Here is a 57,671-nt window from a genome sequence, read left to right on the forward strand (position 1 = left end):
CGGATAAAAGGTACTCCGGGGATAACAGGCTGATCCTCTCCGAGAGTCCACATCGACGAGGGGGTTTGGCACCTCGATGTCGGCTCATCACATCCTGGGGCTGGAGAAGGTCCCAAGGGTTTGGCTGTTCGCCAATTAAAGTGGTACGTGAGCTGGGTTTAGAACGTCGTGAGACAGTTCGGTCCCTATCTGGTGCGGGCGTAGGAAATTTGAGGAGATCTGACCTTAGTACGAGAGGACCGGGTTGGACGAACCGCCAGTGTATCTGTTGTCGCGCCAGCGGCAGTGCAGAGTAGCTGCGTTCGGAAGGGATAAGCGCTGAAAGCATCTAAGTGCCAAGCCCACTCCAAGACTAGATTTCCCAGCTTTATGCTCTAAAGGCTCCTGGAAGAGTACCAGGTTGATAGGTCACAGATGTAAGCACAGTGATGTGTTCAGTCGAGTGATACTAATAAGCCGTGAGACTTGATCATAAAATTCTATCTCGTGCCTCGAGATAGGATTACAGATCAAATCCTAAATACGCTCAACTCAAGAATTTGACTCAGATGTATTTGGACTCCCTGATTACGCAGGGAGTGACCTTGATATTTTAGTGATAAGCTATTTTTCCGGTGGCGATGGCGTGAGGGCCACACCTGTTCCCATTTCGAACACAGTAGTTAAGCCTCACAGCGTCGATGGTACTGCATCCTTGCAGATGTGGGAGAGTAGAACGCTGCCGGGTTAAATTAGAAAGCCCGCTTCAGATGAAGCGGGCTTTTGCTATTGGTCTATTTGTAAATGATGCCACACAAGAAACCCACCCAAAGGGTGGGCCACCTGCCCTACTTGGCTTGTTTGGGGGCGACCGACGCGCAACATCTCCAAACATGTTTGTAGAGGCCACCCGTCCGGAAAAGTAACCTGCAACATTGTCGGACAGCGTCTGCTGCCCCTAGAAGTTCTCCTTGATGAGCTCCACTATTGCTTTGGCCGTCTTCTTGACCGCGTCACCGGTTCCGCCCGAGTAACCGGTCCCGCCGGACTTGCCAGTCACCTCGTAAGAGCCTATCGTAGCACCGCTGCCGCCATCGATGAACGTGACTTCGGTCGTCAATGAGGCTTTACCCGCAAATGCGCCAAGGAAGAATCGCGACGCCCCACTTACCTTCTTCACACTGGAGACAACAGCCTTTATTACGAGAGCTTTCTCACAGTTCTCGGCACATGTGCCGAGCAAAGCTGTCGGGAAGTACCCTTCTTTATTAAGCCTCTCAAGAAACTCCACCTCTAAATCATCCATTTGCTGTGATACGTCATCAACAATGGACGACTCAGTACTAAAGTAGATGGAGGTAAACGGGCTCAGGTTCGTCTCGAGCGGACGAACTGCCAATGCCTTGCTTCCGGCACAGCCTACCTGCAATAGCAGCAGACCGACTGCTGCTAATGAAAGCGCGATCTTACCGATCTTCATGATATATCTCCTTGCATTAGTCGGTACTTACGCGATATTCAATGTCGTCATGTCAGATCGGTGCTCAGAAGCGCAGCGTGAACGTGACTCGCGGCCCGTCTGCCGTGATGGAAATGGCAGAAGGTTCCAAGGGAACACGCTCCCACTTCTTGCTTGCCGAGCCGACCGCCAAACCGATCAGACCGCCGCCCAGCGTGAACCCAATGAAGACGGGCGCGACCGCGTCCTCATTGACCTCCATATAGGGGTCGGATTTAACCTCAGCGTAACCCAGCAATGCCGCGGACAGCCCCATCGCGGCTCCAATCATGAACCCGGTGCCAGCTCTGGAGCCCTTATAGCGGTCCATGGCACGAATCTGTTCGCGTGGAATACTGAGCCTCTCCCCACCGGACTTCGTCGCAGTGAGGCTGTCGGATGTGAGAATTCCGTCTCTGGCTTCGATGCGCTGCCCGTTGTTCAACAGGACCCGGAAACGATCAAAGTCAACGATGTCCTGTGCCGCGGCTTGCTGTACGGCAAATAGAGCAGCCACAAAGACCAGCGCTGACAAATGGAATGTTTTCATAGACTCATCCCTTCCCAGTCAAGGGCAGGTCTTTCCGAGACCTGCCGATCTATGACCTATTCCTACTGTCCATATTCATTTCCGCACCGGCACTGCTGAGACGGCGCACGTTGTATAGCATGAATCACATCTCACCGTCTTGGCGCCCAATTCAGCCCCTGTCGTCGTTCGCATTCCTTAGTATCAAATCAATCATACTTGGTCTGCCGCTCTTTGTCAAGGCAAATGGTGCTATCTTGGTGCACGGGGAGAGGCTGTCCCACAAGTAAAGTAGGGCAGGTCTCCCCGAGACCTGCCAATGTATACAATATTCCTACTCTCCATACTTCCCGTCCAAGACCGGCACGCCTGCGGTTCCCCAATCCGGGGCGTAATATCCCTCCTCCTGATATTCGCGAAAAGAAGAGAAACGCCAGTCGCATGGACTGTCTGCATAGTCATGCTTAACCGGATTGTAGTGAATGTAATCGATATGCCTGTTCATGTCATCTTGATCCCTGATCATGTGGTCCCAAAAACGACTTTGCCAGATACGACCACAATCCCTATGTAAGGCGTAACTGACCTTCTTTGAAAACGAGAGTTTCACCTTCTGGATGATTGATGAAAGGTTACATTTGCAGGGATCTATTATCATATGAGTATGATCCGGCAGCTCGACATGAGCAATGAGGCGGAAGACCATTTCGTGCATGTATTTCATGAGTGATTCCCAGAAGAGATGATGATGCGTTATGAGTATGCTCCGGCGCCTATAAGTTACCATTGTTATGAAGTAGATTTGACCGTCCGAAAAATGACGAAGCAGTTTTGACATTTGCAAACTCTCTTCAAGTCGGCAGGTCTCGGGGAGACCTGCCCTACGTGCTGCAAGCTTCTTTCAGATCGGCAGGTCTCGGAAAGACCTGCCCTACTTGGTTTCTCTATCAGCCCCTGTCATCAATCACATACTTCGATATCACTGCTATCATACCACGATCGGCGAATCGTGTCAAGGCAAAATGGGGCAGGCCGGGTGGCGAGTCCTGAGCTTCAAAGGGTCTGCCGCCCACGTTGGGAATCAACCCTTGACAATCATCATAGCAGGAAGGGATTCCTAACGGCGCGAAAACCGCAGAGGTTTTGACCGACCTCAGAGTTAGAAGATGCCGAAGACTCTGCTGCCGGAGCGCATCACGCCGATGGTCAGCACAATCGCGCGGTCATCGTAGTCGTTGAAAGTCATGCTGTATTCGACAGTCGCAACCACGCGGAAATCATAAGTCCGAAATGCCAACATGCCACCCTTGAGTAGAATTTCGAATCCGTCATCGGCTTTGTCTTCCCGATTATCGTAGGCAGCAGGGCTGGCATATGTAGTCTCGTGCGACACCGCATGAAAACCGACACCAGCGCCGACATACGGACTGAAGTCTTTGTTGCTGACCAAATAGAGGCACCCAACATTGAGCGCGATGCCGTTTCGAATTCCGAGCAGTGCATCGACAGCTATATGCCGCATTTCAAAGATACTCCTGAAATCCCAGACGAAGAACCGGTCTTTATTGTCGTAATTGTCGTAGCCATCCTGCGGGTAGAGGTAACCGAATCCGATTCCCCAGGATGAATTCGCCTTACGCTCCTTTGATTCCTGCGACTCCTTCTCGGTCACGGTGCCGACCTCGATAGTTTTCTCTACAGGTTTCTGCTGAACAATACTCGCAGCAACCCGCTTTGCCACCTGATCAAGTTCTTCGACCTGCAATGCGGTCAAGTCATCAGAGAGAAGGGTCTCTCCTGAGGAGACATCGATTAGATGATATTGAAAGATGATCTTCTCGCCAAGCCTGTTCAAGCTACCGTAGACAACTTTCGATGCGCCCGTCATCGTTCCAATTTCTGCTGCACAGGCAGCATCCGCGCAAGTCCGATCGCCCATTGCTGATAGGACATCATTCTCGGAAACGATTTGGTATTTGTTCAACTGCGTGATCTCGGAGACCAGAAGCTGATGGACTGTCTCCTGAGTCGAGGCGTCAACACCTATCCCACTGAGCGGAAGAACCGCCAGTCGTTCCTGCGCCCAACAAATCTGTTGGCAGCTCAACAGAATCAGCGCGATCGCAAGGATTGTAATTCTCATATGATATCTCCCTCGATTAGCGGTATGCGAAATGTGTTTGGTTGCAGATCTTTTATCTGCTCTTCGATGCAAAGCTAATCCAAAACAACTCGCTTTGTCAAGGAAGACCTTTGCTTTATTGGTGCATGGGGACGAACGCCAACCACAGAAATTTGGCCGTCAGGAAGGGATATTCCTGACGGCGCGTGGAGAGACTGATATCGAACAGCTTCATACAGAGTGGTGACTTGGACAAGCCGTCTTCGTGTGCGTTTGCAGCCCGATCGCCGAGAAGTATCTACAGCTTGTTCAGTACTCTGAGCACTGAACTAACATCGTTCATGATATAGCAATGGATGACTTTCACTCCACTCTCAAACAACTCCGTGCATTGTTTGACAGCCCATCTCTCACCGATCTCAAGCGCATGCTTCGGATTCTGCTGTACATCGTCTACGAGTTCGTCAGGCAGGTTCACATGGAAGTTCTTCGGCAGACTGGTCAACTGTCGGGCGCCGGAGATGATCTTGATGCCCGGGATTATGGGAACGTCTATGCCGGCCTCCTTGCAGAGCTTCACGAAATTGAAATAGTCGGCATTGTCGAAGAACATCTGAGTTACAACATAGCCAGCACCAGCTTCAACCTTCTGCTTCAGCATTCGGATTTCACTCTTCATATTCGGAGATTCGATGTGCTTCTCCGGATATCCGCCAACGCCTATACACATCGGGATTGGTTCGGAGTTCTCAATCTCTTCCAGGTAGTCACCTCGCTGCAGTCCTGCAAGCTGCTCTACAAGTTCATTCGCATACCGGTTAACAGTCCGGCCGCTGTGAATTGCTTTCTGGTAATTGATTTCATCACCTCGAATAGCAAGCACATTGTGAATGCCCAGGAAGTTCAGCTCAATCATCACATCCTCGGTCTCCTCGCGGGTGAAACCTCGACAGAGTATGTGTGGGACTGTATCGACCTTGTAACGATTTTGTATAATCCCACATATGCTGATTGTGCCGGGACGCTTCTTCCTTATCCGACGGACCACAACGCCATCATTCAATTCAGAATAATGCGCTTCTGCAGAGTGCGATGTAACATCAATGAAGGGAGGATCGTACGGAATGACCTGCTCCACAATATCGAGAATATCCTGGGCCGACTTCCCCCTTGGTGGAGGGATGATTTCATAGCTAAGTACCGGTTTGCTCAGTCTTTCTATGTGCTCTGTTACGTACATATGAACCGTCCTCGCGTGATGAATCGCACACTGAACCGCACGCTACACACCCTTCTGCATGATCGGCTTAGTTTCGTATGCAAGGTTCGCAGATAGCCACTTCTCGATTTCATGTACCGACATCTTCTTTCGCCTGGCGTAGTCAGCAATTTGATCCTTGCCAATCTTGCCGACTGCGAAGTAACGCGAGTCTGGGTGACCGAAATAGTATCCGCATACTGAAGCTGCCGGATGCATCGCGAAGTTCTCCGTCAGTCTAATCCCCACCGTGTTAGCCACGTCGAGAAATTCGAACAGGGTCGGTTTCTCGCTGTGGTCCGGGCAGGCAGGATAGCCTGGCGCGGGTCGAATGCCAGCGTATTTCTCTTTTGCCGGCTCTTCGTTTGTGAAATGCTCGGACGCTGCATATCCCCAGAACTCAGTTCGAACACGCTCGTGAATGCGCTCTGCCAGCGCTTCCGCAAGACGGTCAGCGAGAGCTTTAGTCATAATTGCGCTATAGTCATCACCGTCTCTTTCGAACTTCTGTGCAAGTTCCGCCACCCCGAATCCGGCCGTCACAGCGAATGCTCCGCAGTAATCTTTCAAACCGCTGTCCTTCGGAGCCACAAAATCCGCGAGAGAGTGACATGTTGTCACATTCGCTTTAGGATTCTGTTGACGCAGACAGTGAATTACAAACTCAACGGTGGTCCTGCTATCATCTGTATAGACCTCTATATCATCGCCAACGGAGTTTGCAGGTGCTAATCTCATGACCGCTCGAGCAGTCAGTAGCTTTTCCCTCGCAATCCTGTCGAGGAGTTCGAGCGCGTTATCATGCAGGATCTTGGCCTCTGATCCTATCTTCTCGTTTTCAAAGATATCCGGAAACTTGCCCACCATATCCCATGCGATAAAGAACGGAGTCCAGTGGATGTAATCAACAAGCTCAGAGATCGGATAATCATCAAACACTTTCACGCCAAGCAGATGTGGTTTTGTAGGATTGTATCCGTTCCAGTCAATCGAGAACGCTTGTGCTCGAGCCGTATCGAGAGATAACAGTCGTGTAGAACTGCTGCGCGTGACATAATCATCTCGGCATTTAGCATACTCTCCGGCGATCTGATCGGAGAACTCGCCTCGCTTTTCTTCGCTGACGAGATTACCCGCTACCGCTACGCTCAGCGATGCATTTCGCACATAGGCTACGGTTCCACAGTAAGCAGGGTCGATTTTCAGAGCGGTGTGGAGCTTTGAAGTAGTAGCTCCACCGATAAGCAATGGAGCTTTGAGACCATGCCTCTTCATTTCGGTCGCTACATGAGTCATTTCCGCGAGAGACGGTGTGATGAGGCCAGACAATCCAACGATGTCGACATCTTGTTCGACGGCAGTTTTGATGATCTTCTCGGCAGAAACCATTACGCCAAGGTCTATAATCTCATAGTTGTTACAGCCAAGTATAACTCCAACTATGTTCTTTCCGATATCGTGCACATCTCCCTTGACAGTAGCAAGGAGGATCTTTCCTCTCGAACTTCGACTATTCTGCGTGTTCCCAGCCTCGATGTCAGGCATCAACTCGGCCACTGCCTTCTTCATGACTCGTGCTGACTTGACCACTTGTGGCAGAAACATCTTACCGGAACCGAACAGCTCTCCGACTCGGTTCATGCCATCCATCAGCGGCCCTTCTATCACCCGCACTGCGTTTTCGTATTCTGCCAGCGCCTCGTTCACATCATCTTCTATGAAATCTGTTACCCCGTGGACGAGCGAATGCGACAATCTTTCCTCAACTGAAGAAGTTCGCCATGAAAGATCTGCTTTTCTTGTTTTCGTTCTCCCTGAGATTGTCGATGCGAGTTCTGTCAATTTCGCGGTTGCATTCTGGTTTCTGTTGAGAATAGTGTCTTCTGCAGCATCTCTGAGTTCTGATTCGATTTCATCATAAACGGGTAGCTGCCCTGCGTTCACGATTCCCATATCCAGGCCTGCGCGAATCGCATGGTAAAGAAATACGGAATGCATAGCTTCTCGAACAGCATTCTGACCTCTGAAAGAAAACGACAGATTGCTCACACCGCCGCTAATACAAGCGTGGGGCAGTGTTCTCTTTATAGCCTCACACGCCTGTATGAAATCTACGGCATAGTTGTTGTGCTCTTCCATGCCGGTTGCAATGGCGAAGACGTTCGGATCGAAGATTATATCTTCTGGAGCGAAGGCAACTTCATTCACGAGTATGTTGTATGCTCGAGTGCATATCTCCATCTTACGTTCGAACGAATCCGCCTGGCCTTTCTCGTCCATAGCCATCACAACGACTGCGGCGCCATATCTGGCAACCAGGCTCGCTCTGCGTTTGAATTCTTCCGCGCCATCCTTGAGACTGATCGAATTGACAACGCCTTTTCCCTGAATGTGCTTCAGACCGGTCTCAAGTACTTTCCAATCAGAGGAGTCAATCATTATGGGCACCCGACTGATGTTTGGTTCTGATGCTACATGATTAAGAAACTCCGACATCGCACTGACCGAATCAATGACAGCGTCATCAGTATTGACATCTATAATCTGCGCGCCATTTTGCACCTGTTGCAGCGCCACTTCAGCAGCCGTTTCAAACTCACCTGCTCTGATCAATCGGGCGAATTTCGCGGACCCGGCCACATTGGTTCGCTCACCGATATTCACGAAGAGGGAATCCTGATCAACCACGAGAGGTTCAAGCCCGCTCAAGCGAAGAGCCTTATCGATCTGCGGCACATTTCTGGGTGACAAAGAGCCTACTCTGCGCGCAATCTCCGATATATGATCAGGTGTTGTTCCACAACATCCACCGACAATATTGACAAGGCCATCCTGAGCGAAATCTTCCAGTATAGAGGCCATCTGTTCGGCAGATTCGGTATACTCACCGAATTCGTTGGGAAGACCGGCATTCGGAAAAATCCCGACCATCGTGTTGGCAACTCGTGAGAAATCGACCAGGTACGGTCTGAGAGCCTCAGCACCGAGTGAACAATTCAGACCGACACACAATGGTTTTGCATGTGCAATCGACAACCAGAAAGCCTCTATAGTCTGTCCTGATAGAGTTCTGCCACTTGCATCCGAGATCGTGCAGGAAATCCAGATGGGCATATCAATGTTTTGTTCCTCGATGATCGTCCGCGCGGCAAACAGCGCAGCCTTGGCGTTCAGGGTGTCGAAGATAGTCTCAACGAGGAGGATATCGACTCCTCCGTCAAGAAGTCCGCGGATCTGTTCTGCATAGGCATCTCTCATCTGTTCGAACGTCACCGCACGATATCCGGGTCGGTTGACATCCGGAGATATAGAGCATGTCTTATTAGTCGGTCCGATCGAGCCTGCCACAAAACGAGGCTTCTCAGGATTGGTCTCGCTAAACTCGGCTGCAACTCTGCTGGCAATCTGCGCTGCAGTGAGATTCATTCTGTATACATGTTTGTCGGTTGCATAGTCCGCCTGGGAGATTGCACTGGCATTGAAAGTATTAGTCTCGATGATGTCAGCGCCAGCCTGCAGGAATCTCCTGTGTATGTCTTCGATAACTTCAGGACGAGTCACTGACAGAATGTCGTTATTTCCTTGAAGACTGCATTCGTGATCAGCGAACTCTGATCCTCGGAAATCATGTTCTTCGAGTCCGTGCGACTGGATCATTGTACCGGTCGCCCCATCAAGAACCAGAATCCTCTGCGTTAAAGCCTCAACAAGCAGATCTTTTCGAGATACCACCAGTACAGTCCTTTCATAGCCATGCCGATTCACCTGAAGTACTACTACGTAACAGCATAACTCCGGCTGGGTGCCCGTCCGACTCGTAAAGTTATGACACTTATGCCGGCATTTCAAGCCATTTCTCCAGCTCTGCCATGCTCTGAAATGTCTATGCGATCAGGGATTCACATCGGAGCGAGTTCCTTCGTCATCTAACCGTACTCAGGGTGGCTGTGATCCTGGAACAGGGCTGCGATTCCCTGCTCCGTCAGGACACGCAAGGATGCTGACCTGCAAACTGGCGTACGGGGGCGTACGGGGGCGTACGGTAACCACGAGATGATGCGAATCCAGACGATGTCATTCCCGATGGCGCAGGGAGTTACGATATCCAGATCATGTTGGCGTAGCATAGGCGCCAGCCTTTATCAGTTCTCTGAACTGTCATCAAGTACCCTGCGCCCGAAAGTCCACCGGTCGAATAGCTGTAATACAGCACGCCGTATTCACCGGTCTCGTCAAACCCGACACGTGAGAAATGGACAACTGCAGACGGTCCGAACTTCTCGCGCATATTGCTCCAGAACATTCCGTATTCGTCACCTTCGAATGAATCGAGCTCTTCGTTTGTGATTATCTGCACCGGAACCATCGCCGAGAATTTGTCCTCTAGTGAGCAACTCTCTCTTCTTTCGAGGTCAGCGATCATCGCTTTTCGTGTTTCTAAGTCAATCGAGTCCGGCATACGCTCGGTATCGATCCCGTGTGAATCCCCGATGTTCGGATCCGTTGTATTGGAGACGACCAGCAATTTCAACCTCGGTATCACGTAATCAGGACGCTCGCTCTTAATGAATGCATCGAGTTCATCAAGTGGTTCTTCATCGGTCAGGATCATCTCGTAGATTTCATACTCCGCTTGTGTCAGACAGCTGTCCGCCGGTAATGCCACCTGTGTGCGTAATACCATAGGCACCACTGCTGCAATGACAATAGCGATCTGTATCAATCTGTGGTGAATCACTCTGTTCATGGCTCCTCCCTTGCCAAAGCGGGTTTCACAACCCTTATATCTTAGCAGACGGATTATTCCCTGATTTGCAGAAGGGGGGACCTGCGCATTGCCATCACAAATGTCTTGAAAAAGGTATGAATGAAACATAACTTCTATCGAACCGTATGCACGTAATGAGAAGAAGGGAACTTGATGCACGAAAAGACACCACCAGCCAGCGGAGTCGTGGCACCCGTTGGACAGGCAGAGCGGATTGCTTCAGTCGACGTCCTGCGAGGAGTCGCACTTCTCGGAATCCTGTTTATCAATATTGAGTTTTTTGCGCTACCGGCTGCGATGTATTTCAATCCCAGTTTGTCCGGAGGATTCACCGGTATTAACCTGTATGAATGGTTATTCGCATCGACCTTTTTCCTGAACAAGATGATGGCGATCTTTTCGATGCTCTTTGGAGCCGGTATTGTGCTACTGTATGAGCGGTTCGAGGCTCGAGGTGTGCCACTCGGTGGAGTGTACTACAGACGAGTGCTCTGGCTGCTGCTGTTCGGACTGATACACAGCTACTTAATCTGGTACGGCGACATCCTGGTCACCTATGCGATCTGTGGTTTGTTGTTATTCCTCTTCCGGCGTAAGTCTGCGAGATTTCTGATGATACTTGGAATTGTAACGTTGCTCTTTGGCTTGCTTATTCAGTTTGGCTCCGGCTTTCAATTCAAGATGCTGAGGAGCGCATCGGAGCAGGTTGAGGTCGCTCGCGCTGAGGGTAAGGCAGTGGCTTCGTATCAGGAGGCGATGGCGGAAGCCTGGAGTGAAATCGAGTCGATGTTCAAAGTGACGGACGAGGAAATCGCGGCAGAAACTGAGGCATATCGCGGCGGATATTCGGAGAATCTCGCTCAGCGAGTGCCCGAGACAATCATGATGCAGACGCAGGCATTGGCATTTGTGATGTTTTGGCGTGTTGCAGGACTCATGCTTCTCGGGATGTCTCTGATGAAGCTGCGAGTGTTCTCTGCCGGAAGGTCAATGCGATTCTATGTGGGAATGGCTGTCATCGGTTATGCCATTGGGCTGCCACTGACCATATTCGGCACCAATTCGATGATCGCTCATGAGTTTGATATTGTCCATCGATTCATGATCGGAAATCAGCTCAACGGCATCGGTAGCGTGCTGGTGGCGCTCGGACATGCCGGTGTAGTTCTTGCTATTTGCAAATCGGGTACACTGTCGGGATTGCGCCGCCTGCTTGCTGGTGTTGGGCAGATGGCACTGACAAACTACCTGATGCAGAGTCTCATTTGCACTGCGATTTTCTACGGATTTGGCTTCGGCCTTTTCGGACGGTTTGAGCGTTTCGAGTTACTCGGATTCGTGCTCGCAGTGTGGCTACTCCAGCTGGTACTCAGTCGCTGGTGGATGAACCGGTTCAGGTTTGGTCCGGCTGAGTGGGCATGGAGATCGGTGGTCTACTGGCACAGGCAGCCTATGCGAATCGCTGATTCTAACCGTGCCGCACCCTCAGGAAGTTGATCCTGAGGGCACAAGGGTTACTAAAATGACCAATTCACGATCGGGAATACCGGGAACGCGCCATTCTGTCTGATAATGTTTACGATACCGATCTGCAGACCCCGCATTGTTCCGGCATAGTTTACCACCCCGAGCTGGAATCCGCTTGCCGATCTGGCATGGTTTACAATGCCCCACTGGAATCCCTCGAAATGACCCTGTACGATGTTGACACCGTTATCCTGCCATCCGACGAAGTCATTCTCCACCAATCCGACGACCCCATACTGTAGCCCTTTGGATACGCCGGTTGTTGTGTGGTTCACAAGCCCAATATCCAGGCCCATTACGGACACACTTCGGCCGTATATGAAGTTGAGCCTAAGGCCTTTTATCGGGTTATCTTCCGGGAATATCTGAACCGGCGTGAAGAGGGAAATTTGAATCGGCTTGTCCTGGGCAAATATCGACGCAGGAACGAGAAAGAGAGTGACGATGGCGAAGCCCAATAGAATAACGCACCGCTTTGGCATTCTGTCCTCCGATCAAGTGTTCAAAGAGGTTAGATAGATTCTTTGGGAAAGAGGATGCGCGGTATCCCAATTGGGGTCAACTAAAACTTGGATGATGTCTGAGGGGATTCTATTCGTCTATCTGATGATGGGGGAGGGCCGCGAGGACTTGAGACTGCTCATTCGTGCAATCTCCGCCTCTGCCTTTGAACGGTTCTCGAAGTCACGGACGATGCCCTGAATGAGCTTCTCTTCGCCGACCTCGAACATGCTCGCCGAGACAACAGCATGAATAACATCACCGTTTTTCTTTCTGAAAGGGATATGGAAATTCATGTGCCCGCTTGCGCTGATCATTTCAATTGCTCTGCGGGATTGAGCAAGCGCCTCTGCCGGATGAAGATCTGTTGCCTTGAGACGTAATATCTCAGCCTTCTCAAATCCGAACAGTTGCAGTGCTTTGGCGTTCGCGTCGACAATCTGGCCGTTGTACGTATAAACAATGATTGCATCATTGGAGTGCTGGAAAAGCTTCCTATATCTGTGCCGATTCTGATGAAGTGCTTTCTCTGTATTTCGGATCTGGGTTACATCTCTGAAACTCCACACGCGACCCGAGAGCTTTCCGTCTTTGATCAGGGGTCTCGATATCCGCTCGAAGCAGCGACCATCCTTGAACATCAAAGTGTCAAAATCCTCAGCTTCGGATTTGTAGAGCTCCTTCACTCTTGCGAGGAATGCGTTCGGATCAGCCAGTTGATCCAAAACGTAATTCAGCAGTCTCTCATCGTCGCGGGCAGCGATCAATTCCGGAGGAACCCGCCACATTTCAGCGAATCTCTGGTTTGCAAGAGTAACGTTGCCGCTCTCGTTGACTACAAGTATTCCCTCGCCGACGGACTCCAGTATTGCGCTGAGAAGTGGCTGCTGTATGTTAGATGTGTCAGGCAATTTGCAACCCATATATCTGATTAGTTGATCTCATGTCAGCAGACGCTTGAGTGTCCGATTCATCTCTAACAGTATCGGATAATTTGGGGATTGGTTTAGCGATATATGCTGCAGTTCCGGTGTGTCACACCGACTTGCGGCAGCTCCCGAACTAATCATGATCGACTTAGACGGGCTATGAGAGGCTATTTGTAATGTTATCAGGTAGCTTTCGGGGTTTCAGGATTGCTGCTGGGCTGTGCATGTGAGCGGTTTATGGCAACACAATCAAGGCATAAGAACGGGCCGCCTCAGAAGAGGTAGCCCGTATTGAATTCCCCATCAGGGACTCAGTTATCAGGTTTCGGAAGGAGGACTCTTCTTAGCGCTCTTCGCGGTTGGACAGCACTTAGCCTTGTCCTTGCATGCCTCCGCCTTGCCTGCGCAATTGGCTTTGTCCTTGCAGGCATCAGCCTTTCCGGCGCAACCAGCTCCGGGTTTGCACTTGCCTGAGCCACCGCATTTGGCTTTGTCTGCACTTGGACAGCAGCCTGAGGATGGTTGATGGCTTGGGCAGCATGCCTTGCTGTCAGAAATCTTGCCGGATTTATCCGCAGATTTGGTGGCAGGCTTAGCGGGCGTCTGCTCTGCCATGAGTGCGGAAGCGCTCATTAGAGCCAGAATGAGTCCGGCCAGAAGAAACGTAAGTACTGGGTGGTGTTTCATATAGATACTCCTGGGCTATTGAGATGTAGACTCTTCCATAACTGTGAATTGTGCCAGGGCCACGCGATTTCGTGGCTGATGCATCTTCTCATAGTCTGAGTATAGTGGTAGCGATAGATGTATGAATGAATTGTGGCTGTGAGTAAGTTCGCTCTGTATCGCCCTCTGATTCGGTCTTCAGACTGTGCCTCGTCTCCGATATGCGGGAAGGAATCTGCTGGTGAAGATATCTCCGCTCCTCCAGAACGAGGTTCAACTGCGGTGGCATCCGCTTGCAGGTGCATGTTCGTGTCCACGAGTAGGGAAGAAGAGCATACTTCATGCAGACAGGTCTCATCGTCTCCTGTTTCGGGGAACACCGGATTTCTTCGCAGTTACGCTGAGATGGGCAACTGGATCTGCACTCGATTCTGGTTGGCCGCACCTCAGAATTCTTGCTTCTGCTGCCACAGGCCGAAACGCAGAAGAGACACAGGAAGTGCTCCAGTATCAGAACTGCAAGAAATGAGATTAGGGTCGCGGCGATAGTGATGCGTTTCATTTAACCTCTTCTGAAGCTACATTGTATACCCTTGACTTCGGCGGTGGTTCCATGAGCAGTCGTTGATTCCAACCCGGAAAGCTGATATACGGCCGATGCGATTGGCAATGGTGCGGCAGTCGCACCGGCCATTCAGACTGCTACTCGGGCCTTTTAACGTCCTGCCCGGGATCGACTTCGGCAGCCTTCACTGCAGTGAGCTGCCCTTGGGACACCAAATCTGCTCATCACATTCTCCTTCCGTATAGTTCGCCTTCTGTCGGCACACTCGATAATGCCGTTCTTATAATGCTCACTTCTTCTCGTCCGCCGGTCCGCAGCAACCGGATTCCGACTCTTTCGGTGCACATACCATCGGCATGCAGCAGCACTTGTACATTTCCTTCAGGCTCTTGCCTGTCACCTCTATCCGGATACCGTTGTCCGTTTCGGTGAATTTCACCTGTCCGAGCTCTTTCTCCACTTCAATCACCTCCTTCCGTTGTTTAGTATCTGCACATACTCATATGCACATATCCAGATAAATGTTTCAAAAAAAACACTTGGGACTCATTGTTTTTCTTTCTTCTTGGATTGCCCAGTTTTTATGCGGATTTCCAGGCAGTCACAGAAGCCCCTACAGCAGCCCTCGACAGAAGCCTTGTTGATACTATAGTAGACATTCTGACCGTCGCGGCGGTCGTGTACTACATCAGCGTCCCTCAGGATTCCCAGATGTCTGCTGATGGTTGGCTGGGACAGCCCGATGTTAGCCACTATCTCGCTGACGGTCATCTCCTTAGATGAAAGGAGTGCCAGGATTCGGAGTCGAGTCGGGTCTCCAAACGCCTTGAAGTATTTGCTGTATGCTCTTTCGTTGATCATATCACTACTATATCAGTGGAACGATGCCTTAGGTCTGTACAAGTATAATCATATGTGTATGGGCAAATGTCCCACTTGTCAACCTATTTATACACTGATTACGCGTGGTTGCACCATTTTCGTGGAAATCTAAGGAGATGTCAGCACCGTGCTGCCTCCGACGGCGGCTATCCTCTCTGTCGAACCCCAAACGCCGTAAAGGTCTGTGAGGACACCAGATTCCCGACGCGTCCAGGTATCTCCATCGGGGGAAGTGAATATGTTTCCGAAGTGTCCCACAGCGACGAATTGAGAGCCGGTCCACTCGATAGCGCGGCTTTGGTGATTTTGAGAGAGGACTCGACTGTTCCATTGGAGCCCATCCGATGAGAATAGCAGCTCTGAAGGATCAAAGCCGATCGCGATTGCCACATCGCCAGACCAGGCGACATCCTCATAGTGAGCTGCGCTGGCCGTAGTCGTGTGCTTCAAAACCCAATCCTGGCCAGTCTCCGATGTCCAGATTGCATATACTAAACCCGGTACCTGAAACCCTGATGCGATGAATCGATCCCCTGTCCACACAACGCTACTCATACTGCCAACCTGTTCGATAGATTCAGAGTCCCATGTTATCGCGTCTGCAGAAGTTCGCACATCTGCGAGCATCGACCCATCGGTAACATAATGCCCACCTACGGCAACATACATATCTCCGGTGAAGACGACGGCATTCATGGAGCGTGCAACATGACCGGTACGCCGTACAGTCCACTCGATGCCATCGGGGGATGTCATAATGAATTCCGCATCTCCAACCGCAACGAAGATAGTATCAGCCCATATTATTTTGTGGAGATCACCGACAGCAGGCGTTTCAATGACCTGCCATGAATCTCCGTCAGTTGATCTCACGACCTGGCCGCTTATCCCGACAGCCACGAACGCACTGCCTGAGTACGCGATATCACAGAGAGACTTGCTCAGTATCAGTTGGTGCTCCGTCCACGAGACTCCGGGCGATGCATGCCCAGTGGTGAATGTCCACTGATACTCTTCGCTCGGCCGATTGCCGGCTTCATCCTGTATGGTTGAAGACACGGTGGCCGTATACGTGGTGTTGTGACGCAATTCTTCCGATGGTGTGAACACAATCGTATCTTGCAGACAGATGGAGATGCCGACTGCCGTTGGATTGAGATAAATTACGCTCGTGCCGATCGATGAACATACTATAGGTTCTGACAATACGACGACAAGCGAGTCAGCAACTGACACGGCTGTTTGCCCATTTTCCGGATATGTCGATAGCACTTCAGGCGGGGTGTTGTCTGTCGGTGGGGAGACGGGCTCTTTCTTCTTGCTGCAAGCAAGTATTAGCAGGATTATTGTGAACAATAGAATGAGACTACGACTGATTCTTTGTGACATGCGGCAACCCCGGCAAATCGTGTGTTTGTGAATCCACAAAGTACGCATGCGGGTTCATGTTGTCAACCTCAAACGAGAGATGAGATTGGGCTATGAGTTCACGGCTCTCACTCTCTATCATGAGTCTTTTTCATCGATCAGGCAACCAGAGCTTTTTGATTGACTTTCCACAGCTCATTCTCAATCTTATTTGCGATTGACCGCGGACGGACAATTGAGTCCATTTACGATATGGGGCTAGATTCAGGAACTCAGAATGTCGGAGGAGAAATCCAGACCGAACGAACAGCAGGCGCCATATCCGAAGGAGACAGCTGTTGAATCCGAACAGAAGATGAGCGAATCGACATCACAACAGGAAGGGGACAAGAGCATCAGGCCGGAGCCCGTTAGCTTTGGCCTGGGAGCGACAGATCCGAAGGTGACAAGCAAGGAGAGTCGCGCACAGGAGGATGAAGCTGCTGCTGCGTCATCTTCTCAAAAGGAGCAGAACGCGTCTGCCAGTTCAGGGACGCCATTCATTCTCAATGTGAGCGACCCGAATCGAACCTACACCCTGTCAGCATCGACAGACAAAGCCGCTGATCGTGACACTCTGGGACGAGAAGTCTATGCACAGGCTTTGGCGCGGCTGATCTCATTTGCGGATACGCAAACCCCAATAACAATTGGCCTGTATGCCTCATGGGGACAGGGCAAATCGACACTGATGAATCTGGTGCGGAAGAACGTGACGCTCCTGAATGAATCACCCAGAGAACAGTATAGGAACACGTACACAGTGTGGTTCAATGCCTGGGAGTACGACGATCAGGAGAAGGTCTGGGCCGGATTGCTTAACAAGATAGTCGAAGAGTATGAACATCAGTACAATTGGTTCAAAATCTGGATCGATAATGCTGCACACAAGATCTTCAGACGAGGCGGATGGAGGAAACTTATCCCTCAAGTCTTGCTTGCTTATTTTGCGGTTCTGGTGGTAGCTGTAGCTCTCGCCGTGCCCCAACTGAGAGAGTACGCCGAATTCACGACCACTGGTGGCTTTATCGGAATCGTTGCAGCGATATATGGCATGTATAAGAAGCTGCGAACTCCTATCGGCGGAGGATTTGACGAGTACTTCAATCTGCCGAACTATGAGCATCAGCTCGGTGTCCGGGACGAAATTCAGCGCGATCTGAAGTTTGTACTTGATCGGCTGTTGGAGAGGCAGGATGCTCCTGCTGGCAGCGGAGGGGAACCAGTGAGACAACACCGGCTGCTGCTGCTTATCGATGATCTCGATCGTTGCTCGCCGGAGAAGATTGTCAGCGTACTGGAAGCTTTGCATCTTTTCCTGAGCACGTCCGGAGTAGCTGCAATCCTCGGGATGGATTCTCGCACTGTAGCTATGGCAGTTGCGAAGAGTTACGAACACCATTTCAAACGGGATGCATTGGAGGACGACAAGCTGCACTTCGGACTGGAGTACTTACAGAAGATAGTCCAGATACCTTTCTGTATTCCGGAGACAAGAGACTTAACGCAGTATCTCGATGGTCTTATATCCTCTGAGGAGATGCCTGCGGCGCAAGAAGATCGTCCGATCGCAGCCGGTACAAAGGATTCAAAAGATCAGGCTATCGAGTTCGATGAGCGAGATAAGGCCGCCTTTAAGGCTTTGGCTGAGTACCTGGATCCCAATCCGCGGATGGTCAAGCGCCTGATAAATATCTTCAGGATGTGCAAATATATCATGGCGGAGTGGGCGAAGGTCGACAATTCCTGGACGGACTATTCTCCGGCTGTGCTACTGAAGTGGATGACGGTGTGCATGGTATGGCCGAAGGAAGCGGCAATAATCCGACCCCACACTGATGGTGTCGGGTCGAAGTTCCCTGAAGATCATGTGTATTCCATATTCGAGAAGGATAATAATGCAGAATCAGATAAATATCTCCAAAAGGATGTACTCTTGAGTGCTTTGCTTCGGGCATGTGATCAGGAACTGACATTTGGAGACGTGAAGAAATACTCACAGTTATCGGACATGTTCTTCATAGAGTCCAGGCTGCGTCGGAATAGCGAAGACAAAGCAAAGTGATTGCCATCCAAATTCACAATATATTGATCCCGTATTCCATTTGACGAAACCTTTAGTTATGCGTTTCGTAGAGTACGTTGTGTGGCGTTCGCCACACAGGCAACCATGACTCACGATTGGCTGGAGGTTCCCCTTAGCCAACAGGGTCCCACCGCACTGTCTTCGTTGAGATGAAACTGAAATGCATAGGGAGGATTCATGCATCACCACACAAAACAACTGATCTGCGCTTTATTGCTGCTTGTCGTAGCAGGGGGAGCTTCGGCAGCAACTGATTACTCGAAAGCGATCGTACTCGACATTCCGGACGAAGTCGCGCTGCAACAATTCGGAGTGATTCCGGGGATGGAACTCTCCACGCTGGATATGATAGATATGGCTGCGAGGGCATTCGATGGCGATACTCTGAAGCTTCTGGTCATACTGGTCGACTGGAGCAACCGGCCTCACACGTACCCGAAAGAGGTTTTCGACAGCCTGATATTCTCGCGCAATGTCTATCCCGGTGGTTCGGTAGCCGACTATTACCATGAAAATTCTTACGGCCAGCTGATTATTACCGGAGAGGTCAGGAACTGGTATATGGCTGGCGGCTACGCCGGTTTCTATCAGTTCGAGAATCTCTTTGACTGGCTCGACGCACAGATAGACTACACGCAGTTTGACGGTAATCACGACGGCATAGTGGACGCCGTCGCGTTCATCCGGGCCGGCACGGGGCAGGAGGAGACAGGCTATGAGATGGATATCTGGTCATACGCGATGATTTACGGTCCCGGAGGGGAACTCGGTCCATGGGATGGGATGCTTGTCGGCCAGTGGTTCACATCTCCGGAGGAGCGCCCACTTCGTTCTGCCACGTGCCCATCATATATACTGCCAACAGATACTCTAAGTCGCATCGGTGTGCTCTGTCATGAGCTGTGCCACGATCTTGGCATGCCGGATATGTACGACTATGACGAGAAACTAAATGTGAGTACTTTCAGCACGCCGAATGATGACAACGACCATCCGCTTGTCGACTGGTGCCTCATGGGTTACGGTGGATATGGACTGCTAGCTTTCGGGTACTCATCGCCGGCACACCTCTGCGGATGGCAGAAACTCAAACTCGGTTGGAACGAGCCTGTTTACTTAGGGCAGGGCACGTATGATGATCTGGTCATCAACAGCATCGAGACGACGAATGATTCATCGCTTTACATAATACCCATAAACCCGTCGGACGGTGAATATTTCCTGCTGGAGTACCGGAATCCACGATCTTCAGCCCTATTCGACAAGTTCGATTCCGATTTCAGCGCCTATCTATGCCCTGATGTCACATTTGGCAATGACACGCTTGATGGTGGGCTGCTGGTTCTGCACGTTCATGACTCAGTGAGTCCGCCGTGGAACTGGTGGCGGATCAACGGGGGCGTTCCACAATGGGATCACTATACCGTGGCGGCCGAAGACATGGGGTACAATCCATCGATGGACGCATGGAGCAATCCCGAAGGGCATGTCACCGACAGCGCTCAGTGGTGGTATCCATACGAGACGCGGCGTGCAGCTACTATGAACCCTGATGTTGCCGGTCAGGAGGAGTTCGGTCCAATGACATACCCGTCAAGCGACAGCTATTCGGGGCCGACCGGAATCGTCATCAGAGTCGATTCGATAGTTGGCGAGAAGCTGTATGCATATATATACAACCCCAATCAATTCGATCAGGACGCCGATGGTATCGAGGATATGATCGACAATTGCGCGGCGTCATATAACCCCGATCAGGAGGATTCCGACGGTGATATGGCCGGCGATTCCTGCGACAATTGCATGTACGTATACAACGAAGATCAATTGGATCTGGATGATGATTCAGTGGGCGACATATGCGACAACTGCCCGACGGATGCAAACACAGATCAATTGAACAGCGACGAAGATGCATACGGTGATGCCTGCGACAACTGTCCCGACGATGACAACCAGGGACAGGAGGACGCAGATGGCGACAATGTCGGCGATCTCTGTGATAACTGCATGAGCACACCGAACTCGTTGCAGGAAGATAACGACGGTGATGGACTTGGAAATGTATGCGACAATTGTCCGTACCATTACAATCCAGGTCAGGAAGATTCGAATGGTAACGACATCGGTGATGCGTGCGACTTCCTCTGCGGGGATACCGACGGCAGCGGTGCGGTTGATATTGACGATGTCGTGTATCTGATACAGTACATCTTTGCCGGCGGCCCAGCTCCCGACCCGGTCGCGAAGGGTGACGTAGATTGTTCAGGCGGAGTCGACATTGATGATGTTGTTTATCTGATTGGCTATATTTTCGCAGGTGGTCCAGCACCCTGTGCCAATTGCTCGTAATGGGGCACAGGTAACCAAACGCGCTTTCGAAGCCCGCCTCGATGGAGGCGGGCTTTCTGATGCGGTTCGTTTGAGAGCATGGGCGAAGCTGAGATAAACCGTTCATGAGCTTCCAGAATGTCACTCTTTTCAGTCCCTCTTTGACGCCAATTGCCTTGCTAATATGATTCTGTTATATATATTGGGGCGGGAGGTAGGTCTTATGATTATCACAGTTGACGATCTTCACGAAACAGTCATAAAAGAATGGCCGTTTTCGGTCAAAGCTGTTGGCCTTGAAGCGAACATAATCAGAGAAATCCTCAAGGTCTCGTCCAAACCGGGATTGATCAACTTCGCGGGAGGCCTTCCTGCCCCCGAGTTGTTTCCTCAGGCTGATCTGAAATCCGCTGCTGTTCGCGGATTGGAGAAATATGGTCCCGCAATGCTGCAGTACAGTCTCAGTCAGGGTGTGACCGAGCTTCGGGAGCAGATTGCCGCACGACTATCTGAGCAGATCGGTATGGAGTTCACATCCAACATAATCCAGATAACATCTGGCTCTCAGCAGGGTCTCGATCTCGTTGGTAGAGCTTTTTTGAATCCGGGAGACTATGTTCTAACAGAACGTCCGACTTATCTTGGAGCGCTTCAGGCTTTCAATCTGAGTCAGGCGAAATATTGCACTGCTCGGCTTGAAGAAGATGGGATGAATATTCAGGAGGCCGAGGAGCAGATCAAGAAGTACAATCCGAAATTGATTTATGTCGTTCCAAATTTCCAGAATCCAGCCGGATTGACTACATCCACGGAGAAGCGCCAGGCGATTGTCGATCTGTCGAAGAAATATCAGGTTCCGATCATTGATGACAATCCATATGGAGAGCTCCGGTACAGGGGTGAGCGTCAGAAGTCATTCAAAGAACTCGGAGGTAACGCCGTCATCCAGCTTGGCACATTCTCCAAAATAGTCGCGCCAGGTCTCCGTATTGGATTTCTCGCGGCATGTCCCGAGGTTATGCAGACTATTGAAAGGATCAAGCAGTCATCAGATTTGCACGCGAATACATTCGCACAGTATATGATTGTCGAGTATATCCAGTCCGGAAGGCTAGATGGGTATCATATTCCTCTTCTAATAGAAGAGTACGGTAAGCGCAGAGACACTATGATCAAAGCGATGGAGCGCGAGTTCCCGTCGAGCGTGACATTTACGCAGCCCGATGGCGGCCTGTTTTTATGGGTGACTCTGCCTGAGCATGTCTCTGTTTCCAGCATGCTTAATAAGGCAGTTGAGGCAGGCGTCGCGTTTGTGCCGGGCAAGCCGTTCTATCCGCACGGTGATACCGACCATCATCTCAGACTGAATTTCTGCAATGCGACCCAGGATCGGATCAAAGAAGGAATTAAACGCCTCGCGGTAGTGTTTCACGATACACTCTGAGTTCACGGGGCGAACGGAAAGAGAGCGAGATGGCATCGGCTGTCTCGCTTTTTTATTGTATTCGGGGGATTGGATGCTTAATATCCAGTTCGAGGATATTTTATGGCAAGTCTTGACTTCACGAAGATGCACGGTCTCGGAAACGACTTTATAATAATCGACGGAATAGGCAAAAAGATATCATCGCGACCGTGGAGCAAACTGACCGTCCAGCTGTGCGACAGATTTACCGGTGTCGGTGGCGACGGCGTCATACTCGCTCTACCGTCGCGACGGGCCGACGCCAGGATGCGGATTTTCAACTCCGATGGTTCAGAGTCCGAAATGTGTGGCAATGGCCTGCGCTGCATGATTCGATTGATATATGATCGAGGCTATCTGAAGACGAGGCAGTGCAGCATTGAGACGATGAAGCGGAACATAGCTGCCCAAATAGTATTTGCAAGCAAGAAGAACTTTCTGGTGAGATATTGCGTTGGGGAGCCTGAATTCGTTGCTGACAGGATTCCAATGAATGTCAATCAGGAATACTTCATCAATGGAAAGATCAAGATAAACCGCAAGAACTATGTGGTTACATCACTTTCTGTGGGGAATCCGCATACGGTTGTATTCGTGGACGATCTATCATTTGACTGGAGGACAATCGGGGCTGAGATAGAGGTGCATCCGATGTTCCCGAATCGAACTAATGTCGAGTTCGCGATGCCCGCCACTAAGAGCAGAATCCTGCTCAAGAGCTGGGAGCGCGGTGCCGGACCAACTCACGCATCCGGAACCGGTGCCTGCGCTGCTGTCGCCGCCGGCGTTCTGGTGGGGCTACTTAAACGCGAAGTTGAGGTCGTCTGTGATTTGGGAAGCTTAATCGTGGAATGGCCGCAGAGCGACGGCAGCATATATCAGACTGGTTCCGCGGATTACAGTTTCACTGGAATAGCATAGGATCCTGTCCAACCTACCATGCCCAGGAGCATCATCGATTTTGTAGTTGATTACTACCGGCATTTACGAATTATCTCCCGCAATGCTGCACTATTCCTTCTCGGATCATTCTTCATCAACATGCTGTTCTCGGTTTTCTATCTGATATTTAATCTCTACCTGCGCGAGCTGGGATTTTCGGAGAGTGTGATCGGCCGGATTCTCTCAGCGACTGCCATCGGCTCTATGGTGGCGGCGATTCCGGCGGCGATACTGATATCGAAATATACAATCAAGCGCATGCTGTTGGCTTCGACAGTTGTTCTCGCCGCATCGTTCTATCTGATGGTAACATTAACTTCGACGGTTTCGATAATGGCCGCAGCCTTTCTTATGGGTGCGTTTATGTCATTCTCGCGGGTGGCGTCGGCGCCATTAATAATGAGAAACAGCACGCAGAAAGAGCGGACGTATGTCTTCAGTCTCAATTTCGCTAATTGGATGTTTGCCGGCATAATCGGGAGTTTCGCGGGCGGATATGCTCAAAAATGGTATTCGGTCACGTACGGCGCCGGACCCGGATCGTATAGATTCGTTCTCTATTGCGGCATCGCGATTTGCCTTCTGGCGCTGATACCTTATGCGATGATGAAGGCGAGACCTCCGGCCAAGGAAGAGCGTAAGTTTGTCCTGGATCGTCGGCTCCTCAAAGAGAAAGGCGGTCTGCTATTCAAGTTGTCATTCCCGTTTTTCCTTGTCGGAGCTGGTGCGGGGCTGATTATACCGTTTCTGAATCTATATTTCAGGGACGTCTTCGATATGTCGACCGAGACGATCGGGACTTACTACGCAATCGTGCAAGCGACCATGATTATCGGTGTGATGGCAGGCCCGGTGCTGTCGAAGCGTTTTGGCATGGTGCGGACGCTGGTTGTATCTGAACTGGCTTCAATTCCTTTCATGCTGATAATGGCATTCTCCGGAAATACGCAGCTCGTGGTCATCTCATTCTTGTGCAGGGGCGCTCTGATGAACATGGGGCAGCCAATCGGCACCAATTTCACTATGGAGATGGTCTCGGAGGATGTACATGCGCTTGCCAACAGCTTCGGCATGCTGGCATGGACATCGTCGTGGGCAGTCTCGACTCAGCTCGGCGGCTGGGTGATAGAAGGTTATGGGTATACTCCGTCATTCATCATCACAATCTGTTTCTATCTCGCGTCGGCAGCTCTCTACTATCACTATTTCGCGAATTCGGAGTTGAAAGAGGGGCATTCCTACCGCATAATTACACCCAGTGGGGATGGATTTTAGTTGATTAATGGCACTGTCAGGCTATATTTGACGGCTGCAGTGCGTTTTCAAGGACCGTGCGATCGGACGGCCTCCGGCAATGCAAGCTTGATTTGACAATTGATCTAATCGGTGTTTTGTTAATGAGTGAAGACATATTCAAAGAAGAGATCAGCAAGCATATCGCCGATGCTCTCGGTGTCGCGGTGGCCGATATCTACGATCTGCTTGAACTGCCGCGCGACAGGAAGATGGGAGATCTCGCACTGCCCTGCTTCACGCTCGCGAAGCAGATGAAGCAATCTCCGCAGCAGATCGCGGCCCTTATTTCCGAGAAGCTCAGCAAGGTAGCCTGGCAGAAGATGTCGCATGCGTCAGCGATTGGCCCATTTGTAAATTTCTTCTACAAGACACCAGAGCTTGCAGCGCATATCGTAAAGAACATACGGGCCGTGGGTGCGGGTTTTGGCTTGGCTGATGAGGGACAACGGCAGAAGATATTAATCGATTTCTCATCTCCAAATATCGCAAAGCCGTTCGGAATTGGCCATCTGAGGTCGACTGTGATCGGCAACGCGCTGTATCATATCTTCGAGAAGCTCGGCTATGAATGCATCGGCATCAACCATCTGGGAGACTGGGGGACACAGTTCGGCAAGATGATCGTCGCATATCGTGAGTGGGGATCAGAGGAAATGCTCGAAGAAGATCCCGTTCATGCACTCTTCGATCTCTATACGAAATTCCATCGCGAAGCCAAATCGAGACCGGACCTCGACGAAGAAGCAAGGCGACAGTTCAGGCTGCTCGAGCATGGAGATGCTGAAGCGATCGAGCTGTGGGGACGTTTCAAGCGTTACTCGCTTGCCGAATTCAATCGCATCTACGATATGCTCGGAATCAAATTTGACTACTTCACCGGTGAAAGCTTCTACAATGACAAGATGGATGCTGTCCTTCGGATTCTTGATGACAAGCATCTTACGAAAATCTCTCAGGAGGCGTTGATCGTTGATCTCGAGGAGTACGACCTCGGCGCGTGCCTGCTCAAGAAAGGCGACGATGCTACTCTGTACGCGACTCGTGATCTCGCGGGGATATTGTTTCGCCATCAGGAGTTTGACTTCGTGCGCTGCCTGTACGTGGTCGGAGCGGCTCAATCGCTGCATTTCAAGCAGGTCTTCAAAGTGATAGAACTAATCGGCTATGACTATGCTGACAGGCTTGTCCATGTGCCGTTCGGGTGGGTGAGGTTTGAGGACAAGGCAATGTCCACCCGCGAAGGAAACATTATATTTCTCGAAGAAGTGATTGCACAATCGAGAGATCTTGCCAGAAATATCATATTGGAAAAGAATCCGGAGATCGAGGACATCGATGGGACCGCCGAGGCGATAGGTGTCGGTGCAGTCATTTTCGCGCAAACCTCTGTCCGCAGAATGAAAGATATTGACTTCAAATGGGAAACAGCACTCTCATTTGAGGGCGAAACCGGACCGTATCTTCAGTACACTCATGCGCGACTCTGTAGTCTGGGTAGGAAGTTCGGGAAGGACATTCCAGACTCCATCGACTTTGGATTGTTGAAAGAAGAGGAAGAGAAGCACGTATTGAGTTCACTTATGCAATATCCGGAAAGGATCAGACAGGCTGCGAGGGAGTACGAGCCGTTTGTGATTTCTTCATACCTGATCAGTCTTGCCCAGGAGTTCAACACGTACTATCAAAAGCATCGTGTCATTACCGACAATACTTCGCTTAGCGAAGCACGGATGACCCTGTGTGATTGTGTCAGAATCATTCTGGCCGATGGCCTACGAATTCTTGGGATAGTCCCATTGGAGAGAATGTAATCATGAGCAAGCATACAGATGAGATAACGCTGCCGGCATCCTCCGAACTCGCAGAAGAACTGATCTTCCTCGGATTGATGCAGGGCCGCGAGGTGATGTTGTCTGGTGCAGGGGACCTGCAGATTTCAGAAGACCTGATGAACTTCGCTGGCAGAATGGGATACTGCATAACATATTCAGACTGCAACATAGAGATGATATCCGCAGGTGAACGAAGAACTGACACCGAGACCTTACAGGTCGCCGACAAACGGGATTTTTTCAGGAAGATGCTCGTGCTTGCACGAAGCCAGAGCGACGCTCATCTCGCCGTGCCGAAAGATATCGATAGTGATTTTGAATCAGAACTCATTCTCTACAAGAGAATGGGTTTCGACTATGATCTCATCGAGCGCAATGGCAGCAGGCTCTGTGTGCCGACACGAACGGAGACTCCGAACATCAAGTATCGACTTCCTGCCAAGAGTTACCATCTTCTGGACTCGATAATCTGCGGAACGATCGCTTCCGGGTGCTCGGTAGAGCTGACCTCACCGGTCGAAGTCCATCCGACGCCAATCATGACTTTGCCGGATATCGGCATTGAACTACTGTTGCAGAAAGATGAGCAGGTAGAGGACGAACTGGCTCGTCGCCTGAAACGCCTGAGACCATCCGGCAAGAAGAAATTCAGATACACAGTGCAGAGACATGACATTACTGAGCCGTTGCGAGCGATTCTGCCGGGAGATCACCTTCCCGGGCTATTCGTTGTCGGAGTGGGATGCATCAGATCGGCTTCCGGCTTAATCGTCCGCGGATTTGCCAAATCTGAAACGATTAGTGCATTCTGCCGGATGTTAGGCAAGATGGGAGCCGGAATCACGCTAAGAGATAGTTCGGCCGAGGCATCCGGTGGCATGTGTGAAATTGCGCTTTCCACTTTAGATCTGACAGGGAAGCGATTCGGCGGAAGTGACATCAGATCGTGCCCGGAGTCATTCGCAGTTTTGGCGACCCTCGGCATGCTCGCTGCAGGCAAGACTGTCATCCGCGATCTCCCCTTCGGATCGAATCTGTGGCGGAGACGTGTTGGGTTCGTCAGGGATGTGCTGGAACAATGCGGAGCTCGAATCGGAGAAGTCGAAGATGGCCTGGTTGTGGAGAAGGGGGTCGATTCGATGATGATGTCCTGGGTCGAAACGGTTGACCCGTATTGCGATCTATTTCAGCAGATGCTTTCAATAGCTCTCCCGCATCACTCCTCATATTGTGAACCATCGCATTTCAAGAACTCACAGCTCTTCCATCTGTACAACGTTCAGCCGGCTGAAACTGTACGCTGACACCTTGAAATCGGTACTTTAATCATGCCCGAGACTCCCGAAGAAATTCTAATCAAGGGAAGTGTCGAGAGAATCGATCTAACCTCCGGTGGTATCCTCGGAACTTTGATCAAACTGGCGTGGCCGGTTGTTGCTGCGATGTTTGTCCACACAGCCTTTCTGATCACAGACATGATCTGGCTTGGCAGGCTAGGCGCCTCAGAGATGGCGAGCGTCATCTCCAGCATGTTCTTCATCTGGATACTCTTCTCGATTGCAGAGATTGTGACAGCCGGTCTGGTTGCGATTGTCTCGAGGCATTACGGAGCGAAGGAATACGGGAAAGCATCATACGCTGCATCGCAAGCAATCGGCTATTCGGTAATGCTATCGATCATAATTACCGTGATTGGATACACCTTCGCACCGGAATTCCTGAGGTTTATGGGCACCGATGCGGATGTTACGGCCTTCGGAATCGACTACCTCCGGGTACGCTATCTGGGGACGATCTTTCTCTTTTGGTATGAAGCCGGTGCCTCCATATTCCGTGCGACTGGAGATACAAGACGACCGATGATCATATCTCTGGCTGCAGTAGTGGGAAATATCATACTCGATCCATGCTTCATCTTCGGGGTCGGCCCTATCCCCGCAATGGGGGTAAAGGGTGCCGCTATCGCGACAGTAGTATCGACGCTGCTTGCCGTAGTCGGTCTGCTGACATACATCCTGAACGGGAAGCTCACTATCGACTTGAGAATCAAAGATATTGTCAAGACAAACTCAAAATTGCTTTGGCAGATGGTCAGAATCGGCTTGCCACTGTCAGTGAACGGCGTTCTCTTCTCCGTGGTGTATGTCTTCATCACGAAGATCACAGCGTCATTCGGAACCGAAGCGATAGCTGCTCTCGGTGTCGGAAACAGATGCGAAGCATTGTCGTACATGATCTGTTTCGGTTTTTCCGTTGCTGTGTCGACCATGGTGGGGCAGAACCTCGGGGCGAAGAAGCCGGATCGCGCCGAACAGGCGGCGTGGATCGCTCTTGGGATCACCGGTGCAATCACAGCCGCTGTCTCGGCTCTGTTTCTGCTGATTCCGGGGCTTATTACAAAGGCATTCATAACGGATGCGAAAGTGATTGAAATATCGAAAGACTACCTCATGATACTCGCAATCTCGCAGGTCTTCATGGCTGCGGAGATTGTTCTGGAAGGCGCATTCTCAGGTTCAGGGAATACACTGCCGCCGATGATTGTCGGCATCCCCGGCTCGCTCATCCGCCTCCCGATTGCATATCTGCTCTGTTTCACGCTTGAGCTGGGGGTGAATGGTGTTTGGTGGGCGATTACTCTGACCACGGTTGTGAAGGGTATAATTCTTGTGATCTGGTTCAAGAGGGGTCATTGGAGATTGCAGGAAATAGAGTAACGCGTAGAGCCGAAATGAGTCTGCAAAAATATCTGGACAAAGATTCGAGTGTGGATATATTGATAGATTCGCTTCGAGTCGAAGGAACTGCCGCCTGTTTCGGCGTCGTGTTCGGGAGCGGCTGATAGATTTGATTTGAATCGACGATTTTCAAGGAGTGACAATTCAGTCAGCTAATGGAAGACCTCAAGAAATCATTCACTGACGGACGCCGTGATCCCTGGAATCTGATTTTCGGGATATTCGTGCTTTTAGTCTCGCTCATCGTTTATTTGATGACGGTGCAGCGCACGCTTTCATTCTGGGATTGCGGAGAATTCATTACATGTGCTCACATTCTGGGGATACCGCATCCTCCGGGAACTCCGCTATTTGTGCTGATCGGGCGCGTATTTGCACTTTTTCCGATCGGTGATGATCCCTCTTTCCGCATTAATATCATATCCTGCATCAACTCGGCGTTTGCTGCTATGTATGGGTACTTCGTGGCTGCCTGGCTCATCAAGAAATGGTTCGCATCGCCGAATCTCTCCGGATGGAGTCGTGTGACAGTTTACCTCGGTGGTGTCATTGGAGGACTACTGTTTGCATTTGGCCGCACAAATTGGGGCAATTCCGTCGAAGCGGAAGTCTACGGTACCTCGATGCTTTTCATGATGCTGACTATTTACCTGTTGCTGCTCTGGGTCGATCACCGCGAGGAGACGCATGGGGAGACTTATCTAGTCTTGATGGCCTATCTTTCTACGCTGGCGCTCGGTGTGCATATGACGTCCTATATCGTTGTTCCATTCGCATTCCTGCTGGTGATCGCTGTTGACGGTAAGTATCGTCGAAGCTGGCAGATCTGGGTGACATTCTTAATTCTGCTGCTCGTTATTCATCAGGTGCAGCCATTCATAGTAGCTTCTGCTGCATGGGCTGCGATTGCGTGTGCGGCTCACTGTTGGAAGCGAATATCTCAAGGCTGGATTTTCAGCCTGGCTCTTCCTGTTCTTGCTCTGGTGCTGTTCGTTTCTCAGGGAGCTCCGTTTGTTCCGGTATTCGTTCTGTCGTTTTGGGGATGGTCGCTTCTGACGTTGCTCTTCTTCCGCATCGATGCATCGAAACAATTCTGGAGAATCAGCTTCCTTGTGATAACGGCGGCGTTGTTGGGATACTCGGTTCAGATTTTCATACCGATCCGCGCGGCCCAGAAACCGATCATGAATATGAATAATCCCGATAACTGGGAGTCCTTCAAGGGATTTCTCGAACGAAGCCAGTATGGCACGGAAAGCATGATCACTCGGGCTCTTCACAGGCGGGGCGAGTGGATAAATCAATTCGGAAACCATCCTCGGATGGGATTCTGGGGATTCTTTAAAGAGCAGTATGGCCTTGTAGGCAAGCGTTTCCTGATACTGTTCTTCCTTGGACTCTATGGGATGTACTACACCACTCGAAAACACTGGAAGTCGGGGATATTCGTCTTTCTGATAACATTGGCAGGCACCGTCGGACTTGTGATCTACATGAACTTCGCCGACGGCACTCAGGAGAACACGCTGATCGGTGAGGGACATCTTGAAGTGCGAGACAGAGACTATTTCTGGACTCCGGGATTTGTCATGTTCGGATTGATGATTGGGCTTGGTGTGGCCGCATTTTTCGACATGATCAGGAATATTCTGATTATCGAAAAAGCCTCTCCAAGGATTCGAGACACAATCCTCGCAGTGCTCTGTCTATCATTCCTGCTGCCGGCATTTGCTCTTGCAAACAACTACTTCATCAATGACAGGTCTCGAAACTTCATCCCGTATGACTATGCCTGGAATATATTAGATTCTGCTCGACCGAATGCCGTTCTATTTACGAACGGTGATAACGACACATTCCCTGTCTGGTGTCTGCAATATGTGTATGGTATTCGACCGGACGTGAAAATCGCAAATCTGTCTCTGATCAACACAAACTGGTACATAAAGCAACTCAAGAATGAACTCGGTGTACCGATCAGATTAACCGATAGCCAGATTGACGGTCTCATGCACCGCAGGACGCAGGACGGCGGGCTTTACAGAGTCCAGGATCAAATGATCGCCGAAATAATCGACGACAACCAACGCGGCCATGAGCAGACCCCGGTTCAGTTTGCAGTGACCGTATCAACAAGAAACAAGAACTACAAGCTGCAAAGCCTCGATCCGTACATGCAGATGGAGGGTATGGCTCTGACAGTGTATTATCCGAATCGACAGCCAGATGCCATCGCTCTGGAAAAGACTCACGATATGTACTGGAATCAGTTCAAGTTCCGCGGAGTTACTGACACCACTCTTTACAAGGACGAGAACGCCGACCGTCTGGTGAATAACTACATCTCAGGGTTCCTTTTCATGGCTGACACATTGCAACGGGCAGGGCGTATTGACGAGGCTGCCAGCGAGATTCGCAAGGGGATAGGATTGGTTGGAGGTGGTCTGGAACCGTGGGCGTATCTTTGCCGGATGTACACGATGAATGGCCGACTCGACGATGCAATCAAAGTTCTTGATGAGGCGCCCGATGACCTGCCAAAGAGGACTTTGAAGCAGTTCATTGCTGCTGGTCTCAGCGACGCCGGACGTAAGGCGGAAGCACGTGCATACTTCGAAGATATTTACAGGAGCAACCCGGGATGGCGTGATGGTTTCAACGAGCTATTCCGGTTCTATTTTGACCAACAGATGCAGGCTGAGCTGGCCCGGCTGCTGTATGATTACACCAATGCAAATCCCGGTGATGCGCAGATTGCTGCTGCGTACCAGCAGCTGAAACAGGAAGTCCCTGAGCTATTCGTGCCGGAGAGCCTGGCCATAGGCATCGGGCAAACTGCAGTTGCCGTAGATGACACAGGTCGGCGCCTGAGAATCCTGCAGTTAGACTCCGCAGCCGCCATCGAGAATCTTCCTGACACCGGAGATGGAAAGTAAGTTGAGGATTCTTGCAGTCAATTGGCAGGATCCGAAAAATCCATTCGCAGGGGGTGCTGAAGTACATCTTTGGGAGAACCTTAAGAGATTTGCTGCAGATGGTCACAAGGTAACACTAGTATGTAGCCAATTCGATGGTGCATCCGAACAAGACTCTTATGACGGTGTCAGAGTGATTCGAAAGGGCGGGAGATTCTATTTCAATTTCGTGGCCCCTGGATTGATCCGAAAGGAACTGTCGCGAAACACTTATGACGTGATCGTCGAGGATATCAATAAGATTCCATTCTATACTCCGATATATACCGATCTGCCGATTCTGGCGGTGATACCGCATCTATTTGCCACAACTGTGTTCCGCGAAATCAATTTCGTGCTTGGCACCTACATCTATTTGGCTGAGCAGCCGATCAGGTACTTCTTCAGGAAGTATCCTTACTGTGTGATATCTGAATCGACCAAGAACGATCTGGTGAAGCGGGGGATGCCCGCGGACAACATAACCGTGGTCGAATGCGGAATCGATCATTCGTTCTACTGTCTGGATGCGGCAGTACAAAAGTATTCGAAGCCGACCGCTCTGTATCTCGGTAGAATAAAGAAGTACAAAGGTGTGCAGCACATCCTCACGGCCTGGCCTGGTGTGCTTGCGGATGTGCCGAATGCGAAGCTTCAAATTGTCGGAGATGGTGACTATCTGCCTGCTCTGAAGAAGCTTGCATCTGATCTGAAAGTGGCGGACTCTGTGGAATTCCCGGGGTTTGTGGGTGGGGAGTCGAAGATAGAGAGAATGCGGAGAGCCCATTGCGTGATATACCCATCTCTGAAAGAAGGTTGGGGGTTGACCAATATAGAGGCTAATGCTTGCGGGACTCTGGCGATAGCCGCTGATTCTCCAGGGCTGCGCGATTCTGTCTCTGACGGTGTTTCGGGTGCTCTCTTTCCATATGGCAATAAGCAGAAGCTGGTAGCGGCGGTACTGAGAGTGTTCAAAGATTCTGACTACAGGGAGAGGCTTCAGCGCGGTGCCGTTGAATGGGCTTCAAGATATGACTGGGACACTTCCGCTGGAAGGATGCTGTCTCTCTTGCAAAGTGTAATCAGAAAAGGGCGACCGAAGTAGATCTGTCAGGATTGCGGCGCATGAGATACAAGACTCGCAGAAGAATCCTCATTTATCTCGGATATATTATCTCGATTGTACTGGTGTATCTTGCGTTTCGTAAGGTGGAGTTTGCGGCTCTGTGGAATTCCATTTCAGAAGCGAATTACTGGTGGGTGGCTGTCAATATCGTGTTAGTGGTGGCGATGATGTGGTATCGTGCCTATCGCTGGAAATTCATGGTGGATCCGGTGAAGAAGATACCGATGAACAAGTTGTTTTCTTCCACCATGATCGGTTTTATGGCTTCAAATGTCCTGCCACTGCGGCTGGGCGAGTTTGTGCGCGCGTGGTCGCTCGGTCGTATCGCTGATGTATCCCGTTCGGCTGTTTTGGCAACGGTGGTTATCGAGCGCATATTTGATTCGTTTGCATTGCTCACTTTCTTGACAGCTATTCTTCTGTTCAAGAGACTTCCGCTGCCGGCGGAATTGCAGGACTTCGGCTATCTCTTCCTGCTTGCTAATGTTACTGCTCTCGCTGTTCTGATACTTCTCAGGACGAAACCTGAACCGACTCTCAAGGTGATCAAATCAGCTCTTGCCTTTCTGCCTTCCAGGATCAGTGGGAAACTGATGGAGATGTTCATTAAGTTCACCGAGGGGCTGGAAGTCATGGGCGACGTAAGAGTCATCTTGAAGATATCGTTCCAGTCCATAATCCTCTGGACAGTGACCGGACTATCTAATTATTTCATTTTTCTTGCATTTGGGCTGGGGCATCTTCCAATAGACGCTTCTTTTGTGGTTCTCGTTATCGTTTCGATAGGCATCATGATTCCGCAATCCCCGGGCTTCGTGGGAGGCTATCATCTCTGCGTCTGGTATGCTCTGAAACCGTATGGCGTTCAGCAGGATACGGCTATGGCAGTCGCAGTGGTCCTGCATGGGGCGCAATATATTGTCATTACGCTCGTCGGCTTCTACTATCTTCGTCGGGAACATCTCTCACTGCGCGAAGCCGAGGAGGCGTCAATAACCGAAAAGGAAGTGGCTCAGGAATGATCTCGCACAGAGATCGCTCCCAGCAAAGATTCCTTGACTTGAAGAAGTCTCGCCTCTAACTTAATTCAAACTATGGAGAGGAAGTTATGATATACGGCGTAATAATGGCAGGCGGCAAAGGCGAGAGATTTTGGCCTCTTTCGAGAGAAGCCCATCCAAAGCAGCTCCTGGCCATCACATCTGAGAGGACAATGCTGCAGGAGACCATCGATAGAGTAGTCGACTTCATACCGCTCCCGCGCATCAAGATCGTCACCGGGCAGAGCCTGCGCGACAAGATTCTCAGCACAATCGACTATCTGGGCGAAGATAATCTCATAACTGAACCTTTCGGGAAAAGCACCTGCATGACCATCGGCCTCGCGGCTGCGCATCTGTATCGTGAGGATCGAGAAGCCATCATGGTGGTGCTCTCGTGCGATCACGATATAAGGCCGGAGGAAGCGCTCATTGAGCTTCTGAAGGTTGGCTGTCGTGTAGCGTCGGATCAAGACTATCTCATCACAATAGGAATCACTCCTACCCGAGCTGAAACGGGATATGGGTATATCGAGCAGGCGGAAAGATACGATCGGTTCGGGGGAGTCTCCATTCACAAGATCAACAAGTTCACTGAGAAGCCTGACAGAATTGTTGCACAGCAGTATTACTATGACAGGAAGCACCTTTGGAATTCGGGCATGTTCATCTGGTCGGCAAAAGCAATACTCGATGCGATTCACAAGTTTCAGCCTGAGATGGCGAAACTGCTCGATGACTACTCGGAGGCAATCGGTACGGACAAGGAGTTAGATGCCAGGGTACATTGCTATCAGCATTGTCAGAAAATATCGATCGATGTTGCGATTCTGGAGAATGCTGAGAATGTGCTCGTGATTAAGGGCGATCTGATGTGGGATGACATCGGCAGTTGGCGCGCCTTAGAACGATTGAATATCATGAACTCCGATAATAATGTCCTGCATGGCAATGTTGAGGCGCTCGACACTTATGAAACGACAATCTACAACGATTCGGATGGCATCATCACGACTCTGGGCGTATCCGACCTCATAATAGTCCGATCCGGCGATATAGTCATGGTGACACACAAAACGAGGTCCGATGATATCTCGAAGTTGCTGGAGAAATTGCGGGAAGATGAAAGACGTGAGAAATATACATAAGGCTGAGATAGCATTTGCCGTGTTCATTCTGGCTGTCTATGCTCTAAGTTGCGGCAGTCTTGGGAGACGCAGAGATGGTGATGTAAAGCCTCAGCGCCCACACGTGGAAGAGCATTTCACAGCAATCGATCTTCCGGAGGACAGTTTCAGAGTGCCTGAACGTGTACCGGATGATGCGAGCGGGCGGATAAGCTCCGGAGGGATTGACTGGCAAACTCTGGATTCGCTGAAGCAGATGGACCCGACCGTCGATTCTGTTACTGCCGTATACCGGGTTCAGCTGTTCGCATCACAATATTTCACAGATGCCGGCTTCGAGAAGGAGATTGCGGAAGACACATTCAACGAACCGGTATACCTGCTCTATGATGTTCCTTACTACAAGGTTTTGATGGGAAATTGCACGAGCCGTGAAGTCGGGGAGAGGCTGCTGTCAAAGGCTCGCAGTCTGGGCTATGATAACGGTTGGCTGGTACAATTTCCTCCCGACTCGCTATACTACATGACAATCCTGCCCGAAAAAGCAACGGATGCAGCCGATACTACGGCTGCGAAGCCGGAGATTAACCGCTGATTACTGCCGGATTGATACTGTGACGATATTTACGCTTGATAGCAATACCGATATGAGGTTGCTGAAGGAAGAGGCACTTGACCAAATTATCGCTGGCAAGGTAATTCTCATTCCAACCGAGACGCAATACTGTCTCTGCTGCAACTCTGAAAAGGTCACAGCGATGAAAGCCCTGAATCGAATTAAGAAGCGTGACGGGTCGATTCCCACAGCGGTTTTTGTGAGAAACTGGGAGCATGCATCCGTCCTGGTCGAAAACGCTCCGTTAGGCATGCAGACATTTCTCAACCGCTTCTGGCCTGGTCCTCTGACATTAGTCGCAAAGACTGACCGGCCGGAATGGTATGGCGTTGTGAGCGAATCCGGGGATGTCGGGCTTAGATGCTCATCTCACCCGTTCCTAAGAGAACTTGTTTCGATGTCATTTCATTATCTAACTGCGACCAGCGCCAATGTGCATGGAATGGTGCCGTCAATCGATCCCGGAACGCTCACAAATTGGTTGGCGGGCGATATTGAACTCTTTATATTCGATCCGACAATAAAAAAGGACGCTGTTCCATCCACGGTTATCAGTATTGCCGAAAGAAAACTCCAGATACTCAGGGAGGGTGCGATCGAGTTTTCTGAAATCGAACGAGTATGGCGAAAGACAGTTGCCTGGAGAGTCGTATGAGCTATGTGATTATGTTCGTCTGCACCGGTAACACTTGCAGATCGCCGATGGCGCACGGAATTCTGCAGTCGATGATTGATAGCGATAATATCGAAGCTGCCGAAGTGATATCGACCGGCACCGGCACTCTTGATGGTTATCCGGTATCGCTCAATTCTACTGCCGCTGCGGCGAAAGATGGCGTCGACATATCGCATCATCATTCACTGGCACTGACACCGGAACTGATTGAGGGGTCCGATCTGATCCTTACCATGGCATATGAGCATCTGTTCGGGGTCATATCAATGTATCCAAAGGCTGATGGTAAGGTGTTCATGCTGAAGGCATTTCCTGACTCCGAACCTTCCCCGGAACTCTCTGTAGATGACCCGGTTGGGTCTGATTTTGAGATGTATCAGAAGACATACAGTGAAATCAAAGCGGAACTTGTGCGCATATGGCCCGCTATAAAGCAGAGGATTGATGAGAAACTTCGCTGAAATATCGCGCTGGGACAGAATAGTTTTCATCGGCTGCATTGTTGTGGCATGCCTGATCTATGCGACCTACCTCGAAGCACAGCAGAAAGAAGCGGAGCTTCTCGCGGATGTCGCCGACACTTGTCGGCCGCTCGATGTCGAATACGATTCGCTGCAGCCCGATTCGATTTTCCGCGATCTGTACCATGATTCATTCGGAGTTGGAGAACATCTAACATTCGAGCTCGGCTACGGGTTTCTCAAGGCGGGAACTTCGACTCTGCAGGTCGATTCGCTGTTCGAGCACAATGGCCGCCTTTGCTACATGATTAGCTCGAACGCGACGTCTTATAAGTTCTTCGATAGCTTCTACAAAGTCCGCGATCATGGCGAAACATGGGTGGACGCCTACGGATTGTTCACATGGCGATTCGAAAAGCACCTGCGCGAGGGGGGATTCAAGTCTGATGTTGTTCAGGTGTTCGATCAGTTTCGCGATATAGTCTACGAAGAAAATGACACGACGATGATCGAGACTTATGCGCAGGATGTTTTGTCGAGCCTCTACTATGTCCGCACACTTGATCTCCATGTTGGCGACACAATAGCTGTCCTCAATTATTCTGACCGTAAGTGTTACGATCTTGATGTGATCGTGCACAAGCGCGAGGAGATCGAAGTCGGTGCCGGCAAGTTCACATGCCTCAAGGTCGAGCCGCTGCTCAAGTCTGCCGGGTTGTTCAAGCATGAAGGCGAACTTGCGGTCTGGCTGACCGACGACAGGCTGAAGATGCCGGTCCTCATGAAATCGAAAGTACTCGTCGGCTCAATCACCGCCGAATTGATAGACTTCAGAATAGGCGAGCTGCTGGATTAGTTGTAGTTCAAAACCCCTGTGGTTTTGAGATCTCTTGGTCGTAGGGCAGCGATCCGAAGTCACGCCAAGCGTGACGGAGCGATCCTGCTTGTTTCTTTGTTGCGCAGAGATGGAGAATAGTCGTGTAGGGTGGAACATGTTCCACCAATTCTTCTGTAGCGCGTTTATGGATGTGGGCGGGATATTTCTCTTCGCAGTCATGACCGATTCTCCTCTGTGGGCAGGAGCCGAATATTCTGTCGAGGTGGCTGAAGATAGATTCGTGCGCGTAGGAACGATGAATATAGCGAAGGCGGTGGAACGCGTTCCACCCTACTTGTCTGCTCCCCGTCTTCACGGGGATGACAGGCCTTGGGCCTGTACACTGGATACCGATTTTCATCGGTAAGACGGAGTTGTGCGTTGTATAGGTATCTGAGGCTGCCAACCTGCCATATTTTGTTGACTAATCGCTTTCCTGACCCTATATACACCGCTATGAAAGTGGTTTTGCAGCGTGTTAACAGGGCATCGGTGACCGTTGACGATCGGGTCGTCGGGCAGATAGCCAAAGGGCTGTTGCTTCTGGTCGGTGCGGGGCACGATGACACCGAGGATGACGTACGATTCCTTGCCGACAAGTGCATGAATCTCAGGATATTCGAGGATGAGGAGGGGAAGATGAATCTCTCCTGTCTCAATCTCGAATATGACGTCCTCGTGGTCTCCCAATTCACTCTGCAGGCCGATTGCCGCAAAGGACGCCGCCCGAGTTTCACCGATGCTTTGGAGCCGGTGCAGGCTGAAAAACTGTGCGACCGATTTGTCGAACTCTGCAGGGCGGAGGGTGTTAAAGTCGAGACGGGCGTGTTTGGGGCTAAGATGAGTATCGATCTCGAGAACTGGGGGCCGGTTACTATCGTTTTGGACAGCAAGGAATGACTGATTTCACGATTACTTACTCTGACGAACTGATAAATCGAATAGCGTCACTTCTCGACAACAGGCCGGTCAGGCTGGCGTCGCGATCGCCGCGCCGTCGGGAAATCCTGAAACGGCTCGGAATCGAGTTCAGTCAGTTCACACCGAACAGTGAAGACGAATTCGAGCCGGATGTGCCGGAGAGTGATCCGGTTGCACGTTCTCTTGCGATGACAAAACACAAAGCCGCCGAGGGCTGCAAGGGGGTTAACAGCGGAATAGTGATTGCTGCGGATACAATTGTGGTGCTCGATTCCAGAGTCCTTTTCAAGCCTATCGATCGCGCTGATGCCATCTCTCATCTGAAGCGTCTTGCTGGAAAAGATCATTATGTCCATACGAGCATGGTAGTCAGAGATGTTGACCGTTCTTTGGAGGAATGCGGAACATCAGACAGCCGTGTGACATTCCGCGATGTTTCCGAAGCTGCGATACTCGACTATGTCGCAACGGGCGAGCCGGACGACAAGGCTGGAGCCTATGGAATACAGGGGATGGGAAAGTTTTTAGTTGATAAGTACACTGGTCATCTTGATAATATCATTGGGTTTCCGGCGTATTTATTCGTCGAATTACTGGAAGGACTGAAAAGGCATCAGGTCTGATTCATGATAGAGTTTGAAAATGATGGCGAAATGCTGACTGTCGGCAAACTGCTCAGGAATGAGCGCGAACGGCAGGAGATTTCGCTTGAGGACATCTCGGAACGCACGAAGATAAATGTGAAGTATCTGAAGGCTATCGAGGAGGACAGCAAGGAAGGCTTCCCCGGTGAGCTTTACTGCGAGCTATTTACGAAATCGTATGCCGAGGCGCTGGGCCTGGAGTATGCGAAAATAAGAGCCGGCACTTTTGCAGCCGGTGATACGAAGAATTCATCCGGAAAGAAATTTCGGAAGGCCGAGACTGCGGCTGCAGACAAAGCAAAGGACAAGAAACGTGCCGCATCAGATAAGCCGACCCGGGAGAAACCGAAGGGTCCCAAATTTCTTCCCGCAGACTCAGCCGATGATGGATCGGAAACTGCCGCGTCGGATAGTGCTGATGCAAATGGCGTCGAGGCGAATGCCGGAGCCGCAAAGAAGGACATCGTAAGGTACTTTATCATAATTGCCGCAATCGTGTTCAGCCTTCTCATGGTAGTTGTTTACATCAGCATATCGAGCGACAAGACTGAATCCGGTGCATCGGATAGCGAGCATTCCACAGACATGCCTGCAGCAATCCATGGGGACGATGCTGATGCGGGAATAGACATTGTGGATGATGGATTGCCTCCGAGCACTGATGATTCGTTCTACGTCGGTCCGGTACAGATGTATCCCGACAGTCTTGAGGTCACACTTATCTCGACTCAGGAGAGTTGGGCGAGCGTCATTGCTGACAGCAATATAGTGTTTTCGAGTTTCTTTCAGCCCGGAAAACAGAATCTTTTTCGTGCGGCGACAGAGCTCGACATAACTCTCGGCAGGTGGGAATTTATCACGGGCAAGATATACACCCACCCCATGAAACCAATTACTTCGTTTCATGAACAGGGGAGAAATTCTGTGAAGCTCCTCATCACCAAGGATAATTGGGAAGCGTTCATAGACTCGACGCAATTACATTATGATCAACGTTAAGACAGCACTTCAGAATTTCAAAGTCAGCCGAATGAAGCGAAGCGTTGTCGCATCCTTGATTGATGTCGGCAGCCAGATCAAGGCCGAGGGGCGCGTGCTTGTCTTGCTGCCGTTCGATAGTGCTATCCGCAGCGAGATTCTGAGGGATGCGTCTGTCTTTGCGACGGCATTTCCTGGGTGCGAAATCTGCCTCGTGTCGATGCCGGATGATGGTGTCAGGGATCTTGCTCGCAGGGAAGGATTCAGAAGTTTCGCTCCTCACCGGATGGAGATGCTGTGGTACGGTTTCCCGAACAAAAGCTTTTTCGACAGGATTCGAAATCTCAAGGGCGGATTAGTGATTGATCTCGACTTCAACAAGAGTCCGTTTAATGCTGCTATCAGCGCCGTTTCCGGAGCGCCGCTGAGAGTGGGGCTGTACGGCAACTGGGGACCTCCAATTCACAATCTCGAGGTCAAGTCACGAGAATCCGGCAATCAGATTGAAGACTTTCGATGCCTGCTAAATGTGCTCGCGTCAATACGAACAAGAGTTGCAAACTGAGAGAGGCGGTATGTTCCTATCAAAGCTACAACTTCTCGGTTTTAAATCGTTTCCTGAGAAGACAGACCTTGTATTTAATCGCGGTATAGCCAGTATTGTAGGGCCTAACGGCTGTGGCAAAACCAATCTCCTCGATGCGATTAGATGGGTGCTGGGTGAATCGCGGATGTCTGTTCTGAGGGGGGCGAGACTGGAAGAGATCATATTCGCAGGCACCAGAGACTATAAGCCGCAGGGCATGGCCGAGGTATCACTAACTTTCGATAATCACGATCACTCGATTCCGTCCGGTTACGATGAAATCAGCATTACTCGCAGATTGTATCGATCCGGTGATTCGGAATTCCTGATAAATCGTACACCATGTCGCCTGAAAGACATCACGGAGATGTTTCTCGATACGGGTGTTGCGCCGGGCGCCTACTCTGTCATCGAGCAGAGCATGGTCGATGTGCTCCTTTCGGATAAGACCGAGGACAGGAGATTCCTGTTCGAGGAAGCTGCGGGCATCACCAAGTATAAGCAGCGCAAACGACAGGCGCTTCGCAAGCTAGAATCGACAGAAGCAGATCTTCTGCGGCTTCAGGATGTCCTGGCCGAGGTTGAGGCGCAAGTTTCGGCTCTCAGAAGGCAAGTTTCGAAAGCGGAGAGGCACAGGACTCTTGGGGAAGAAATCAAGCGCATAGGCATCTCGCTGAGTTCGGCAGAATGGAATGCTCTCGAAGAGAAGCGCGCAGATCTGGCAAAGCAGATGGCGCAGAAAAGGATTGAAGCCGAAGCGAATATCGGCAGGCAGAGAGAGAGTGAGTTGAAACGCGAGAAGATCGCACTAGAGCGGACAGAATTCGAGAGAAGGTCGAGAGAAGTCCAGGCTGAACTCGAAGCCGCCATCGACAGATGCCACAAGCTCGAGAATGAGATCTCCGTGCTGAAGGAGAAAGAGCGCAATGCCGCAGAATCGTATACGCGAGCGGGCAACGAGGTCGAGAGCCTTCTCAAGCGTCAAGATTCTCTTGAAGACGAAATCGCAGAGAATACTCAGAAGCAATCTGAGTGTGGCGGTCAAATTGATTCGCTAAATGCGAAACTCGCGGCGGTTGAGGACGATCTGCATGCCAAGCTGAGCGAATGCACGTCTTTGCGCGAACACGTCGAGAAAAAACAGTCTTGTCTTAACGATCTGGCGGTCACTCTTGCCGGCAGGCGCGAAAACCAGCTGAGCCTCGATCTGCGATACAGCGCGGATAGCGATAAACTGACGGAAATGAATGGCGAGATTGAAAGGCTCAGCAAGGAGCTGGAGCGGATATCATCGGAACTATCGGCTGGAGAGTCTGAGGCTGAAGATTTTGAGCAACTGCTTGCGTCTCACAAAGACAAGATTACGACGCTGGACAATTCCGCCAGGATTCTGGGCGAAGACGTAGAGAATCTGGAGGCGCGGAAACGCGAATTGGTTGGCAGGCTTGAGAAAGCCGTGACTCGCATGGAGTTTCTGGAGAAAGTCATCGCCGAGTATGATGGCTATAATGAGGGCACAGCGGCGATTGGGCAGCTCAAGGATGAAATACCCGGCCTTCTCGACACGGTTGCGAATCTGATCGAGACTGACCACGAGAATTCTCCCCTCATTCAGGCGGTTCTGGGCGAATACGCCGGATACTTCGTCGTGGAAGATGAAGTGGCGGCCAATGCTGTTCTTGAGAGAGTCCGGTCGGAGAAACTCGGCAGGGTCGGTCTTATCGTCAAGAGCCGCGTTTCCGATTTGTCCAATTCTGTGAGCGGCAAAATACCTGATGGATTCAAGCCGATACGAGCGCTCGTCGGAGGTGATGACGATCTCTCTCAAGTGTTCGACTTTCTGTTTGACGATCACTGCCTTGTCGGAGATGGCGATTTCTCGCAGGCAGTAAATAATCCGCAGTTGACGCTCTGGACTGCCGAGGGGGAAGTTGTTGCTGCAGGCGGTAGAGTGCGGGCTGTCGGATCGCACGAGATTGTCCTTGTTGGCAGGAAGGGCGATTGCCAAGCTTTGGCGTCGGAACGACAGGACTTGATCGACATAATTGCTCGGGTTAATCACGACAAAGTTGAAGCTGCCGGAAAGCGCAATGATCTGATCGCCGAGATGTCGTCTCTGGAACACGGCATCGCTGAGATTCAGCAGCGCCTAACAGGATTGAGCATCAAGAATTCTAACCTCAAGTATGAAATCACAACACTTTCGAATGGCAAGACGGAAAAAGAGCGTGTGCGCTCCTCACTGGCTGGCTCACTCGATGTCATTTCTCGTGACAAGGGACAACTGACTCAGGAGCTTGAGGCCATGCTGGCTCAGAAGGCGGAGATGGAATCCGATCTGACTGTGGCAGCGGAGGAGGTCGCCGCCGCGGAGCAGGAATACGCGACCTGTGAGAAAGACAACAATCGCCTCAGGATGGAGCTTGTCGGACTGGAAGGGAGGCTCGATACGTTGAGGTCGAATCAGACGCGCCTTGATGAGCTCGGAAAGGATGTTCTGGATACGATCAAGTTGAGGGAATCTCAGCAGTCGGAGCATCTGCGAACTGCATCGGAGAGCAAGAGACTGACCCGGGACCATGAAGCAGACCTCAAGAAAGAATACATCGTCGAAGAGGAGAAGAGAAGAGAGGCTGTTGCGATCAGCTCGGCGATCTCGGAAGTGGATTGTTCGATGAGCGAGATCGACAAGGAATTGAAGGAGCTTCGTCAGGAGTCCTCGAAGTCGACTGAGATGATTCACGAGCTCGATCTCGGAATGTCAGCAATTCACTCTCGAAAGGGAAACCTGGTAGAAGACTCGATTGAACACTATGAATTCGATCCGTCGACAAGTTCGCTGAAGGTGAAGCTTACTGACGAGCAGCGATCTGAAATGACCGACGAACTCTACGGGCTTCGCGATCGTCTGAGCAGCCTCGGACCGGTCAACATGCTCGCCATTGATGAATACGATGAACAGAACAAGCGGTTTGAATTCTTGTCGGAGCAGGTCCAGGACCTGGAAACTGCAAAAGAAGATCTGAGATCGACGATCACGAAGATCAACAGCACTGCAAAGCGACTGTTTATCGAGACTCTTGAAGAGGTACGGGGCAATTTCCGGGAAGTGTTCCAGGATCTCTTTGAGGGTGGAGAGGCAGATGTCTATCTCGAAGAGGGAGTCGATCCACTGGAGGCCAATATAATCATCAAAGCCCGACCCAGAGGGAAGAAGATTCTGTCAATACAGCAGTTGTCCGGTGGTGAGCGCGCTCTAACATCAATTTCGCTTCTGTTCTCGCTCTACCTTGTGAAGCCTTCTCCGTTCTGCATTCTCGACGAGGTCGATGCTCCGTTAGATGACTCAAATATCAAGAGATTCCTGAAGATGATAAGCCGCTTTTCTGAGAACACGCAGTTTCTCATCATTACCCACAACAAACTCACTATGGAGGCAGCTGACGTTCTGTATGGTGTGACAATGAAGCACCCAGGTGTCTCCCAGATTGTCAGTGTCAATCTCAGTAGCGATGCTGACGTTGACAAGCTCCTCGGTCAATCGACAACCACCGCAAGTGCACCTGAGACTGAAGAGGCTGTCGAGATAGAATCATGAAGTTCTCGTTTTCTAAGCTGAAAAGCGGGTTGTCCAAAACGAAGGACAACCTGATCGGCCGTGTCAAATCTGTCGTCGGGCTGCACACAAAGGTTGATGAGGCTCTCCTGGAAGACCTCGAAGAAGCATTGATAAAGTCAGACGTTGGGATCAGCGCGACTGAGAAAATAATTGAAGGGCTCAAAGAGAGAGTCAAGGAACTCGGCGAGAAGGAGACTGAAAACGTAGTCGACCTTCTGAAGGCTGAAATGGCTCAAATATTGAGATCAGATAATCACCGCGAGAGTTTCTTCGATAATCCTGCAAAGCCACTTGTGATAATGGTTGTCGGTGTCAACGGGACCGGCAAGACGACATCGATTGCAAAGCTCGCACACACATTCAAGGAGAGTGGCAAGTCTGTTATGGTTGCAGCGTGCGACACGTTCAGAGCGGCAGCGATAGAGCAGCTCGAAATCTGGGCGACCCGTGTAGGCTGCGAATTCGTCAGATCGACTCCCGGTGCCGACAGCGCAGCAGTCGCTTTCGACGCCGTGCAGGCGGCGAAATCGCGCAATATCGATGTTGTGATCATCGATACTGCCGGCCGCCTTCACACTAAAGTCAATCTGATGGAAGAACTGAAGAAGATTAAGCGTGTTGTGGCCAAGGCTGACGCTGCAGCTCCGCATGAAACACTTCTGGCGATAGATGCCACCACAGGGCAGAATGGCATGCAGCAGGTGAAAGTCTTTGATGATGCACTCGTATTGACCGGTCTTCTCCTAACGAAGCTCGACGGTACAGCCAAGGGGGGAATAGTGATTGCCATAGCTGACGAGTTCAAGGTTCCCGTGAAGTTTGTGGGACTCGGAGAGCAGATGGATGATTTGGACGAGTTCTCGCCGAAGGATTTCGTCGAGGCGCTGTTTGCATGATTGAGACTGTCGGCATAAGTACTTCCGACCGCACTCAGCTTGTCGATATCACTCTGCAAATCAGGAAATTCGTCAGGGGCTCAGGAGTAGGCGAGGGTTTCTGCACTGTATTTGTACCGCATACGACTGCCGCCGTCACGATAAATGAGAATGCCGATCCGACAGTCAAACGCGATATTCTGATGATCCTGAACAGAGTTATACCATTCACTGACGATTACCGTCACAGTGAGGGAAACTCTGCCGCGCATATCAAGGCGAGTCTTATCGGTTCATCAGAGCATCTGCTGGTGTCGGGAGGGGATATACTGCTTGGAACTTGGCAGGGTGTCTTCTTCTGTGAATTTGACGGCCCCAGGACACGCAGGATCATCCTGCAAGTGAACGGCCACTGATGGTTAAGTTCAGGATCATCTGCGTTGGAAAGACCCCCAAGGGGTGGCGAGAAGAGGCATTTGAGCATTACCGGAAGCTGATTGTGCCTTTTGCCAAACTTGAGGAGATATCTGTCAAGGAGCAGAAGATCATTGAATCGGCCGGAATAGAGAACTCGCTGAGACAGGAAGGGGAGCGAATCCTGAAGCTGCTATCCGCATCCACCCACAAGATTGCTCTGGACCGGAAAGGGAAGCATCGGTCGTCAATTGAGCTCTGTAAGCATTTCGAAACTCTATATCAGCGGTTTTCTGCATTCGATCTAATCATCGGAGGTCCTCACGGTCTGCACTGCACGGTGCTCGATCGAGCGGACGAGAAGATGTCATTGTCGTATCTTACTTTCCCACATGATCTTGCGAAGATAGTCGTCGCGGAGCAGATTTACAGGGCTCTGTCGATCATGAACAACTTCCCCTATCATAAATAGCAGTTGTAAGAATTGGATTTGCAAGCTCCCGGCAATGGGGCTTGTTGAAAAAGTCACGGACCGCAGAAGGTCGTCATCGCGAGGAGCGGAGCGACGTAGCGATCTCTATGTCAATCAATGCAATAGTGAGATAATGAGATTGCCACGTTTCGCTCGCAATGACAGCGTTTGGGGTTTTTCAACAATCCCAATGGAGGAGATCCGGGGAGCGAAGTCTTGGTAATCCATTTTGGCAATTCCTGCAATGTTGACTTGAATACTCGCCTTTTTGGAAACTTTTGCTTGACAGTTGCGTTGTGCCGAGTATATTTAAATTCGGTAAGATGTATGTAACTTAATGCCCTTTTTGGATTTGGAAGGGAGGTCGAGGTATTTGACCGGTGTCAGGGTTCGTGATGATGAGTCATTTGAAAAAGCACTGAGACGTTTCAACAAATTCTGTGAGAAGAGTGGAATTCTGTCGGACATCAAGAAGCACCAGCATTTTGAGAAGCCGTCGGATCGAAAGAAACGCAAAGTAAATGCGGCCAAGAGAAAAGCGCGCCGTTCCAAAGGAAAGTCAAGGCGAGTAGGTAGATACTAATCGGTATTCGCATGAGCATCCTGGAGAAGATTAACTCGGACTTGGTAGTAGCTATGAAGGCGAAGGAGAGCGGTCGCGTGACTGCACTCCGTGGTCTTAAGTCTGCAATCAAGTATCGTGAAATAGAGAAGCATGCAGGTTTGACTGATGAGGACGTGATTGCTGTCCTGTCCTCGACTGCCAAGAAGCATCGGGATTCGATAGAGCAGTACGAGAAGGCAGGCAGGGACGATCTTGTCCAGCAAGAGAAGGGCGAGTTGGAGATCGCTCTCTGCTATCTTCCGAAGCAACTCGAACGGGCGGAGGTCGAGCGCCTCGTTGATGAGGTGATCGCTGAGCTTGATGTCTCGGGAGATTCGAGTTTTAGCATGGTTATGAAGGCTGTTATGCCGAAGGTGAAGGGACTTGCCGACGGCAAACTGGTTAAAGAGATAGTCCAGGGCAGACTGTCTTGATTTCCTCTCCGGTCGATTCCGGCCGGAACATGATAAGAGCAGGGAGGCCGTGTATGAATTGGTTCGACATCGCCCTAATTACACTCCTTTTGATTACGATGGCGATAGGTTCAAAGCGGGGACTCGTGAGGGAATTGATGGGTTTCTTCGCGCTGGTCCTCGGAGTCATCGTAACAGTCAACAACATGGATTTTCTTGCGCTCGAAGTCGCAAGACACATCGACGCATCGCCGATGATCATAGCCGTGGTCTCATTTGTCGTGCTTTTGGCGGTACTCTACGGCTTGTTTAAGCTGGCAGGGCTGGTCTTCTACAAGGTGGGAGACGTGCATAAGCTTGGAAAGAAGGACAAGGTGGGCGGAGCGGTGATGGGCGCAGTCAGGGGTTGGATACTGCTCGGACTGCTTCTCTTTTTGGTCACCATTCTCCCTATGCCGGGTGCATTCTATAGAGCTGTCGACAGCTCTATCCTGACCGAACCGATGATGAGGACTCTCCCGCTGATTTTCGATGGGTCGAGTCCACTGCATCCGAGGAGTGGTACGTTCATCGAGAAAGTAGAGCAGTCTATCGGTGAGACCGAAGCGGTTCTTACTCTGAACCACAAGAAGGCTTACTCAGATGCGTCGAAAAGGTACGCGCAGAGAGAAAGAATCGACAAAGCACTTAACAATCTCGACAGGTATCTTGGCCGGGATGATCTGCCTTAGGGGTGGGTCTGTTGCGCCTTATAGAGAGAGCTGGGCCGGGCTGACAGGTTAGTTGTCACCTCGCAGCCGGTTTATCTCATTTATCAGAGCATCGGATTCGTCTGTATCACCGGTGCTTCTTGCCTCGTGAAGTTGAGCTGTAAGTTGCCTGATGCGATCGTCTCTGTATGCCTGCTTCAATTTCTGCATGTATTCCTGAAATGCCAATTCCCAGTCGCCGGATTCCGCCTCGACCGCTAACAGTCCCGTAAGTGTGGAGCGGGTATGCTCATCGGTCGCGCTGTCAACCACGCTCGCGAAATCGGCTTCGCGATTCTCTGCATGAAGTCTTGTTGCGATGTTGAATATCTCTCTGTGCTCCGGGGAACTGAACAACTTCTCCTGCAAACCGTTCGATGAATCCTGGAAGAGGCTGGGATGGGTGAGTATAAGTCTCAGAACATTTCTCTCGAGCTCAGGGCGGTTTGCGATTGCAGTGTACCTGGGTTGGAAAGGTTTCTCAGGTTTCGTAGCTTCGGGAGATACGCCCTTAGTGAGCAAATCGACGGAGATGTCATAGAGCTCGGAAAGCTCTTTAAGCATGAGGGCTCTCGCTATTTCGTCGGGGGCCATGCTCACGAGTCGAAGCTGCGATTTTACGAGCATCTGCTGGCCTGCACGATTGCGCTCCGCGAACGGAGGATGAGCAGACTCTCTGACAAATCTGAAATAGCTGGCAGCTTCCGAGATTACTCGTTTCAGCTCTGTCGCTCCGGCTTCTCTGACGAAGGAATCGGGATCGTCCCCTTCCGGGAGAGCCACAACGCGCACATCGATTCCCACTGCGAAGAAATGTTCGGCGCATCTTTCGGCGGCACTTTGCCCAGCCGCATCCGAGTCGAACAGCAGACTGACAGAATCAGCGTACCTTTTTAGCAGCAGGGCGTGATCGCGAGTAAATGATGTTCCCGATACGGCAACCGCTGTCCGAATGTCAGCCTGATATAGCGACAGGTAATCCATATAGCCTTCGACAACCAGAGCCTCGCGACTATCTCTTATATCTGCCCGCGAATGGCTTAGTCCGTAAAGGACACGACTCTTGTTGTAGAGCGGCGAATCGGGAGAATTCAGATATTTCACATTGTCCTTTGCTGCAAGTGCGCGTGCCCCGAACCCAATTACTCTTCGTGACAAATCGAAGATGGGAAACATGAGTCGCTGCCGGAACCGATCGTAGAACCCGTCGCCAGACTCACGTTTCACCAGTAGACCGGCATCATATAGTTCCTGAGTCGTGATCTTCTTCTCTCGGGCGTATGCGATTAGATTCTCCCAGCCCTCAGGCGCAAAACCGAGTTGGAATTCCTGAATAGTCTCGTCAGTCATACCGCGCTTTTCACGAATGTAGTCGAGGACCTTCCTGCCGTCATCCGATTCATAGAGAGACTTGTGGTAGAATCCGGCCGCCTGCTCATTTGCGTAATAGAGTCGTGAGAATCTTTCCATTTCTTTGGGATCACGCTTCGGCTCAGGGAGTGGAATGCCGGCGCGCTTGGCGAGGAACTTGACAGCCTCCGGAAATGACATCTGCTCATGCTCCATCAGAAACGTCATGACATTGCCGCCTTTTCCGCATCCGAAGCAGTGGTATATCTGCTTGTCCTGTGATACAGAGAATGACGGAGTTTTCTCGTGATGAAACGGACAGAGGCAGATGTAGTTGCGCCCTCGTTTCTTAAGAGACAGAAATTGGGACAGCACGTCGATTATATCTGACGACTGCCGAACCTGATCGATAATGTGATCCGGATAGAATGCTGCCATGATGTGAATATAGGCGATCCGGTGCCGAGTGTCAATCAACTGCGAAGATAGCGAGTCACTCCGGTCGCCGATTTTGGTTGCACTTAGCGGGTTCCGGTGTAAATTGTCGAAATGACTCAAACTGAGTGTGTTAACATTGATGGAATTAGAATAGCCTACAGGTCTGCCGGCAGGGGCGAGCCATTGCTGCTGCTCCATGGCTTCACCTACTCAAGCTACAGTTTCCGACACAACATCCCGGTGCTCTCCAAGCTGTATCATGTAATCTGTCCGGATCTTCCCGGCCACGGTTTGTCCGACAAACCGATATCATTTGACTACAGTCTCAGCAGCCAGGCGGACTTGATTCACCGCTTCTGCAAGGAACTCGGCCTTGATAAGATCACTCTCGGCGGCTGTTCGATGGGTGGGGCACTTGCAATGCGGACGGCGCTCGACTATCCCTGTCTTGTCGATCGGCTGATTCTGGTCGATTCGGCAGGTCTGGATCTGGATGTCAAGTCGCCGCAGCGAATCTTTGCGATTCCTGTTCTGGGGCATTTGGCTGCGCTTGTGACGACGATTAGGTTCAGGTTGGGCAGCCATGCTCGGATGGCTATCGATGTCGATGAAGAGTCGAAGGATGATTATCAGGCTTACGCAAGGCAATTGAAGAGTTTCTCCTCACTAATTGCCGGCGTGCGGAACCTTCGAGCCAACAGGGCATTCAAGTTGAGAGAGATACATCGGATTGAGCAACAGACTTTGATTGTTTGGGGAGAACGCGATCAGTTGTTCTCAATTGACTCCGCCCGGATGCTGGCTGACCTGATCCCGGATTCAAGGCTCATACTGCTTCCGGAAGCAGGACATCTGCCGAATGAGGAGAAGCCCGCGGATTTCAATCAGGTGGTGCTGGATTTCATGCAGAGACGGATACCGTCTGCCAGAGGGGAGAGTTCACAGTAGCGAATTCAAACGTCATGAGTGTGCAAAGTGAGGTCAAGGAGTAGGATGGAGATTCAGCCTGAAATTGCAGTTGTGACAGTCGGCATGCTAGAGGTCAACTGCATTATTGTCCACGATCCGGAGACAATGAAAGGCATTATAGTCGATCCGGGAGATGAGCCGGAGAGAATTGTGTCATTCATGCAGAACAACGGGATCATTCCGGAATCGATAGTCCTGACTCACGGACACGGCGATCATATTGGTGCCGTGGACATACTCCGCGACGAACTCTCAATTCCTGTGGCAATAGGCAGACTCGATGCCGATATGCTGACTTTTGCTGAGAAGAATCTCTCCGCAGATTTCGGAATCAGGCTTGATCTTAAGCCAGCCGATCGTCTTCTGGAAGCCGGAGATAAGATACATTTTGGTCGTGTGGCGCTGGATGTCTTCCACACCCCCGGGCACACCAGAGGGAGCGTAACAATTGCGACAGCTGGCCTTGCGATCGTCGGTGATCTTGTGTTCTGCGGATCTGTCGGTCGAGTCGATTTGCCGGGAGGGTCGTTTCAGCAGCTTCTGACCTCTATCAGGGAGAGAATTCTGTCACTGCCGGATGATACTCTACTGTATCCCGGGCACGGTCCCGTAACGACAGTCGGAAACGAACGGATATCAAACCCATTCCTGACAGGAGCTTTCTGATGGGATTCTGCTTTCCGCAAACTGACGCGCACGTTCATCCCGATTTTTCCATAGATTCCAAAGGATCAATCGAAGAATACTGCCATAAAGCGCTTTCTATCGGGCTGCATGAAATCATTTTCACGACGCATGTGGACACCAACAAGAAGTACCCGGGAGAATGCGAAATGGTTGTCGATGGTCAGCGAGTCCCCACCAATATTGATGCTGTCAAGAGATACGCGGAGGCTGTGACCGAGGCGAGGCAGAAGTACTATGAACTTGGTCTGATGGTGAAGTGCGGGGTCGAGATAGATTTCTACCCGGAACTGGATCAGACATTCCTGAAGCTTTTCGAAGATTCAGTCTTCGAATACGTACTCGCCGGCGTTCACCGAGTCGATGATTTCGATCTTTCCAACAAGCAGGAAGCGGGTGAATTATATGCTAAATACCCTGTGCCGGTGCTGCTGGAGAAATATTACGATCTTGTCAAGCTGGTGACTACGTATAAGGTGTTTGATTGCATCGCGCATCTCGATTACTACAGGCGTTGTGCTCCTATGGAGAAGCTCGCAGAAGCGATGCGCGTCGACTATGATTTCATTCCGGAGAGTCTGCAGATGATTGCGGACAATGCGATGGCAATCGAAGTCAATACATCGGCGTTGCGGCACGGTCACTCTGAGTATTACCCGTCTATGGCTTTGCTCAATCTTGCACGGAAGGCGGGAGTGCTGATACGTCACCTCGGTTCCGATGCACACTGCCCGGAGCAGCTCGCACTTGACTTCGAGAATGCTGAGATAATAGTATATGAAACCAATATCGCCGACATGGACGAGGGATAAACTTGCGCCGCTGCCTCGTGAATACTATGCGAGGCCGACACTTGAGGTGGCGCAGGACTTGCTCGGTAAGTATCTGACGCGCGTCATCGACGGCGAGCAACTCAGAGGCACGATCGTTGAGGTGGAGGCCTACATTGGCGAGGATGATCCCGCATGTCATGCCAGATTCGGGCTGACCAATCGGAATAGAGTCATGTACTGCGAGGGTGGATTCTCCTATGTCTACTTTGTTTACGGTATGTACAACATGTTAAATGTTGTCACTGAGAAGAGTGCTTTCCCCGCAGCTGTGTTGATCAGAGCGCTCGAACCGGTATCGGGACTCGAGAAGATGAGAGAACTTCGCGGAAAAGACCGTGTCGCCGACCTTACCAACGGTCCCGGGAAGCTCTGTGATGCGCTCGGCATCGACACGTCGCTTTCCGGCATTGATCTGACCAGCAATCAGCTCTACATATCGAATGGTGATGTCGGGGAGTTCAATATCGCATCATCGGGCCGCATCGGTATCAAGGAAGGGACCGAGAGACAGTGGCGGTTTTTCATTGAGGGCAATCGTTTTGTATCGAAGTGGGATTCTGAGAATCGCGAATAGACGAAACATTCGCAGTGGGATGCGTTAGAATATAAGCGGGAGATGAAGATATGAGTCCAGAGATGATTCACGCGCTGATGGCGATACCGATATTCTTATTCTCACTGACGGTGCATGAATTCGCACATGGGTACATCGCATACAAGTTTGGTGATCCCACAGCCAGGAACGCTGGAAGACTCACGCTGAACCCTGTTCCACACATCGATATCATGGGAGCACTTGTTTTCGTCCTCTCCGGATTCAGGTTCGGATGGGCGAAACCCGTGCCTGTGGCTCCGCAATATTTTAGAGATTATAAGAAGGGAATTCTATGGTCAGCAGCAGCCGGGCCGATCTCGAATATGATTCTGGCGTTCGGCTTTGGACTCCTATACAGGATATTTCCATATTTTGTGAGCGATCCTCAGTTGGCTGCGATAATTTCAGATTTTGTGCAATATGCAGTCATCATCAACTGCGCTCTTGCTTTCTTCAACATGATTCCCCTACCGCCGCTTGATGGCTCAAAAGTATTGTTCGGGATACTGCCGGAGAGATATGAGCATATAGTCATACAACTCGAAAGAATCGGTCCGGTCGGGTTGATGGTGCTGATAGGCATAGGCTTTGTAACTGGCGTTTCTGCAATTTGGTTGATAATTGGTCCATTTGTTAGCTTCTTCTTCAGACTCTTTACCGGCATTTAGTCCTATGACGGCACTGCTCAGAATTTGCATTGCTGCTTTGCTGATGGGGATGTTGGTTTTCCTGGGCTGTGCGGCTACGAGGATTGTTTATGATGCCTCGAAGATCGAGCAGAGCGAAATCCGATTGGTGGAGGATCACAGGATCGAGGCGTCAGAGAAGACTTCAGCTCAGTTTGTGCAGATGACGATACGATCCCCGGAGCTGACGAAGAGATTCAATGTTGAAATGTACCACAGACATGATACGACATCTTTCTTCACCGGCGGTTTTCTCGGAAAGGGGAGTTTCAAGGGGTTGCTCAGCGCCACTGATCTGACACTCCTGCTTCCGGGGGAGAAACAATACTTCGATGGTGCACTGGTCGGAATGACAGAACCTGATCTGTCGAGGTACGAGTATGTGCTGAAGCGAGTGCGGGGGATTCTCGCCGGAGATCTTCTTTGTGCCGGTTCAGTAGAATCATTCGGCGATCTATGCGGAATGTGGCATCAAGAGTTGTCGGTCGGCAAGAACCATCTCAGGCAGATCATCTATCGAAGCCTCTCGGATCCGATCGAGATCGAAGTGAAGCTCTTCAAGGTCAAGCGCGAATTCCCATTCTATCAGATCAATCAACTCAAAGTCACGAATAGCGCATCAGGGACGGAGATCAAGCTGAAGTTCATCGAGCAGAAGTTCTGCTCTGTTCCTGAAATCAAGTTTCAGATGCCGGACACAGACGGCTGGGACCGGATTGATTATTTCGAGTTTAAGTGACTCTGCTTTTGCGTGATTTTGGCCTGCCTTCACTATGGTTGACAAACAGGCTCCCATAATATACACTTGTACAGCGATAGTGTCAGGCAGCAGCCTGACTTTTGTCTTGAATCGACAATGAGGATTGGATGCCGACTCTAAGGCGTGTCATAAGGCAAGTATCTCCATACTGGAAGCACGTTTCGTTATCCGCATTCTGTATGGTGATGTTCGCTCTGCTTTCGGGAGCTCTGATATGGATGATCGGACCTCTGCTCAGGACGCTGTTCGTGGCCGGCGTTGAATCTACTGAGAACATGCCGGAAATCAGCCAATCCGCGAATGGATTTGCAAATAATGTCACCGGTCTTGTGGAAAGCGTAAAGGTTGGCTTGCAGGGATTTATCGACAGCCTTATCGTTGATGCTACACCCCTTCTGACGCTCAAGAATCTCTGCATTGTTGTGGTCACTATAGCGGTGGCAAAAGCGCTGTTCTTCTATCTTCAGGGCTATCTGATGGCATATGTGGAGCAGAGGTTCATCAAGAATTTGCGCGATGACCTGTTCATCAAGTTTCAGAGGCTGTCGCTGAGCTACTTCCACGGTGCGCGGACAGGGGAACTTCTTTCACGTGTCACAAATGATGTGAACGTGTTGCGTGAATCACTCGACCAGGGATTTAACAGAATAATCCGCGAGCCATTGCTGATACTGATATTTATCGGATTCATGACGATCTTGTCCTGGAAGCTCACTATTGTCACTTTGGTGGTTCTTCCGGTCAGTTTCTACCTGATTTATCTGATCGGGAAAGCGCTCCGGCGCGTATCAGCACGCGCACAGGCACGGATGGCTGATGTTAACTCAGTACTTGAAGAGAACGTGTCTAACATGCGAGTTGTCAAGGCATTCGGAGCTGCGACATTTGAGATCGCGAAGTTCATGTCTGTAACAGAGCAGTATTTTCGTGCGCTTCTGAAAATCTCTCGGATGCGTTTGCTGTCAAGTCCGGTCAACGAATTCCTGGGGACACTTGCTGGTGTGGTGATCCTCTGGTATGGTGGCAGGCAGGTGCTTGGCGAATCGCTTCTGAAGCCGGAAGACTTCATGCTGTACGTGCTTGCGATGTTCTCGATCATCGCCCCGGCGAAGTCTCTGTCTACTCTGCATGTCAGGGTGCAAGAGGGGTTGGCTGCGGCTGACCGCATCTTTGATGTGCTCGACACTCCCGTAAAGGTCATTGACAAGCCGAATGCTAAGAAGATTGACTCGTTCAAACACGAGATTCGGTACGAGTCTGTCTCGTTTGAGTACGATACCGGCGGAGAAGTGCTGAGGCAGATTGATTTCAATGTCAAGCAGGGGGAGATCGTTGCTGTTGTGGGACCTTCAGGCGCCGGGAAATCTACTCTGCTAGATCTGCTGCCTAGATTCTACGATCCGACTAAAGGCAGGATTACTATCGATGGTACTGATCTGCGTGATCTCGACATCAACTCTTTGCGTGCTCTATTTGGTATCGTCACACAGGAAACGATGCTATTCAATGATTCAGTGTACGCTAATATCGCTTATGGACTCGATAAGGTGAGTAAAGACGGTGTTGTAAAGGCTGCTGAAATTGCCAATGCTCACGATTTCATATCGTCTTTCGAGAATGAGTATGAGACTCCAATCGGGAACCGGGGGGTTATGCTTTCCGGGGGGCAGCGACAGCGAATAGCTATTGCGCGTGCGATTCTGAGAAGCCCGCAGATTCTGATATTCGATGAGGCGACTTCGGCTCTCGATACCGAGTCTGAGCAACTCGTACAGGAAGCTATCGACCGCCTGATGGTCGACAGGACTGTACTGGTGATAGCGCACAGGCTGTCGACTATTCTGCACGCCGACAAGATACTGGTGCTCGGTGATGGAAGGCTGATTCAAAGCGGCACACATGAAGAACTGGTCAACATCAGTGGATTGTATCAGCGACTCTACAATCTTCAGTTCAAGGTGAATAACGGTGGGATTAGATCCGAAGAACGCCACAGGTAGGTTTCTGAAGAACATTGAAATCTACTTCAAGTGGATGGTACTTGTTTGGTTTGTTGCATTGGGGGGTGTGCGCAGGAAGCGCGGGAAGTTCGATCCGCGCAAGTTGAGGCGCGTTCTCTTTGTCAGACACGACAAACTTGGGGATATGATTATATCTCTACCGATTTTTCACAATCTGAAGCGGTTCTTTCCGAATATCGAGATCGACGTTTTATGCGGACGAGACAACAATATGATTATTGAACACGATCCTAACATATCGAGAATCCTGTTCTATAGAAAGGAGCCGTTGGCTGATCTGAGACGAATATTCGAGATGCGCAGGCGGAAACATGACGCGATAGTCGACATGACGTTCGGAGAGTCGGTGACAGCGACGATTCTTCTGTCATTAATCGGTCCCGGTGCGTTCAAGCTTGGCGCGGGAAAATCACGCCTCGCTGGATTCTTCGATCTGACTGTCGATCAGGATGTCAGACACGGACCTCATATCATTGAATCGACTGCGACTCTGCTCAATCTCTTCGGGATTCGTCTCGATGACTGCAACCTGGTTCCGAAGATGTACCTCATCGACGAAGACGAGCGTAAGGGCAGGAGTTTCCTTGAACCGATCAAATCTAATCATGATACGGTAATAGGGATCAACCTGTCGGCAGGGCGTCCGGCGCGAACCTGGCCCGTTGAGAAGTACGTTGAGCTGATCGGAATGCTATACTCCGGATTCGAGAATGCCGGATTTGTGCTGACTGCCGCTCCGAGCGAGAGATGGAAGATTGAAAAAGTAATGAGCGTACATATGAAGAGGATATATCCGATCCCTGAAGGTTTTTCGATAAGAGAGATTGCGGGATTGCTCAAACATCTCGATTATCTCATTACG

At 50.7% G+C, this 57,671-nt stretch carries 51 protein-coding genes and 2 rRNA genes (1 of these 53 running past the window's edge); 39 read left to right on the plus strand and 14 right to left on the minus strand.

Translation table 11 applies throughout. From position 1 onward, the window contains the following. Both KKH67_13680 and rrf read left to right on the plus strand, forming a co-directional pair. A 23S ribosomal RNA gene (locus KKH67_13680) occupies positions 1-473 on the plus strand; the annotation flags it as partial. A gap of 137 nt (positions 474-610) precedes the next feature. Then, positions 611-727, plus strand: a 5S ribosomal RNA gene (rrf, locus tag KKH67_13685). Between the two features lie 210 nt (positions 728-937). Here rrf and KKH67_13690 read toward each other — a convergent pair. The 7 genes from KKH67_13690 to KKH67_13720 form a co-directional block, all read right to left on the minus strand. Continuing rightward, a complete protein-coding gene (locus tag KKH67_13690; GenBank protein ID MBU1320231.1) occupies positions 938-1,459 on the minus strand; it encodes a DUF4410 domain-containing protein in 522 nt (173 codons plus the stop codon). A 64-nt stretch (positions 1,460-1,523) separates the two neighbouring features. Continuing rightward, positions 1,524-2,027 carry a hypothetical protein gene (locus KKH67_13695; GenBank protein ID MBU1320232.1) on the minus strand — a complete coding sequence of 168 codons (504 nt, stop codon included), beginning with the start codon at positions 2,025-2,027 and terminating at the stop codon, positions 1,524-1,526. Positions 2,028-2,340: 313 nt separating this feature from the next. Next, positions 2,341-2,844, minus strand: coding sequence for a transposase (locus KKH67_13700; protein MBU1320233.1), 504 nt, complete (start codon positions 2,842-2,844; stop codon positions 2,341-2,343). A 321-nt stretch (positions 2,845-3,165) separates the two neighbouring features. After that, positions 3,166-4,149: a hypothetical protein gene (locus KKH67_13705; protein ID MBU1320234.1), complete on the minus strand. Its 984-nt coding sequence runs from the start codon at positions 4,147-4,149 to the stop codon at positions 3,166-3,168. A 277-nt stretch (positions 4,150-4,426) separates the two neighbouring features. Further along, positions 4,427-5,368 carry a methylenetetrahydrofolate reductase gene (locus KKH67_13710; GenBank protein ID MBU1320235.1) on the minus strand — a complete coding sequence of 314 codons (942 nt, stop codon included), beginning with the start codon at positions 5,366-5,368 and terminating at the stop codon, positions 4,427-4,429. Between the two features lie 42 nt (positions 5,369-5,410). Then, positions 5,411-9,118 (minus strand): methionine synthase, encoded by a 3,708-nt coding sequence (gene metH / locus KKH67_13715; GenBank protein ID MBU1320236.1) that lies wholly within the window; start codon positions 9,116-9,118, stop codon positions 5,411-5,413. 364 nt (positions 9,119-9,482) lie between these two features. Next, positions 9,483-10,133, minus strand: coding sequence for a hypothetical protein (locus KKH67_13720; protein MBU1320237.1), 651 nt, complete (start codon positions 10,131-10,133; stop codon positions 9,483-9,485). Positions 10,134-10,307: 174 nt separating this feature from the next. Here KKH67_13720 and KKH67_13725 point away from each other — a divergent pair, with 174 nt between their 5' ends. Then, positions 10,308-11,651, plus strand: a complete 1,344-nt coding sequence (locus KKH67_13725; protein ID MBU1320238.1) for a DUF418 domain-containing protein — start codon at positions 10,308-10,310, stop codon at positions 11,649-11,651. Positions 11,652-11,671: 20 nt separating this feature from the next. On the opposite strand, the gene KKH67_13730 is transcribed toward KKH67_13725, so the two are convergent. From KKH67_13730 to KKH67_13740, 3 genes are all read right to left on the minus strand, one after another. Further along, on the minus strand, positions 11,672-12,163 hold the full coding sequence (locus KKH67_13730) for a hypothetical protein (protein MBU1320239.1): 492 nt from the start codon (positions 12,161-12,163) through the stop codon (positions 11,672-11,674). A gap of 117 nt (positions 12,164-12,280) precedes the next feature. Beyond that, positions 12,281-13,093, minus strand: a complete 813-nt coding sequence (locus KKH67_13735; GenBank protein MBU1320240.1) for a PAS domain S-box protein — start codon at positions 13,091-13,093, stop codon at positions 12,281-12,283. 336 nt (positions 13,094-13,429) lie between these two features. Continuing rightward, positions 13,430-13,798, minus strand: coding sequence for a hypothetical protein (locus KKH67_13740; protein ID MBU1320241.1), 369 nt, complete (start codon positions 13,796-13,798; stop codon positions 13,430-13,432). A gap of 220 nt (positions 13,799-14,018) precedes the next feature. Here KKH67_13740 and KKH67_13745 point away from each other — a divergent pair, with 220 nt between their 5' ends. Further along, positions 14,019-14,306: a hypothetical protein gene (locus KKH67_13745; protein ID MBU1320242.1), complete on the plus strand. Its 288-nt coding sequence runs from the start codon at positions 14,019-14,021 to the stop codon at positions 14,304-14,306. A 325-nt stretch (positions 14,307-14,631) separates the two neighbouring features. Here the strand turns inward: KKH67_13745 and KKH67_13750 are convergent, their stop codons facing one another. The 3 genes from KKH67_13750 to KKH67_13760 all read right to left on the minus strand — a co-directional run bounded on the left by KKH67_13750 (position 14,632) and on the right by KKH67_13760 (position 16,613). After that, positions 14,632-14,802: a hypothetical protein gene (locus KKH67_13750; GenBank protein ID MBU1320243.1), complete on the minus strand. Its 171-nt coding sequence runs from the start codon at positions 14,800-14,802 to the stop codon at positions 14,632-14,634. Between the two features lie 86 nt (positions 14,803-14,888). Then, entirely contained in the window at positions 14,889-15,203 is a 315-nt protein-coding gene (locus KKH67_13755; GenBank protein ID MBU1320244.1) for a metalloregulator ArsR/SmtB family transcription factor, read from the minus strand. A gap of 129 nt (positions 15,204-15,332) precedes the next feature. Continuing rightward, complete coding sequence (locus KKH67_13760) at positions 15,333-16,613, minus strand: Ig-like domain-containing protein (protein MBU1320245.1); 1,281 nt, start codon at positions 16,611-16,613, stop codon at positions 15,333-15,335. Positions 16,614-16,869: 256 nt separating this feature from the next. On the opposite strand from KKH67_13760, the gene KKH67_13765 reads away from it, so the two are divergent. From KKH67_13765 to KKH67_13895, 27 genes are all read left to right on the plus strand, one after another. Continuing rightward, positions 16,870-18,696 carry a KAP family NTPase gene (locus KKH67_13765; protein ID MBU1320246.1) on the plus strand — a complete coding sequence of 609 codons (1,827 nt, stop codon included), beginning with the start codon at positions 16,870-16,872 and terminating at the stop codon, positions 18,694-18,696. A 198-nt stretch (positions 18,697-18,894) separates the two neighbouring features. Then, complete coding sequence (locus KKH67_13770; GenBank protein ID MBU1320247.1) at positions 18,895-21,069, plus strand: M6 family metalloprotease domain-containing protein; 2,175 nt, start codon at positions 18,895-18,897, stop codon at positions 21,067-21,069. A 202-nt stretch (positions 21,070-21,271) separates the two neighbouring features. Beyond that, positions 21,272-22,492 (plus strand): PLP-dependent aminotransferase family protein, encoded by a 1,221-nt coding sequence (locus KKH67_13775; protein ID MBU1320248.1) that lies wholly within the window; start codon positions 21,272-21,274, stop codon positions 22,490-22,492. Positions 22,493-22,594: 102 nt separating this feature from the next. Then, a complete protein-coding gene (gene dapF, locus KKH67_13780) occupies positions 22,595-23,434 on the plus strand; it encodes a diaminopimelate epimerase (protein ID MBU1320249.1) in 840 nt (279 codons plus the stop codon). 18 nt (positions 23,435-23,452) lie between these two features. After that, the gene (locus tag KKH67_13785) at positions 23,453-24,730 is read left to right on the plus strand and encodes an MFS transporter (protein MBU1320250.1); all 1,278 of its coding nucleotides are present in this window, start codon (positions 23,453-23,455) and stop codon (positions 24,728-24,730) included. A 122-nt stretch (positions 24,731-24,852) separates the two neighbouring features. Then, positions 24,853-26,562 (plus strand): arginine--tRNA ligase, encoded by a 1,710-nt coding sequence (gene argS, locus KKH67_13790; GenBank protein MBU1320251.1) that lies wholly within the window; start codon positions 24,853-24,855, stop codon positions 26,560-26,562. Positions 26,563-26,564: 2 nt separating this feature from the next. Further along, entirely contained in the window at positions 26,565-27,887 is a 1,323-nt protein-coding gene (locus KKH67_13795; GenBank protein MBU1320252.1) for a hypothetical protein, read from the plus strand. 24 nt (positions 27,888-27,911) lie between these two features. Beyond that, a complete protein-coding gene (locus KKH67_13800) occupies positions 27,912-29,300 on the plus strand; it encodes an MATE family efflux transporter (GenBank protein ID MBU1320253.1) in 1,389 nt (462 codons plus the stop codon). A 176-nt stretch (positions 29,301-29,476) separates the two neighbouring features. Further along, positions 29,477-32,257 carry a DUF2723 domain-containing protein gene (locus tag KKH67_13805; protein ID MBU1320254.1) on the plus strand — a complete coding sequence of 927 codons (2,781 nt, stop codon included), beginning with the start codon at positions 29,477-29,479 and terminating at the stop codon, positions 32,255-32,257. Next, positions 32,247-33,380 (plus strand): glycosyltransferase family 4 protein, encoded by a 1,134-nt coding sequence (locus KKH67_13810; GenBank protein MBU1320255.1) that lies wholly within the window; start codon positions 32,247-32,249, stop codon positions 33,378-33,380. The genes KKH67_13805 and KKH67_13810 overlap by 11 nt, the downstream gene beginning before the upstream one ends. A gap of 20 nt (positions 33,381-33,400) precedes the next feature. Next, positions 33,401-34,423: a flippase-like domain-containing protein gene (locus KKH67_13815; GenBank protein MBU1320256.1), complete on the plus strand. Its 1,023-nt coding sequence runs from the start codon at positions 33,401-33,403 to the stop codon at positions 34,421-34,423. A gap of 86 nt (positions 34,424-34,509) precedes the next feature. Beyond that, on the plus strand, positions 34,510-35,589 hold the full coding sequence (locus tag KKH67_13820; protein ID MBU1320257.1) for a mannose-1-phosphate guanylyltransferase: 1,080 nt from the start codon (positions 34,510-34,512) through the stop codon (positions 35,587-35,589). Further along, positions 35,564-36,163, plus strand: a complete 600-nt coding sequence (locus KKH67_13825) for an SPOR domain-containing protein (protein MBU1320258.1) — start codon at positions 35,564-35,566, stop codon at positions 36,161-36,163. The genes KKH67_13820 and KKH67_13825 overlap by 26 nt, the downstream gene beginning before the upstream one ends. 19 nt (positions 36,164-36,182) lie before the next feature. Continuing rightward, the gene (locus KKH67_13830) at positions 36,183-36,839 is read left to right on the plus strand and encodes an L-threonylcarbamoyladenylate synthase (protein ID MBU1320259.1); all 657 of its coding nucleotides are present in this window, start codon (positions 36,183-36,185) and stop codon (positions 36,837-36,839) included. After that, positions 36,836-37,321 carry a low molecular weight protein arginine phosphatase gene (locus KKH67_13835; protein MBU1320260.1) on the plus strand — a complete coding sequence of 162 codons (486 nt, stop codon included), beginning with the start codon at positions 36,836-36,838 and terminating at the stop codon, positions 37,319-37,321. The genes KKH67_13830 and KKH67_13835 overlap by 4 nt, the downstream gene beginning before the upstream one ends. Beyond that, positions 37,305-38,177, plus strand: coding sequence for a DUF3108 domain-containing protein (locus KKH67_13840; GenBank protein MBU1320261.1), 873 nt, complete (start codon positions 37,305-37,307; stop codon positions 38,175-38,177). The genes KKH67_13835 and KKH67_13840 overlap by 17 nt, the downstream gene beginning before the upstream one ends. 477 nt (positions 38,178-38,654) lie before the next feature. Then, entirely contained in the window at positions 38,655-39,098 is a 444-nt protein-coding gene (dtd, locus tag KKH67_13845) for a D-tyrosyl-tRNA(Tyr) deacylase (GenBank protein MBU1320262.1), read from the plus strand. After that, positions 39,095-39,742, plus strand: a complete 648-nt coding sequence (maf, locus tag KKH67_13850; GenBank protein MBU1320263.1) for a septum formation protein Maf — start codon at positions 39,095-39,097, stop codon at positions 39,740-39,742. Before dtd ends, maf begins: the two co-directional genes overlap by 4 nt. Positions 39,743-39,745: 3 nt before the next feature. Beyond that, the gene (locus tag KKH67_13855) at positions 39,746-40,762 is read left to right on the plus strand and encodes a helix-turn-helix domain-containing protein (GenBank protein MBU1320264.1); all 1,017 of its coding nucleotides are present in this window, start codon (positions 39,746-39,748) and stop codon (positions 40,760-40,762) included. Continuing rightward, positions 40,749-41,306, plus strand: a complete 558-nt coding sequence (locus tag KKH67_13860) for a hypothetical protein (protein ID MBU1320265.1) — start codon at positions 40,749-40,751, stop codon at positions 41,304-41,306. Before KKH67_13855 ends, KKH67_13860 begins: the two co-directional genes overlap by 14 nt. A 10-nt stretch (positions 41,307-41,316) precedes the next feature. Beyond that, positions 41,317-44,925 (plus strand): chromosome segregation protein SMC, encoded by a 3,609-nt coding sequence (gene smc, locus KKH67_13865; protein ID MBU1320266.1) that lies wholly within the window; start codon positions 41,317-41,319, stop codon positions 44,923-44,925. Next, a complete protein-coding gene (ftsY, locus tag KKH67_13870) occupies positions 44,922-45,842 on the plus strand; it encodes a signal recognition particle-docking protein FtsY (protein ID MBU1320267.1) in 921 nt (306 codons plus the stop codon). The genes smc and ftsY overlap by 4 nt, the downstream gene beginning before the upstream one ends. Next, on the plus strand, positions 45,839-46,237 hold the full coding sequence (locus KKH67_13875) for a secondary thiamine-phosphate synthase enzyme YjbQ (protein ID MBU1320268.1): 399 nt from the start codon (positions 45,839-45,841) through the stop codon (positions 46,235-46,237). Before ftsY ends, KKH67_13875 begins: the two co-directional genes overlap by 4 nt. Beyond that, on the plus strand, positions 46,237-46,707 hold the full coding sequence (locus KKH67_13880) for a 23S rRNA (pseudouridine(1915)-N(3))-methyltransferase RlmH (GenBank protein ID MBU1320269.1): 471 nt from the start codon (positions 46,237-46,239) through the stop codon (positions 46,705-46,707). The genes KKH67_13875 and KKH67_13880 overlap by 1 nt, the downstream gene beginning before the upstream one ends. A 373-nt stretch (positions 46,708-47,080) precedes the next feature. Continuing rightward, positions 47,081-47,290, plus strand: coding sequence for a 30S ribosomal protein S21 (gene rpsU / locus KKH67_13885; GenBank protein ID MBU1320270.1), 210 nt, complete (start codon positions 47,081-47,083; stop codon positions 47,288-47,290). A gap of 11 nt (positions 47,291-47,301) precedes the next feature. Continuing rightward, positions 47,302-47,745 (plus strand): GatB/YqeY domain-containing protein, encoded by a 444-nt coding sequence (locus tag KKH67_13890; protein ID MBU1320271.1) that lies wholly within the window; start codon positions 47,302-47,304, stop codon positions 47,743-47,745. A gap of 53 nt (positions 47,746-47,798) precedes the next feature. After that, on the plus strand, positions 47,799-48,455 hold the full coding sequence (locus KKH67_13895; protein ID MBU1320272.1) for a CvpA family protein: 657 nt from the start codon (positions 47,799-47,801) through the stop codon (positions 48,453-48,455). A 48-nt stretch (positions 48,456-48,503) separates the two neighbouring features. Here KKH67_13895 and dnaG read toward each other — a convergent pair whose 3' ends face one another. Next, a complete protein-coding gene (gene dnaG / locus KKH67_13900; protein ID MBU1320273.1) occupies positions 48,504-50,261 on the minus strand; it encodes a DNA primase in 1,758 nt (585 codons plus the stop codon). Between the two features lie 111 nt (positions 50,262-50,372). Here dnaG and KKH67_13905 point away from each other — a divergent pair, with 111 nt between their 5' ends. From KKH67_13905 to KKH67_13940, 8 genes are all read left to right on the plus strand, one after another. Next, the gene (locus KKH67_13905; GenBank protein ID MBU1320274.1) at positions 50,373-51,209 is read left to right on the plus strand and encodes an alpha/beta hydrolase; all 837 of its coding nucleotides are present in this window, start codon (positions 50,373-50,375) and stop codon (positions 51,207-51,209) included. Positions 51,210-51,254: 45 nt separating this feature from the next. Then, positions 51,255-51,896 carry an MBL fold metallo-hydrolase gene (locus tag KKH67_13910; GenBank protein MBU1320275.1) on the plus strand — a complete coding sequence of 214 codons (642 nt, stop codon included), beginning with the start codon at positions 51,255-51,257 and terminating at the stop codon, positions 51,894-51,896. Then, a complete protein-coding gene (locus KKH67_13915; protein MBU1320276.1) occupies positions 51,896-52,726 on the plus strand; it encodes a histidinol-phosphatase HisJ family protein in 831 nt (276 codons plus the stop codon). Before KKH67_13910 ends, KKH67_13915 begins: the two co-directional genes overlap by 1 nt. Then, positions 52,692-53,321, plus strand: coding sequence for a DNA-3-methyladenine glycosylase (locus tag KKH67_13920; GenBank protein MBU1320277.1), 630 nt, complete (start codon positions 52,692-52,694; stop codon positions 53,319-53,321). The genes KKH67_13915 and KKH67_13920 overlap by 35 nt, the downstream gene beginning before the upstream one ends. A gap of 62 nt (positions 53,322-53,383) precedes the next feature. Continuing rightward, complete coding sequence (locus KKH67_13925) at positions 53,384-54,010, plus strand: site-2 protease family protein (GenBank protein ID MBU1320278.1); 627 nt, start codon at positions 53,384-53,386, stop codon at positions 54,008-54,010. Between the two features lie 4 nt (positions 54,011-54,014). Further along, positions 54,015-54,767, plus strand: coding sequence for a hypothetical protein (locus KKH67_13930; protein MBU1320279.1), 753 nt, complete (start codon positions 54,015-54,017; stop codon positions 54,765-54,767). Between the two features lie 128 nt (positions 54,768-54,895). Next, positions 54,896-56,788, plus strand: a complete 1,893-nt coding sequence (locus tag KKH67_13935; protein ID MBU1320280.1) for an ABC transporter ATP-binding protein/permease — start codon at positions 54,896-54,898, stop codon at positions 56,786-56,788. Then, on the plus strand, positions 56,757-57,671 hold the 5' portion of the coding sequence (locus KKH67_13940) for a glycosyltransferase family 9 protein (GenBank protein MBU1320281.1). Its footprint extends 222 nt past the window's final position; only the first 915 of its 1,137 coding nucleotides appear in the window; it begins with the start codon at positions 56,757-56,759; the stop codon falls past the right edge of the window. The genes KKH67_13935 and KKH67_13940 overlap by 32 nt, the downstream gene beginning before the upstream one ends.

The organism is Candidatus Zixiibacteriota bacterium (assembly GCA_018820315.1).
GTDB lineage: Bacteria > Zixibacteria > MSB-5A5 > JAABVY01 > JAHJOQ01 > JAHJOQ01.

Bases quoted from the DNA above. Each gene is read 5' to 3' on its own strand.
- KKH67_13690 (MBU1320231.1), bottom strand. From the start codon at position 1,459: ATGAAGATCGGTAAGATCGCGCTTTCATTAGCAGCAGTCGGTCTGCTG.
- KKH67_13695 (MBU1320232.1), bottom strand. From the start codon at position 2,027: ATGAAAACATTCCATTTGTCAGCGCTGGTCTTTGTGGCTGCTCTATTT.
- KKH67_13700 (MBU1320233.1), bottom strand. From the start codon at position 2,844: ATGTCAAAACTGCTTCGTCATTTTTCGGACGGTCAAATCTACTTCATA.
- KKH67_13705 (MBU1320234.1), bottom strand. From the start codon at position 4,149: ATGAGAATTACAATCCTTGCGATCGCGCTGATTCTGTTGAGCTGCCAA.
- KKH67_13710 (MBU1320235.1), bottom strand. From the start codon at position 5,368: ATGTACGTAACAGAGCACATAGAAAGACTGAGCAAACCGGTACTTAGC.
- KKH67_13720 (MBU1320237.1), bottom strand. From the start codon at position 10,133: ATGAACAGAGTGATTCACCACAGATTGATACAGATCGCTATTGTCATT.
- KKH67_13725 (MBU1320238.1), top strand. From the start codon at position 10,308: ATGCACGAAAAGACACCACCAGCCAGCGGAGTCGTGGCACCCGTTGGA.
- KKH67_13730 (MBU1320239.1), bottom strand. From the start codon at position 12,163: ATGCCAAAGCGGTGCGTTATTCTATTGGGCTTCGCCATCGTCACTCTC.
- KKH67_13740 (MBU1320241.1), bottom strand. From the start codon at position 13,798: ATGAAACACCACCCAGTACTTACGTTTCTTCTGGCCGGACTCATTCTG.
- KKH67_13755 (MBU1320244.1), bottom strand. From the start codon at position 15,203: ATGATCAACGAAAGAGCATACAGCAAATACTTCAAGGCGTTTGGAGAC.
- KKH67_13760 (MBU1320245.1), bottom strand. From the start codon at position 16,613: ATGTCACAAAGAATCAGTCGTAGTCTCATTCTATTGTTCACAATAATC.
- KKH67_13765 (MBU1320246.1), top strand. From the start codon at position 16,870: ATGTCGGAGGAGAAATCCAGACCGAACGAACAGCAGGCGCCATATCCG.
- KKH67_13770 (MBU1320247.1), top strand. From the start codon at position 18,895: ATGCATCACCACACAAAACAACTGATCTGCGCTTTATTGCTGCTTGTC.
- KKH67_13775 (MBU1320248.1), top strand. From the start codon at position 21,272: ATGATTATCACAGTTGACGATCTTCACGAAACAGTCATAAAAGAATGG.
- dapF (MBU1320249.1), top strand. From the start codon at position 22,595: ATGGCAAGTCTTGACTTCACGAAGATGCACGGTCTCGGAAACGACTTT.
- KKH67_13785 (MBU1320250.1), top strand. From the start codon at position 23,453: ATGCCCAGGAGCATCATCGATTTTGTAGTTGATTACTACCGGCATTTA.
- argS (MBU1320251.1), top strand. From the start codon at position 24,853: ATGAGTGAAGACATATTCAAAGAAGAGATCAGCAAGCATATCGCCGAT.
- KKH67_13795 (MBU1320252.1), top strand. From the start codon at position 26,565: ATGAGCAAGCATACAGATGAGATAACGCTGCCGGCATCCTCCGAACTC.
- KKH67_13800 (MBU1320253.1), top strand. From the start codon at position 27,912: ATGCCCGAGACTCCCGAAGAAATTCTAATCAAGGGAAGTGTCGAGAGA.
- KKH67_13805 (MBU1320254.1), top strand. From the start codon at position 29,477: ATGGAAGACCTCAAGAAATCATTCACTGACGGACGCCGTGATCCCTGG.
- KKH67_13810 (MBU1320255.1), top strand. From the start codon at position 32,247: ATGGAAAGTAAGTTGAGGATTCTTGCAGTCAATTGGCAGGATCCGAAA.
- KKH67_13815 (MBU1320256.1), top strand. From the start codon at position 33,401: ATGAGATACAAGACTCGCAGAAGAATCCTCATTTATCTCGGATATATT.
- KKH67_13820 (MBU1320257.1), top strand. From the start codon at position 34,510: ATGATATACGGCGTAATAATGGCAGGCGGCAAAGGCGAGAGATTTTGG.
- KKH67_13825 (MBU1320258.1), top strand. From the start codon at position 35,564: ATGAAAGACGTGAGAAATATACATAAGGCTGAGATAGCATTTGCCGTG.
- KKH67_13835 (MBU1320260.1), top strand. From the start codon at position 36,836: ATGAGCTATGTGATTATGTTCGTCTGCACCGGTAACACTTGCAGATCG.
- KKH67_13840 (MBU1320261.1), top strand. From the start codon at position 37,305: ATGAGAAACTTCGCTGAAATATCGCGCTGGGACAGAATAGTTTTCATC.
- dtd (MBU1320262.1), top strand. From the start codon at position 38,655: ATGAAAGTGGTTTTGCAGCGTGTTAACAGGGCATCGGTGACCGTTGAC.
- maf (MBU1320263.1), top strand. From the start codon at position 39,095: ATGACTGATTTCACGATTACTTACTCTGACGAACTGATAAATCGAATA.
- KKH67_13855 (MBU1320264.1), top strand. From the start codon at position 39,746: ATGATAGAGTTTGAAAATGATGGCGAAATGCTGACTGTCGGCAAACTG.
- KKH67_13860 (MBU1320265.1), top strand. From the start codon at position 40,749: ATGATCAACGTTAAGACAGCACTTCAGAATTTCAAAGTCAGCCGAATG.
- smc (MBU1320266.1), top strand. From the start codon at position 41,317: ATGTTCCTATCAAAGCTACAACTTCTCGGTTTTAAATCGTTTCCTGAG.
- ftsY (MBU1320267.1), top strand. From the start codon at position 44,922: ATGAAGTTCTCGTTTTCTAAGCTGAAAAGCGGGTTGTCCAAAACGAAG.
- KKH67_13875 (MBU1320268.1), top strand. From the start codon at position 45,839: ATGATTGAGACTGTCGGCATAAGTACTTCCGACCGCACTCAGCTTGTC.
- KKH67_13880 (MBU1320269.1), top strand. From the start codon at position 46,237: ATGGTTAAGTTCAGGATCATCTGCGTTGGAAAGACCCCCAAGGGGTGG.
- KKH67_13890 (MBU1320271.1), top strand. From the start codon at position 47,302: ATGAGCATCCTGGAGAAGATTAACTCGGACTTGGTAGTAGCTATGAAG.
- KKH67_13895 (MBU1320272.1), top strand. From the start codon at position 47,799: ATGAATTGGTTCGACATCGCCCTAATTACACTCCTTTTGATTACGATG.
- dnaG (MBU1320273.1), bottom strand. From the start codon at position 50,261: ATGGCAGCATTCTATCCGGATCACATTATCGATCAGGTTCGGCAGTCG.
- KKH67_13905 (MBU1320274.1), top strand. From the start codon at position 50,373: ATGACTCAAACTGAGTGTGTTAACATTGATGGAATTAGAATAGCCTAC.
- KKH67_13910 (MBU1320275.1), top strand. From the start codon at position 51,255: ATGGAGATTCAGCCTGAAATTGCAGTTGTGACAGTCGGCATGCTAGAG.
- KKH67_13915 (MBU1320276.1), top strand. From the start codon at position 51,896: ATGGGATTCTGCTTTCCGCAAACTGACGCGCACGTTCATCCCGATTTT.
- KKH67_13920 (MBU1320277.1), top strand. From the start codon at position 52,692: ATGAAACCAATATCGCCGACATGGACGAGGGATAAACTTGCGCCGCTG.
- KKH67_13925 (MBU1320278.1), top strand. From the start codon at position 53,384: ATGATTCACGCGCTGATGGCGATACCGATATTCTTATTCTCACTGACG.
- KKH67_13930 (MBU1320279.1), top strand. From the start codon at position 54,015: ATGACGGCACTGCTCAGAATTTGCATTGCTGCTTTGCTGATGGGGATG.
- KKH67_13935 (MBU1320280.1), top strand. From the start codon at position 54,896: ATGCCGACTCTAAGGCGTGTCATAAGGCAAGTATCTCCATACTGGAAG.